This window comes from Maribacter algae, assembly GCF_047345745.1.
GTDB lineage: Bacteria > Bacteroidota > Bacteroidia > Flavobacteriales > Flavobacteriaceae > Maribacter.
On sequence record NZ_JBLFES010000001.1, the window covers coordinates 115,344 to 173,014 of the forward strand.

At 40.2% G+C, this 57,671-nt stretch carries 55 protein-coding genes and 2 pseudogenes (2 of these 57 cut by a window edge); 35 read left to right on the forward strand and 22 right to left on the reverse strand.

Features of this window, described 5'->3' with window-relative positions; all coding sequences use genetic code 11:
• On the forward strand, window positions 1-428 hold the final stretch of the coding sequence (locus tag ACKWBX_RS00515) for a glycosyltransferase family 9 protein (protein ID WP_413966681.1). It extends 658 nt beyond the left edge of the window; only the last 428 of its 1,086 coding nucleotides appear in the window; its start codon lies beyond the left edge, outside the window; its stop codon occupies window positions 426-428.
• Here ACKWBX_RS00515 and ACKWBX_RS00520 read toward each other — a convergent pair whose 3' ends face one another.
• On the reverse strand, window positions 429-1,046 hold the full coding sequence (locus ACKWBX_RS00520) for a TetR/AcrR family transcriptional regulator (RefSeq protein ID WP_413966682.1): 618 nt from the start codon (window positions 1,044-1,046) through the stop codon (window positions 429-431). It lies immediately after the preceding gene.
• 459 nt (window positions 1,047-1,505) lie between these two features.
• Between ACKWBX_RS00520 and ACKWBX_RS00525 the strand changes: the two genes are divergently transcribed.
• From ACKWBX_RS00525 to ACKWBX_RS00540, 4 genes are all read left to right on the forward strand, one after another.
• The gene (locus tag ACKWBX_RS00525; RefSeq protein WP_413966683.1) at window positions 1,506-2,090 is read left to right on the forward strand and encodes a Crp/Fnr family transcriptional regulator; all 585 of its coding nucleotides are present in this window, start codon (window positions 1,506-1,508) and stop codon (window positions 2,088-2,090) included.
• A gap of 69 nt (window positions 2,091-2,159) precedes the next feature.
• Complete coding sequence (locus tag ACKWBX_RS00530; protein ID WP_413966684.1) at window positions 2,160-2,609, forward strand: SRPBCC domain-containing protein; 450 nt, start codon at window positions 2,160-2,162, stop codon at window positions 2,607-2,609.
• Between the two features lie 12 nt (window positions 2,610-2,621).
• Complete coding sequence (locus tag ACKWBX_RS00535; protein ID WP_413966685.1) at window positions 2,622-3,035, forward strand: DUF6855 family protein; 414 nt, start codon at window positions 2,622-2,624, stop codon at window positions 3,033-3,035.
• Between the two features lie 125 nt (window positions 3,036-3,160).
• Window positions 3,161-3,808: an ankyrin repeat domain-containing protein gene (locus tag ACKWBX_RS00540; protein ID WP_413966686.1), complete on the forward strand. Its 648-nt coding sequence runs from the start codon at window positions 3,161-3,163 to the stop codon at window positions 3,806-3,808.
• A 139-nt stretch (window positions 3,809-3,947) separates the two neighbouring features.
• On the opposite strand, the gene arsS is transcribed toward ACKWBX_RS00540, so the two are convergent.
• The 7 genes and pseudogenes from arsS to ACKWBX_RS00575 form a co-directional block, all read right to left on the reverse strand.
• The gene (gene arsS / locus ACKWBX_RS00545) at window positions 3,948-5,039 is read right to left on the reverse strand and encodes an arsenosugar biosynthesis radical SAM (seleno)protein ArsS (RefSeq protein ID WP_413966687.1); all 1,092 of its coding nucleotides are present in this window, start codon (window positions 5,037-5,039) and stop codon (window positions 3,948-3,950) included.
• A gap of 145 nt (window positions 5,040-5,184) precedes the next feature.
• Window positions 5,185-5,520: an arsenosugar biosynthesis-associated peroxidase-like protein gene (locus ACKWBX_RS00550; RefSeq protein WP_413967970.1), complete on the reverse strand. Its 336-nt coding sequence runs from the start codon at window positions 5,518-5,520 to the stop codon at window positions 5,185-5,187.
• 234 nt (window positions 5,521-5,754) lie between these two features.
• Window positions 5,755-6,390 (reverse strand): annotated as a pseudogene (locus ACKWBX_RS00555) (metallophosphoesterase family protein); the annotation flags it as partial.
• On the reverse strand, window positions 6,375-7,778 hold the full coding sequence (locus tag ACKWBX_RS00560; RefSeq protein WP_413966688.1) for a sodium:solute symporter family transporter: 1,404 nt from the start codon (window positions 7,776-7,778) through the stop codon (window positions 6,375-6,377). The gene ACKWBX_RS00560 and the pseudogene ACKWBX_RS00555, both read right to left, overlap by 16 nt.
• Window positions 7,779-7,838: 60 nt before the next feature.
• On the reverse strand, window positions 7,839-9,419 hold the full coding sequence (locus ACKWBX_RS00565; protein WP_413966689.1) for a SusD/RagB family nutrient-binding outer membrane lipoprotein: 1,581 nt from the start codon (window positions 9,417-9,419) through the stop codon (window positions 7,839-7,841).
• A gap of 10 nt (window positions 9,420-9,429) precedes the next feature.
• Window positions 9,430-12,630: a SusC/RagA family TonB-linked outer membrane protein gene (locus ACKWBX_RS00570; protein ID WP_413966690.1), complete on the reverse strand. Its 3,201-nt coding sequence runs from the start codon at window positions 12,628-12,630 to the stop codon at window positions 9,430-9,432.
• 57 nt (window positions 12,631-12,687) lie between these two features.
• The gene (locus tag ACKWBX_RS00575; RefSeq protein WP_413966691.1) at window positions 12,688-13,380 is read right to left on the reverse strand and encodes a TIGR04282 family arsenosugar biosynthesis glycosyltransferase; all 693 of its coding nucleotides are present in this window, start codon (window positions 13,378-13,380) and stop codon (window positions 12,688-12,690) included.
• A 369-nt stretch (window positions 13,381-13,749) separates the two neighbouring features.
• Here ACKWBX_RS00575 and ACKWBX_RS00580 point away from each other — a divergent pair, with 369 nt between their 5' ends.
• From ACKWBX_RS00580 to ACKWBX_RS00590, 3 genes are all read left to right on the forward strand, one after another.
• Window positions 13,750-15,267, forward strand: coding sequence for a Do family serine endopeptidase (locus ACKWBX_RS00580; protein WP_413966692.1), 1,518 nt, complete (start codon window positions 13,750-13,752; stop codon window positions 15,265-15,267).
• Window positions 15,268-15,431: 164 nt separating this feature from the next.
• Window positions 15,432-15,731 (forward strand): thioredoxin, encoded by a 300-nt coding sequence (gene trxA, locus ACKWBX_RS00585; protein ID WP_413966693.1) that lies wholly within the window; start codon window positions 15,432-15,434, stop codon window positions 15,729-15,731.
• 265 nt (window positions 15,732-15,996) lie between these two features.
• The gene (locus ACKWBX_RS00590) at window positions 15,997-16,773 is read left to right on the forward strand and encodes a patatin-like phospholipase family protein (protein ID WP_413966694.1); all 777 of its coding nucleotides are present in this window, start codon (window positions 15,997-15,999) and stop codon (window positions 16,771-16,773) included.
• A 36-nt stretch (window positions 16,774-16,809) separates the two neighbouring features.
• Here ACKWBX_RS00590 and ACKWBX_RS00595 read toward each other — a convergent pair whose 3' ends face one another.
• A complete protein-coding gene (locus ACKWBX_RS00595; RefSeq protein ID WP_413966695.1) occupies window positions 16,810-17,859 on the reverse strand; it encodes a 2Fe-2S iron-sulfur cluster-binding protein in 1,050 nt (349 codons plus the stop codon).
• A gap of 138 nt (window positions 17,860-17,997) precedes the next feature.
• Between ACKWBX_RS00595 and ACKWBX_RS00600 the strand changes: the two genes are divergently transcribed.
• Both ACKWBX_RS00600 and ACKWBX_RS00605 read left to right on the forward strand, forming a co-directional pair.
• Window positions 17,998-19,467, forward strand: coding sequence for a DUF5687 family protein (locus tag ACKWBX_RS00600; protein WP_413966696.1), 1,470 nt, complete (start codon window positions 17,998-18,000; stop codon window positions 19,465-19,467).
• A gap of 219 nt (window positions 19,468-19,686) precedes the next feature.
• Window positions 19,687-20,382 carry an ABC transporter ATP-binding protein gene (locus tag ACKWBX_RS00605; protein WP_413966697.1) on the forward strand — a complete coding sequence of 232 codons (696 nt, stop codon included), beginning with the start codon at window positions 19,687-19,689 and terminating at the stop codon, window positions 20,380-20,382.
• A gap of 46 nt (window positions 20,383-20,428) precedes the next feature.
• Here ACKWBX_RS00605 and ACKWBX_RS00610 read toward each other — a convergent pair whose 3' ends face one another.
• Genes ACKWBX_RS00610 through ACKWBX_RS00620 form a run of 3 tightly spaced genes read right to left on the reverse strand, consistent with a single transcriptional unit; the run spans window position 20,429 to window position 21,858 of the window.
• Window positions 20,429-20,803: a SnoaL-like domain-containing protein gene (locus ACKWBX_RS00610; RefSeq protein ID WP_413966698.1), complete on the reverse strand. Its 375-nt coding sequence runs from the start codon at window positions 20,801-20,803 to the stop codon at window positions 20,429-20,431.
• A gap of 60 nt (window positions 20,804-20,863) precedes the next feature.
• Window positions 20,864-21,523 carry a DUF2461 domain-containing protein gene (locus ACKWBX_RS00615; RefSeq protein ID WP_413966699.1) on the reverse strand — a complete coding sequence of 220 codons (660 nt, stop codon included), beginning with the start codon at window positions 21,521-21,523 and terminating at the stop codon, window positions 20,864-20,866.
• Window positions 21,520-21,858 carry a hypothetical protein gene (locus tag ACKWBX_RS00620; RefSeq protein WP_413966700.1) on the reverse strand — a complete coding sequence of 113 codons (339 nt, stop codon included), beginning with the start codon at window positions 21,856-21,858 and terminating at the stop codon, window positions 21,520-21,522. The genes ACKWBX_RS00615 and ACKWBX_RS00620 overlap by 4 nt, the downstream gene beginning before the upstream one ends.
• A gap of 119 nt (window positions 21,859-21,977) precedes the next feature.
• Here ACKWBX_RS00620 and ACKWBX_RS00625 point away from each other — a divergent pair, with 119 nt between their 5' ends.
• The 18 genes from ACKWBX_RS00625 (at window position 21,978) to ACKWBX_RS00710 (ending at window position 39,754) form a co-directional block, all read left to right on the forward strand.
• Window positions 21,978-22,994 carry a GlxA family transcriptional regulator gene (locus tag ACKWBX_RS00625; RefSeq protein ID WP_413966701.1) on the forward strand — a complete coding sequence of 339 codons (1,017 nt, stop codon included), beginning with the start codon at window positions 21,978-21,980 and terminating at the stop codon, window positions 22,992-22,994.
• A gap of 257 nt (window positions 22,995-23,251) precedes the next feature.
• Complete coding sequence (porW, locus tag ACKWBX_RS00630) at window positions 23,252-25,843, forward strand: type IX secretion system periplasmic lipoprotein PorW/SprE (protein ID WP_413966702.1); 2,592 nt, start codon at window positions 23,252-23,254, stop codon at window positions 25,841-25,843.
• Window positions 25,844-25,847: 4 nt separating this feature from the next.
• Window positions 25,848-26,306, forward strand: coding sequence for a bactofilin family protein (locus ACKWBX_RS00635; RefSeq protein WP_413966703.1), 459 nt, complete (start codon window positions 25,848-25,850; stop codon window positions 26,304-26,306).
• Window positions 26,284-26,511, forward strand: coding sequence for an AtpZ/AtpI family protein (locus tag ACKWBX_RS00640; protein WP_413966704.1), 228 nt, complete (start codon window positions 26,284-26,286; stop codon window positions 26,509-26,511). Before ACKWBX_RS00635 ends, ACKWBX_RS00640 begins: the two co-directional genes overlap by 23 nt.
• A gap of 7 nt (window positions 26,512-26,518) precedes the next feature.
• Complete coding sequence (locus ACKWBX_RS00645; RefSeq protein ID WP_413966705.1) at window positions 26,519-26,902, forward strand: DUF6168 family protein; 384 nt, start codon at window positions 26,519-26,521, stop codon at window positions 26,900-26,902.
• Window positions 26,903-27,011: 109 nt separating this feature from the next.
• Window positions 27,012-28,178 carry a F0F1 ATP synthase subunit A gene (gene atpB, locus ACKWBX_RS00650; RefSeq protein WP_413966706.1) on the forward strand — a complete coding sequence of 389 codons (1,167 nt, stop codon included), beginning with the start codon at window positions 27,012-27,014 and terminating at the stop codon, window positions 28,176-28,178.
• 38 nt (window positions 28,179-28,216) lie between these two features.
• Entirely contained in the window at window positions 28,217-28,405 is a 189-nt protein-coding gene (atpE, locus tag ACKWBX_RS00655) for an ATP synthase F0 subunit C (protein WP_013993139.1), read from the forward strand.
• 87 nt (window positions 28,406-28,492) lie between these two features.
• Window positions 28,493-28,993, forward strand: a complete 501-nt coding sequence (locus ACKWBX_RS00660; protein ID WP_413966707.1) for a F0F1 ATP synthase subunit B — start codon at window positions 28,493-28,495, stop codon at window positions 28,991-28,993.
• Between the two features lie 2 nt (window positions 28,994-28,995).
• Window positions 28,996-29,535, forward strand: coding sequence for an ATP synthase F1 subunit delta (gene atpH / locus ACKWBX_RS00665; RefSeq protein WP_413966708.1), 540 nt, complete (start codon window positions 28,996-28,998; stop codon window positions 29,533-29,535).
• 58 nt (window positions 29,536-29,593) lie between these two features.
• Window positions 29,594-31,171, forward strand: a complete 1,578-nt coding sequence (gene atpA / locus ACKWBX_RS00670) for a F0F1 ATP synthase subunit alpha (protein ID WP_413966709.1) — start codon at window positions 29,594-29,596, stop codon at window positions 31,169-31,171.
• An 84-nt stretch (window positions 31,172-31,255) separates the two neighbouring features.
• Window positions 31,256-32,116 (forward strand): ATP synthase F1 subunit gamma, encoded by an 861-nt coding sequence (atpG, locus tag ACKWBX_RS00675; protein WP_413966710.1) that lies wholly within the window; start codon window positions 31,256-31,258, stop codon window positions 32,114-32,116.
• Between the two features lie 106 nt (window positions 32,117-32,222).
• Window positions 32,223-33,467, forward strand: a complete 1,245-nt coding sequence (locus ACKWBX_RS00680; protein WP_413966711.1) for a TCR/Tet family MFS transporter — start codon at window positions 32,223-32,225, stop codon at window positions 33,465-33,467.
• Between the two features lie 218 nt (window positions 33,468-33,685).
• Window positions 33,686-35,143 carry a lipopolysaccharide biosynthesis protein gene (locus ACKWBX_RS00685; RefSeq protein ID WP_413966712.1) on the forward strand — a complete coding sequence of 486 codons (1,458 nt, stop codon included), beginning with the start codon at window positions 33,686-33,688 and terminating at the stop codon, window positions 35,141-35,143.
• The gene (gene dut, locus ACKWBX_RS00690) at window positions 35,144-35,578 is read left to right on the forward strand and encodes a dUTP diphosphatase (protein ID WP_413966713.1); all 435 of its coding nucleotides are present in this window, start codon (window positions 35,144-35,146) and stop codon (window positions 35,576-35,578) included.
• Between the two features lie 24 nt (window positions 35,579-35,602).
• Complete coding sequence (locus tag ACKWBX_RS00695; RefSeq protein WP_413966714.1) at window positions 35,603-36,544, forward strand: tetratricopeptide repeat protein; 942 nt, start codon at window positions 35,603-35,605, stop codon at window positions 36,542-36,544.
• A 1-nt stretch (window position 36,545) separates the two neighbouring features.
• On the forward strand, window positions 36,546-37,328 hold the full coding sequence (locus ACKWBX_RS00700) for a lipoprotein insertase outer membrane protein LolB1 (protein ID WP_413966715.1): 783 nt from the start codon (window positions 36,546-36,548) through the stop codon (window positions 37,326-37,328).
• Between the two features lies 1 nt (window position 37,329).
• A complete protein-coding gene (locus ACKWBX_RS00705) occupies window positions 37,330-38,559 on the forward strand; it encodes a murein hydrolase activator EnvC family protein (RefSeq protein WP_413966716.1) in 1,230 nt (409 codons plus the stop codon).
• A 646-nt stretch (window positions 38,560-39,205) separates the two neighbouring features.
• Complete coding sequence (locus ACKWBX_RS00710) at window positions 39,206-39,754, forward strand: lipid-binding SYLF domain-containing protein (protein ID WP_413966717.1); 549 nt, start codon at window positions 39,206-39,208, stop codon at window positions 39,752-39,754.
• 728 nt (window positions 39,755-40,482) lie between these two features.
• Here ACKWBX_RS00710 and ACKWBX_RS00715 read toward each other — a convergent pair.
• The 4 genes and pseudogenes from ACKWBX_RS00715 to ACKWBX_RS00730 form a co-directional block, all read right to left on the reverse strand.
• Window positions 40,483-40,866: a DUF4279 domain-containing protein gene (locus tag ACKWBX_RS00715; protein WP_413966718.1), complete on the reverse strand. Its 384-nt coding sequence runs from the start codon at window positions 40,864-40,866 to the stop codon at window positions 40,483-40,485.
• 887 nt (window positions 40,867-41,753) lie between these two features.
• A pseudogene (locus ACKWBX_RS18465) lies at window positions 41,754-42,026 on the reverse strand (RHS repeat-associated core domain-containing protein); the annotation flags it as partial.
• Between the two features lie 261 nt (window positions 42,027-42,287).
• Window positions 42,288-42,803 carry an acyl-CoA thioesterase gene (locus ACKWBX_RS00725; protein WP_413966719.1) on the reverse strand — a complete coding sequence of 172 codons (516 nt, stop codon included), beginning with the start codon at window positions 42,801-42,803 and terminating at the stop codon, window positions 42,288-42,290.
• Window positions 42,804-42,862: 59 nt separating this feature from the next.
• Window positions 42,863-43,822 (reverse strand): HU domain-containing protein, encoded by a 960-nt coding sequence (locus ACKWBX_RS00730; protein ID WP_413966720.1) that lies wholly within the window; start codon window positions 43,820-43,822, stop codon window positions 42,863-42,865.
• Between the two features lie 93 nt (window positions 43,823-43,915).
• On the opposite strand from ACKWBX_RS00730, the gene dprA reads away from it, so the two are divergent.
• Entirely contained in the window at window positions 43,916-45,040 is a 1,125-nt protein-coding gene (gene dprA, locus ACKWBX_RS00735; RefSeq protein WP_413966721.1) for a DNA-processing protein DprA, read from the forward strand.
• Window positions 45,041-45,045: 5 nt separating this feature from the next.
• Here dprA and ACKWBX_RS00740 read toward each other — a convergent pair whose 3' ends face one another.
• Both ACKWBX_RS00740 and trpS read right to left on the reverse strand, forming a co-directional pair.
• Entirely contained in the window at window positions 45,046-47,550 is a 2,505-nt protein-coding gene (locus tag ACKWBX_RS00740) for a TonB-dependent receptor plug domain-containing protein (protein WP_413966722.1), read from the reverse strand.
• A 131-nt stretch (window positions 47,551-47,681) separates the two neighbouring features.
• On the reverse strand, window positions 47,682-48,650 hold the full coding sequence (trpS, locus tag ACKWBX_RS00745) for a tryptophan--tRNA ligase (RefSeq protein ID WP_413966723.1): 969 nt from the start codon (window positions 48,648-48,650) through the stop codon (window positions 47,682-47,684).
• A 72-nt stretch (window positions 48,651-48,722) separates the two neighbouring features.
• On the opposite strand from trpS, the gene ACKWBX_RS00750 reads away from it, so the two are divergent.
• A complete protein-coding gene (locus ACKWBX_RS00750; protein ID WP_413966724.1) occupies window positions 48,723-49,463 on the forward strand; it encodes a lysophospholipid acyltransferase family protein in 741 nt (246 codons plus the stop codon).
• Here the strand turns inward: ACKWBX_RS00750 and ACKWBX_RS00755 are convergent.
• The 4 genes from ACKWBX_RS00755 to recA all read right to left on the reverse strand — a co-directional run bounded on the left by ACKWBX_RS00755 (window position 49,460) and on the right by recA (window position 53,209).
• On the reverse strand, window positions 49,460-51,061 hold the full coding sequence (locus tag ACKWBX_RS00755) for a hypothetical protein (protein WP_413966725.1): 1,602 nt from the start codon (window positions 51,059-51,061) through the stop codon (window positions 49,460-49,462). The two genes, ACKWBX_RS00750 and ACKWBX_RS00755, sit on opposite strands and share 4 nt — an antisense overlap.
• A gap of 34 nt (window positions 51,062-51,095) precedes the next feature.
• Window positions 51,096-51,662, reverse strand: a complete 567-nt coding sequence (locus ACKWBX_RS00760) for an RNA polymerase sigma factor (RefSeq protein ID WP_413966726.1) — start codon at window positions 51,660-51,662, stop codon at window positions 51,096-51,098.
• A gap of 27 nt (window positions 51,663-51,689) precedes the next feature.
• Window positions 51,690-52,109: a hypothetical protein gene (locus ACKWBX_RS00765; RefSeq protein ID WP_413966727.1), complete on the reverse strand. Its 420-nt coding sequence runs from the start codon at window positions 52,107-52,109 to the stop codon at window positions 51,690-51,692.
• A gap of 92 nt (window positions 52,110-52,201) precedes the next feature.
• Entirely contained in the window at window positions 52,202-53,209 is a 1,008-nt protein-coding gene (recA, locus tag ACKWBX_RS00770) for a recombinase RecA (protein WP_413966728.1), read from the reverse strand.
• A gap of 360 nt (window positions 53,210-53,569) precedes the next feature.
• On the opposite strand from recA, the gene trhO reads away from it, so the two are divergent.
• From trhO to ACKWBX_RS00795, 5 genes are all read left to right on the forward strand, one after another.
• Window positions 53,570-54,601 (forward strand): oxygen-dependent tRNA uridine(34) hydroxylase TrhO, encoded by a 1,032-nt coding sequence (trhO, locus tag ACKWBX_RS00775; protein WP_413966729.1) that lies wholly within the window; start codon window positions 53,570-53,572, stop codon window positions 54,599-54,601.
• Window positions 54,602-54,707: 106 nt separating this feature from the next.
• On the forward strand, window positions 54,708-54,920 hold the full coding sequence (locus ACKWBX_RS00780) for a hypothetical protein (protein ID WP_413966730.1): 213 nt from the start codon (window positions 54,708-54,710) through the stop codon (window positions 54,918-54,920).
• A gap of 164 nt (window positions 54,921-55,084) precedes the next feature.
• On the forward strand, window positions 55,085-56,257 hold the full coding sequence (locus ACKWBX_RS00785) for a PSP1 domain-containing protein (protein ID WP_413966731.1): 1,173 nt from the start codon (window positions 55,085-55,087) through the stop codon (window positions 56,255-56,257).
• Complete coding sequence (locus tag ACKWBX_RS00790; RefSeq protein ID WP_413966732.1) at window positions 56,250-56,735, forward strand: gliding motility lipoprotein GldH; 486 nt, start codon at window positions 56,250-56,252, stop codon at window positions 56,733-56,735. The genes ACKWBX_RS00785 and ACKWBX_RS00790 overlap by 8 nt, the downstream gene beginning before the upstream one ends.
• Before the next feature lie 3 nt (window positions 56,736-56,738).
• A protein-coding gene (locus tag ACKWBX_RS00795) for a penicillin-binding protein 1A (protein ID WP_413966733.1) crosses the window boundary here: on the forward strand, window positions 56,739-57,671 show its 5' end (the start). Its footprint extends 1,410 nt past the window's final position; the window shows 933 of its 2,343 coding nt (coding positions 1-933); the start codon lies at window positions 56,739-56,741; its stop codon lies off the right edge, out of view.

The window sequence follows — 57,671 nt, forward strand, 5'->3', positions numbered from 1 at the left end:
TAAATGCATCAAATACCTATCAGATGGTACTTTTTGGTGGTGGAAAAGAGGAACAAATGCAGTTGGCCGTTTGGGAAAACAAATTTGAAAATTGTACAAGCCTTGTGGGAAAAGTTTCTTTTTCCGAAGAACTGGCCGTGATATCAAACCTTTCACTTATGCTTGCTATGGACAGTGGCAATGCACATTTAGCGGCAATGTACGGAGTGCCTACAGTAACACTTTGGGGTGTAACCCATCCTTTTGCCGGATTTTACCCCTATGGACAAGCTGCTGAAAACGCCCTTTTGTCCGATAGGAAAAAGTATCCGTTGATTCCGACATCAGTTTATGGAAATAAATTCCCTAAAGGTTACGAAAAAGCAATGGAAACCATTTCGCCCGAAAAAGTAGTTCAAAAAATTGAAGAAATTCTGAATAAAATTTAATCAAACATTGACGGGATTGGCTTCAATAGACCTAAAGTATTGCTTTAACTGAGCCATAAACCGATATTTTTTGGCACTCGGTGAAGCTCCTACCATCAATGTCCTGATCCCAAAATAAGAACTCATCAAATATGTAGCTACGGCTTCGCAATCCACATGCCGGTCCAAATGACCATTGAACTTTCCTTTTTGCAATGCGGTCACCAAATTTACTTCCCATAGGGAAACAATATCGCTAAGGTGCTTCATGATAGTCTCGTTCTTACCGTTGAATTCGGTCATGAAATTGCAAAGAATAAAGCCAAAGTCGGTCTCATTGTGTACCGCCATTTCCAAGGCATTGTCAAAACAGTTGGTAATACGGGTCAAAGGATTGTCATGTCCTTCAATAGGTTCAATTAGGTTACTATATACCCTACGAGCCATTAAATTTTGAATGATTTGAATAAAGAAGTCCTCTTTAGATTCAAAGTGATAGTAGAACGCTCCTTTGGAAAGGGATAATTCCTTAAGAATATCATCAACACTGGTGCCGTAGTAGCCCTTTTTATAAAAAAGTTCCAGTCCAGTGATTTGCATACGTTGCATGGTAGCCATGCGTTTTAAGTTTTTGTCCATAATGTAAAGATTTGGGTAAATCCGACCCTAAGGTCAGTATAAAGAACTCCATAATCGAGATGTATATTAGGAGTGTTGCGTTATACTTACGTAAAAAATCGGTGAAAGTTCAAAATCTCGATAAATCAATATCATTCTAGTAAATAAATTAAACCGGTTGGTCGGTTTAACCGCAATATTCTTGGTTCAAATTAGGATTAAAATAAGGCGATACACTTTTACTTAGGTTTGTTTCTTTACCCCCCCCCTTTAAATTCACATTAGACAATGACTTATGCGTATCAAAAATACATTGTGTTTGAAATGGTTATGTGTTTATGATTTGAGAACTTCCTATTTTTAATTATTCAAACCTCCGCTCCTAACAGAATGAAGTAATCGTATCCCGTTCTTTCTTTCAATGGATACTGTAACATACTTCAGTTTTAAGAGTCTTTAAGTAGAACCAATCCAATAAATATGAAAGAACATCTTAGAGCTTCTCTACGGGACATCAACCCTGATTTTTCGCAAAACGATATCGAAACCGGACTGCAATGTTTCGATTTTAAAAAATACAAGGCCAAAGACCTTATTACCAAAGAAGGCAGCTTGGCAGATTATCTTTTTTTTGCCAATAGTTCCATTACCAGGTGTTATTATTTGGATGAAAAGGGAGAAGAGATCACACTTTGGATGAAACCTGAAAAAACGTTTATTGCCGAATACAAAAGTTTTACAAGTCAATTGAAATCCCAGTTTAACCTTCAATTCTATGAGGATACGGAAGTGCTTATGATCAATAGGGTAAACTTACTTCAGCTTTTTAAGAACAACAATAACTGGGCTATGTTCGGGATTCTCCTTACGGAGCAGTTACATGTTACGTTGATAGATGTTTTTGTAAACCTTTTAGCAAATGATGCCACTAGAAACTATCAGTATATTCAATCTGCCTTTCCCCGTTTTTTACAGGTTGCCCCTTTAAAGGACATTGCGTCCATGCTGCAGGTCTCTCAAGTTACATTGTCCAGAATACGTTCCGGGACACAGTTGAAAGGGTGATTTTTTAACATATGTAAAATTCGTTTAAAGAGATTGTTCGTTTTTTTATGCCTAAAACAGCATTAACCCATGGCACAAGTATTTGGAAAAGCTCAAACGAGTAAAAAAACGTTTAGCCGTACGACGAACATTCAACAACTTATAACAGCGGAACCTGCCAAAATATGGTCTTTGTTGACCAATGCTTCGGATATGCCCCGATGGAATTCTACCATCGTGTCCTTAGATGGGGATATTAGAGAAGGCGGCAAAATAAAATTGAAAAGCCAACTAGACCCTAAAAGGACTTTTACCTTAAAAGTAAAAGAAGTCATTCCAAATCAAAAATTAGTGTGGGGAGATGCCATGGGGAAACGCACATATATTTTAGAACCCCAAGGAGAAAAGACACTTTTTTCAATGACTGAGAAAATAGGCGGTCCCATATTCCCCATTTTTGCCAATAAGATTCCATCTTTTGATGCTTCTTTTGAAAAATTTGTATCAGATTTAAAACAAGAGGCGGAATATCAATCTTAAAAAAGAACAGAAATGAACTATAGAGAAAAAATAGGCACAAAAGAACAACCGTTAACATTAAAAACACCGCCCTTATCTTCGGAGTATACCATGCATGTTGATGAGAAAGCTGGGCGTGATATTTTAGTATGTACCGTAAAGACAACCGTATTGCACTATGATATTCGCTGTTTGGAAGATTTACATAAAATGCTCAAAGCACACGGAGATTGGATGCTTTTGGGAAGTAAGGATGAAAAAGTAGAAACAAAACCTAATACAATAGAACATTGGGGGCGCTCTCCTAAAAACCCCATAGGCGGATGGTACGGACTCAAAAAAGGATTTAAAGGAAGATTTGGGATGTACATTCCTCCCTTAATGGAATATTTAGGGCTGGCCGAAGTAGAACACAACAAACGCAACAATCGCATGCGAGCGATTTAAAAAACATCTAAGACATGTTTGGAGTTTGGATGATTGATGCTAAAAACCACCTGACTTGGGTGGTTTTTTCTTTTTAAAGAAAATACGAGTAACTTAAATCCATAGAAAACAAATGACTAGGCCTTATGATTGAATTTTTAAAAGACCATCTTCAAAATAAAGAAACTGAAAAGGTCTTATTGATGCTACAGGAAAATCCCAAGGTCTTGGAGATGGAAGATAAAAACGGAAATTCCTGTTTAATGTTGATAGCCTATAGCGGATTGGACGAGGTATTTCAAAAAGCGATTGACTTAAAAACTTCGTTCACATTTCATGAGGCGATTATCTGCGGAAAAATAGAAAAAGTATCCGATTATTTAAAAAAATCGAAAAAAGAAATCGTAAATGAGTACTCAAAAGATGGGTTTACACCTTTGTCCTTAGCTGCTTTTTTCGGTCGCACGGAAATTGCGAAGCTATTGGTTGAGTACATGGCCGACCCCAACATGGCGGCGACAAATCCTTCAAAAGTAAATGCGTTACATTCCGCCGTGGCCAAAGAGAATTATGAGCTTTGCAAGATGCTATTGAACAATGGGGCGGATGTCAATGCTACTCAAATGCAAAACGTAACGGCCTTACATTCGGCAGTGCATCGCGGTAATTTAGAGTTGGTGAAATTACTTATTGAAAATGGGGCTTCTGCTCAATTACTAATGGACAATGGCGATACGGCTTTGGATATTGCCAAAAGAGAAAAACATCAGGATATTTTAGATTTTCTGCGATAATAAAACAACCTAAAGGATAGATTTGTTGAAGCTTAAGTATTACAATTGAGAATGTAAATAATCTGCTGTGTCCTTTAAACCTCTGTCTCTAAGGATATCCAAATAAACATTCCCCTCCTTTGGAGGGGCTAGGGGAGGCTTACGCCACGGTTCCCTGACAACTACTCCCGGCACCTGCGGTACAACCATAGCAATGCTGGGAGATGATAATATTTCTATCGTTTAGAATGTCTTCGTTATAGTCCTTGATGTGCTTTACTTTACTAGCAACTTTCAGCCCTAGCATTTGGTTAAAATCACAATCGTAGAGCCAACCGTCCCAACTAATGGAAATGGTATTGGTACACATCACGTTTTCTACAGCGGCAGGATTATAGGCATCTACTAAGGCATACATATAGTCCTCATAGTTGCCGGAAGCAACCAGATAATCCAAAAAACGGGCAATGGGTAAGTTGGTAATAGCGAACAAGTTGTGAAACTGAATCCCAAAATCTTCGTCCAACGCCTTTTTAAAGTCTTTTTCCATGGCCATTTGGTCACCGGGCAAATAAGCTCCTGAGGGATTATAGACCAAATCCAGTCGTAAGTCGCTTCCGGGCATGCCGTAACCACGTTCGTTCAGTTCCTGTAAGGCTTTAATCGATTTATCAAAAACACCGTCACCACGTTGCTTATCCGTCTTTCCACGAGTATAATGTGGCATGGATGAAATTACGTGAACATTGTGCTTTTTAAAGAAATCTGGCAAGTGATAGTATTTTTTATTGGCTCGTATGATCGTCAGATTGGAACGAACTATAAAATCTTTGATACCCGCTTTGGCCGCCTCTTCTACAAACCACTCAAAATCCGGGTTCATTTCCGGTGCGCCGCCGGTGAGGTCCAAAGTATGAGCCCCGGTATTTTTTATCACTTCCAGACATTGTTGCATGGTTTCGCGCGTCATGATTTCCTTTCGGTCCGGACCGGCATCTACATGGCAGTGCTCGCAAACCTGGTTGCACATATAGCCTACATTGATCTGTAGGATTTCCAACTTCTTGGGTCGCAACGGAAAATGCCCAATTTTATCGATTTTATCCTTAAAATAGGGGAGTTCACCATCGGCAAAAATACCACCGTTCAATATTTCCAATTGCTTATTGCTTTCCGCAAACTCGTTATCCCTAGCTTTTAGGGATTTTTGCATCGGCTTTTTAGTATTTTTCTTGGGTAAGATACTTTCCATCTTTATTTTAAATTTTCATCGCTCTATAACAGTGCGAAAATATACGTAATTGTTTGACTAATGGTTCTCACATTAGGGTTTGTCGGTGTAAGTATGGTAAGGTTACAACCTATATCATCTAATCTCTAATAACGAAGCGCTCTACTTACATAGATAACTTGTTATATTTGTTCATCATCTGTACGCCATGTACCAATGTTGCACCGCTTTCAATGGCGGCACCTACATGTACGGCCTCCATCATTTCTTCCTTGGTAATTCCCTTTTGCAGACCATCTTTGGTGTATGCGTCAATGCAATACGGACATTTTACCACATGACTTACTGCCAAGGCAATGAGCGATTTTTCACGGGAACTCAGCGCTCCCTCTTCAAAAACTTTACCATAATAATCAAAGAATTTAGTTCCTAGCTCTTCGCTCCATTCGGTAATTTTACCAAATTTTCTCAGGTCTTTTGGATCATAATACGAATCTGCCATCTTTTTCTGTGTTTTAGTTTCTATATTGTAATTGCTTGTATTGTCAAGTAATATTGGGATGCCCTGTCCCATCTTTTCCAGTTCGGGGAGGATTTCCATATTGTCCCAAATCCCGGAGGCAAGCGTATCCGCGTATTCTTCCGGCAAGTGGTTTTGGAACATTAATTGTTGTGCGGTCTTATGATCATATTCAAAAGACCGATGGGTATATATTATATCGCCATCTCTGATTTCTAACAGCATATACCATACTCTCGGTGTACCGTCATTTGCGGGCATTCCAATAACACCAGGATTTAACCACAGTTTACCTTTTATATTTTGACTGAAAGGCAACCCACAATGCCCTGCGATGACTACATCGCTTTTGGTTTTGTTAAAAGTACTTTCTTTCACGGCATATGGAGTAGATTGAAAAATAAATTGCGAAATGTGGTTATAGCATCCATGTACTACGGTCACTCTTTTTCCGCCATAATCAAATCCGATGTGTTCCGGCAATTGCGCTATCCAATCAAAGGAATTTTGGGACAATCTTCCTTTGGAATATGGAAACCATAATTTGGAAAAACCATCGCACCTACTGCCTTCCCTAAAATCGCAACCGCAATCCTCACTATCGTTCGCCAATTGTAATTCCACGTTTCCTGCAATACTTTGGGCACCCCATTCCTTGAACAATTGTACGGTTTCCTCCGGTTGGGCACAATAGCCGGTAATGTCACCGGTACAAATGCAATTTTCCGGAGCGATGTTCTCTGCTTCCGCAATGGAAATCAATTTTTCCAAGGCTTGCAAGTTGCTATAGACCCCGCCAAAAAGGAGTAGCTTTCCGCTTTTTGTGCCGATATGTTTTATTTCTTTATCCATGAAGGAATTATATATAAAAGGGTACAACACAATATGCCCCAAAGGTTGATCCAGAGCAGGTCCGCATATTTGCCGGAGCTGAAAATAAGACCTTCTGGAAATAGATTGAATAGGAGTAGAATGCCAAAAAGCAGTCCACCGATAACGCTGAGGTGAAAACTAATTTTGGGTACTCTAAGGTTCCAAAAAACAAAAACAGGAGTGAGACCGATGACCATAGTACCGCTTATTGTTGTGGCCGATAGGATTTCTGCATCCAAGAAAACGGGAATCGTTCCTAGAATAGCAACCATAGCCATGGAAAGCCTTCCAAATCTGAGACTATTGCCCAAATTGAGATCTACCGATAACAATTTTGAAAACGACGAAAAAGTAGAATCCAAAGTTGATGCCGCTGAGGTGATCATAATAAAATTAATGACCAATAAAATGACCAATCCAAAAGCCTTGCCCACTTCCACTGCCGCTTGCCCTTTCATTCCTTGTGTTTGGGCATAGATTCCGATGATACTAAAGAGCACAATACAGATGGCCCCAACGAAACCTGCCCATAAAAAGGCCCGTAAGGTGACTTTTGGTGGGCTGATGAAACCCCTATCCGTCAACACGGGATCATGAAACGGATAGCTGAACGATTGAAGCAATGCCGCAAAAAGCAGGTTCATCCCCATATCTAATGACCATGTTCCCGAGGTCATTACATCGTTGGCCGAAAAATTAGTAGAAGGTTCGAATAATACCCAAAGAATAACACTTAATAGAATGGCAAAAAGCCCCATTTGAATGACATCCGTAAAGATAGAACTGCTTAAACCACCTTTAAGCGCATAGGCCAAGGTCAATACCGTAAATACGATAATGGCCCAATAATAGGGAGCACTGCCCATTTTCCCAAAATAGGAACCAATGACCATAGTATTGCTCCAGACTTCATTGAACAAACGAAAAGCGATCAAGATGGAAAACAACGCCATGGCACTTTTCCCAAACCGACTCGTTAAAAACTGATGGATACTTGTATACCCCCCTTTTACGCGCATTTGATAAATAACGATTCCCGCAACGATAAAAGACAAATAATATCCTGCATAGGCCACACCGCCTACAAGACCATAGTCAAGCCCTAGATTTGCAGCGTTGGTAATGCTCTTGGCAAAAATCCACGAAATGACAAGACTCCCCATGAGCATGAAGGTATTAGGCGCTTTCTTACGGTGTTGCGCCCTAAAAAATTCATCGGTATTTTTTGCCAAGGGAGAAAGGAAAAAGAGTGCCAAACTGGATACAATAACGAGACCCCATTGAAGCCACCAGCCTCTCCCCCCAGCCCCCTCTCCAAAAGAGAGGGGGAGCGTTAAGAAATCCGTTATAACTAAAGTCCTAGCCATCATTTATTTTACTATCCATCCGTTTTTCCATCAGAGAAGAAGTTCTCCCCCTTTGGGGGGTTAGGGTGCTTCATCCCACCAAACAGGGGCGTCAACACTATTTCCATTCGTTTTGGCAGCCGCAGCTTCATAATTTACGGCATTCAAGGCCTGTTCCTCTGCCGGGTAGGGCATACGAACGGGAATTAAATCATTATTTAAGCTTGCTGAAATGGTCTTCAATTGTGGGAAACCGGTCCTACGGTATTCTATCCAACCTTCATATCCATTGATGATATTTGCAATCCATTTTTGAGTAATGATATTTTCTATAGGATTTCCAGTGGTATAGGCTCCAGGTCCTGTTAAATAATCATTTGGCAATTCCGTATTCCAATATTCAAAAGCTTGCGTTACACCAATTTCATAAAAAGTTTGTGCATCTCCTGTGATGAGACCTCGTTCTGCAGCTTCAGCCAAAAGAAAATGTGTTTCCCAACTGGTCATAAAATTGGCATCCAAAGCACTGGTATTTTCCCGAAAAGCAGTGCCTGCCAGAGAGAAATCGGCCAAAACAGCTGCATTTTGTGTGGCATCGATACCGTTTAAGAGTCCGTTGAACGCTTCTGAATCACTGTTGGAAAAGGGTCTGAACAGGACTCCGATTCTGGGATCGTTCAAATCCGTTAAGATTTCATCCATCGTTTCGGAAAGCACAAAGTTGTTAAAGTCCCCTATGCGCAAACGCGCCAAACGAAAATTATTGGGTTCACCATCATTAAAATCGAACGCGGCATTTTGCGAATTCTCGGAAATAAATCCGCCTGCATCTACTATTGCTTGTAAAGCCGAGGCGTTATCCTGTACGTTGGAGGTCCGCATCAGAAATTTAATTTGCAACGAACGTGCAAAACGTAGCCAACCGTCCAAATCGCCATTAAAAAGGATATCGCCCTCTAGAAGAATTGTTCCAGTATAATTTTCAATAGCTGCGATGCCTTTTTCGAGGTTGTCAAAAATTCCGCCTTCCGCCAAGTAGATGTCCTCTTGGTTGTCATAGACAGGCGTTACGGTGACGTCCTTACCTTGGAAGCCTTCGGAATAGGGAACATCGCCGAACATATCGGTCAACGCGCCTGCCATATAAGCTTTCAGAATTCGGGCCGGGCCTTCATATACTTCAAACGTTGGATTTTCCAGGGCCAATCTTAAAATCTGCTCGTTATCACGCAAATTGGTGTATAAAATAGGCCAAGGATTTCCGCCCAATTGGGGCGATTTTAAGTCGTGACGGTCAAAAAGATTAAAATCCAGTGCTGTTCGGTACTGCCCCAATAAATCTCCGGCCGTAAAACCTTCGTAGGACATTTGCTCCCCATAATCATAGATTACTTGCCGCAGCAACAAACTGGGCTGCACGGTCAACGGCTGGTTGGGATTGGTGTTGATTTCTTCAAAGTCTTTGTTGCAACTAGTAAACAATAGGCTCAAAACAAACAGTGCACCAGCCCCATCCCTTAACCAAGGTGAAGTGGTCACTTGTGATTGGAGGGGATGAGCTTTCAACCCTCCTCGTATTCCTGTTTCAATGAATCGAAAAGGAATCCATCCCTCCCTGACAAGGGAGGAGAGCTTTTTGTATATCGTATATATAAATTTCATTGTCTTCATCTTAAAAATTAAATCCGGCTTTAAATCCAAAACTTCTTGTGGTAGCATAGGACAAATCCTCTACCCCGCCCACAAAACTTTGTCCCTGAACAGAAAATTGCTCGGGGTCAAAATGCGGATTTTCGGTTATGGCGAATAGGTTTCTACCAATCAATGAAAGTCGCAGGCTTGCATTTTGCTGTAGGAAATTGAGGTTTTCAAAAGTGTATCCGATGGAAAACTGTCGCAATTTTAAGAAAGAGGCATCATAAGTGTTGTTCTCCTCATGATTTCTATCAAAAAACTGACGGTAAAAACTTTCGGCGGTCACAGCTACCGTATTTTCTTCGAACACCGGGTTTTCAGCTGTGCCAACATTTACGACACCTTCTGGTACAATACCCTCTTCCGGTCTAAATGCGGTCTCGGCCAATTGACCTCCTACGTTGCCCAGAGCACGTGTTCGGGAGACGATTATCCCGCCTTGGCGCCAATCCAACAAAAATCCCAGATCCCAATTTTTATAATTGAACTGGTTGCTCATGCCTACCATAAAATCCGGATTGGAATTTCCTAATTTTTGCAGGGTATTGTCCGGAATATAGCGTCCTTCATCCGTTAGGATAAAATCGCCATCATCGTTTTTTAGGTAGCCCGTACCATAGAGATCACCAATACGACCGCCCTCTTCTACCTGTACGAAAACAGTTTGGTTCTGACTATCATAAATTCTCGAGAAGGCCAGCGTTAAACGTCCATCATCCTGCGGTAGATCCTCTACCGTAGCACGGTTTCTACTGAAATTGACCGTACTGTTCCACTTAAAGTTGGGGGTAGCGACCGGAGTAGCGCCCAAAATGACCTCAATCCCTTTAGAACGTACTTTTCCACCATTGACTACCTGCTGATTGAACCCAGAGGAAATCCCTACAGGAAGCGAAATGATCTGATCTTTGGTCACCGCATTATAATATGAAATATCAAAACGCAGTTTATCCCTGAAGAAGCGTACATCCGCTCCAAATTCAATTGCGGAGGTCTGTTCCGGACGAAGGTTCGGGTTCGCGATAAAATTCTGGTCGCTAAAAGTAGGCTGACCGTTAAATGGCGTTTGCGCCACAAAGGCACCGGAAGTTTGGTAGGGATTGGTATCATTACCCACTTGGGCATAACTGGCGCGAAGCTTGGCAAAAGAAATTGCCTTTGGCAGATCCGTTACTTCAGAAAGAATAAAACTTGTGGATGCCGAAGGATAGAAAAAAGATACGTTATCCACAGAAAACGGTGTTGCCAAAGCACTGGACCAGTCGTTACGGCCTGTGATATCCAAAAAGAGAAAATCCTTATAACCAAATTTGGCCAAGCCGTAAAAACTATTGATGCGTTTGTTGGATTCGAACTCGAATACTTCAATGGGCGAGGCGGCATTGCTCAACCTAAAAATTCCGGGCTGTGCCAAGCTTGTCGTCTGGGATTGTGAAGTAAAGGCTTTTTGGTCCAATCGATTTCCACCAAGAGAAACATCGACCTTAAAATCGCCGAACGTATTGTTATAATTCAATAGGAAATCCGTATTTATTTCCCGGTACAGTACATCATGCTCGGCATAACCCCCGTTTTGGAAGCGGTTAGAGCTAAAGGAACGTCTTAATTGACGCAGTTCGCTGGAATAATCCATTCCCGTACGAACGGTAGCCGTGATATTATCCGTAATATCATAGGAGGCGGAAACATTTCCAAAAACCCGGTCTCGATTAAATGAATTTCGATTTTCAAAAAGAATGAAAAACGGATTATCAAAAAAGGTATAGTTGAAAGAATACTGCTGAAGGCCTTCCAGACCGGGCTGCCAATAATCGCGAAGGCTATCGATGTTGAGTGAACGTGGCCCCCAAGCCACCAAGGAGTAATTTACGTTCTCCGAACCATAACCGTTGGAAGGACGATTATCGCTCTGCGAATTTACATAGCTGATGGAGGAATTGATACGCAATTTTTCCGTGGGGCGGAAATTTAAACGTGCAGATACGGTCTGTCTGTCCAGATTTACACCGGGAATGATGCTTTCGCTTCTCAAATCCGTAAATGAAAGTCTAAAATTACCTTTGTCAAAGCCCGAAGAAATCGCTAGGTTATTGATAAAGGTAGTTCCGGTCTGATATAAATCCTTTAAGTTATCGGGGTTGGATCGAAATTCCGTTGGGGTAATGGGCAATCCCGAATACAAAGAGGTATCACCGCCACGGACCACGCTACCATCTGGTAAAGTCACCGGGCTATCAAATTGTGGAATCAAATTCCCTACGTCCAAACGTGGTCCCCAACTATAGGTGATGTTATCACTGGTTCCACCGCCAAGACCATCTACAAATTCAAAAATCCCGGATTGTCCTTGTCCGTATTCATTTTGAAAATCAGGCAGCTGAAATGCTGTGTCCACAAAGAAACTGGTATTATAGCTGATGCCCAAGCCCTTGCTTTTGGAGCCGTCCTTGGTTTCAATAACGATAACGCCATTGGCAGCGCGAGTCCCATATAATGCAGCGGCACTGGGCCCTTTTAAGACGGAGACCTCGGCAATATCATCTGGGTTCACCTCCATGGCACCGTTCCCAAAATCCACTTCCTGAAAACCGGCCGCAGCTTCATTGGTAAAATTAAAGACCGAATTATTGTTGATAGGCACACCGTCTACGATAAAAAGAGGATTGTTATTGGAGAAAGAAGCTTCGCCCCTAATCGTAATTCTAGAGGTAGATCCCGGACCGGTAGGGCCTTGATTTATGGTCACCCCGGCAAGTTTCCCCGTAAGATTGTCCAAGAAGTTGATCGCTTTTACTTCGGTGACGCCTTCGGCATCCAAACTTTGAACCACATAGCCTAGTTCCTTGGTTTCCCGTTTAAGCCCCAATGCGGTCAGGACCACTTCGCTCAATTGTTCAGAGGATTCTTCCAATACCACGTTCAATTGGTTGGAAGTCACTAAAAATCTTTGTGTTTGGTACCCCAATGCCGAAAATTCCAACGTTCCTGAAAGATTGGGAATAGCAATAGTATATTGACCGTTTTCATTGGTAGTCGTTCCCGTAGTGGTACCTACCAAAAGTATGTTTACAAAAGGAATGGGCTCTCCTGCCGTATCGGTTACCGTTCCCGTTATGTTTTCTTGGGCAACGGCGTTAAAAGTCATAAACAATGTCATGACCATCAAAAAATATTTCATGTAATGAATGGAATAGATTAAAAATGGGGCCGTAGAAAACGACCGGTTCAATAAGCGCTAGATGTAGAGAGGTCTAGGCGAGCCTTTATTGAAATATAAACTATGCGATAGGAAAGAAAACCAAGAATCAATATGGAGAATAATTTGGTTTTGCGTATTTATAAGTAGTGCGAATAAACGTAAAAACCTTTTGGAAATAGCCTTTATAAAGCCTGATAGTACTATTATATCCTTAGTGTCGTCTATATCCCTAAGCGTAGGCAGCCTAAAAATGGAACAATCGGTATTTTTTAGGATATCGGAAATTCTTCCAAACAGATTAAAACGTTGCCAGGGCAATCTTTTGAAGATTTCAGCATCAAAATTACTACGATGCAGCCCCATTAGATAAAAACCGCCATCTTGTGAAGGTCCAAATACGGTTTTGCCTTCCTCCAACTGTCTTTGGGTTTCCAGTAAATGTTTTGTGGTCAGTTGTGGCGTATCGTTACCTATGGTAATAACATTATCATACCCTTGATCAAAGACATTGGTAATTGCATGTACAAAGCGTTCACCAAAATTATATCCGCGTTGTTCTTCCTCCGAAATATGAAAATAGGGAACTCCGGCTCGCTGTACCTTTTTTAAGGTATCTTGAGTGAGGGCATCAAAAAGAAGGTTCCCCTTTTGCATAGGTTTGTGCAGCAATTCTTCTTTTGAAGAATTGGCAAATACCAATATGGCCGTTTTGTTTTGAGCGAGCGACAAAGGAGTTCTTTTTTATTATGGTAAACTTACAATAAAATATAGCAATGGTAAGGTCGGTTGAAAATATGACAGCTTACAAGTGACTTTAATTTTAACATATTGCCGTTTTGTCAGAAACAGACCTTGTGGTCGGTTCTGTGTTTTGAAAAGACTTTGTAAAACACAATATCTTCCTTTACCGAAAAGCAATTTTCGATAAACTGCATAAATTTTATTGCTTTTAAGGGATAAGAGAAGGGCCTACAAACTGTACGGTCTAAAAAAAGACTTAAAAAAAGAGTAAATTTTAGAAAAATTTTAGCGATTTGCCCCTTTCAAATGGCACGGGATTTGTCAAACTTAGAGCTGTTAAAATAAAATATACTTAATATGAAAGAAAATAGCACAAACAAAAACAACTGGAAAACGTATTTGTTTTCAGCGTTGATTGCCTTGGCCGTAAGCTTGGCCGTTATTCAATATAATAAAACGAGCAAAGAAGAACCAACGGCCATTACAAAAGTAGAGACTGTACCAGGAAAACAAGTATTGTACACTGCCGATGCGGATGGCAATATTACCCCATTGGATTTTACGGATACTTCCGAGAAAGTTTTGGATGCCGTAGTCCATATTAAATCTACTCAAACTTCTTCTAATTACCATCAGCAAGGTACGCCAAGGCAGTTACCAGATCCGTTCAAGGAATTTTTTGGAGATATGTTCAAAGGGCAGTCCCCACAGGGGATGTCCCAAAGACCAAGAATTGGTACCGGTTCCGGAGTCATTATCAATGATAAAGGATATATCGTGACCAATAACCACGTTATAGACGGTGCAGATGAATTGGAGGTTACCTTATATAATAATGAATCGTATAAAGCAAATGTTATCGGAACGGACCCTACAACAGATTTAGCGCTTTTACAGATTAAGGCAAAGGATCTAAAAACCATGGCATTGGTGAATTCAGACGATGTAGAGGTAGGCGAATGGGTGCTAGCCGTTGGAAATCCTATGGGATTAAACTCTACCGTGACGGCAGGAATTGTTAGTGCCAAAGGTAGAAGCATCAATATCAACAGGGAAGAATTGGCCGTGGAGAGTTTTATCCAGACCGATGCAGCCATTAACCCAGGAAATAGTGGTGGGGCTTTGGTAAACCTTGAAGGAAATCTGATCGGTATCAATACGGCCATTGCGTCCACTACCGGAAGCTACACCGGTTACGGATTTGCAGTGCCCAGCAACATTGTGACCAAAGTTGTGGAAGACCTATTGAAATACGGGAAAGTACAGCGCGGAATGTTGGGTGTGCGAATTATGACCATGAACAGTGACTTGGCCAAAGCCAAAGACGTGGATTTTGTGAAAGGTGTTTGGGTAGAACAAGTCGGAGAGGACAGCGCGGCGGACAAGGCAGGGATTGAATCCGGAGACATTGTCCTGGAAGTAAACGGTGTGGAAACGACCACCTCTCCCAGACTGCAGGAAATGATCGCCAGCAAAAGGCCAGGAGATGAAGTGACCTTATTGATTAACAGGGGCGGAAAAGAGAAAGAAATAAAGGTGGTCCTTGAAAATATAAAGGGAACTACAGAAATCGTGATGAAGGAGAAAAAGGAAATCCTGAACCTTCTGGGGGCAGATTTTGAAACGTTGGATAAGGAAACTGCCAAAAAGATGGATTTGGACGGTGGCGTAAAGGTCAGCAAACTATATCCGGGCAAAATCAGGAAAGAGACCCAGATGCGAGAAGGCTTTATCATCACACATATTGATGGGAAACGCGTAAAAGATGTAGAAGATGTGTCCGAAATCCTAGAGGGTAAAAAAGGTGGCGTTATGATAGAAGGAATTTATGAAGATGGCAGCAAGTACTATTATGCTTTCGGGATGGATTCTTAATGCATAATAGGAAACATATCAAGTAGGGTTCTTACAAATTACGTTTCACTGTCATCTCGACTCCGCTCGATGAGACAGTATATTGAACGCTAGATTTGTAAGAACCCTATTTTTATAAAATATAGTGACCGTTAGGAACATCGTAACATAACAACTAAGTAAAAATGAAAGCAAACTTCAATAAACTTATAGGCTCACATCCGTTGGTACTGGTAGATTTTTATGCCGATTGGTGCGGACCTTGCAAGACCTTGGCGCCTATTCTAAAGGATGTTGCCCAAGATGTGGGCGAAAAGGCAAAAATCGTAAAAATAGATGTAGACAAGCATCAAAGCTTGGCGGGGAAATTTCAGGTTCGTGGGGTACCCACTTTAATGCTCTTTAAAAATGGGGAGATGATTTGGCGAGAATCGGGTGTGCAGCCTAAAGAACAACTGGTACAGTTGATAAATCAGAATTCTTAGTCGTTGAAAAAGAATCAGAGTTCCTGTCCTTTTGTCAAAAAGTTGAATTTAAGTATTTAAAATTGAAGAATTTTAGAATGTCTGTTCGAGCGCAGTCGAGAACTACTTCAATTAAAAAATAGCTCTCGATAGCACCTGCCTGCCGGCGAGGTAGGCTAGACCTGATATGCATTGGCATTTGAATAGAAATCTATTTATCAAACTCAACATTAAACTTTTTAAGATTGATGTTTAAATTAAAGTAGCTTTGTGACAAACGAATGCGATGGCCATCACATCTTTGGAAAATAAAACGATAGGACTGGTACTTTCTGGCGGTGGTGTTCGGGGTATGGCCCATATTGGCGTCATTAAAGCGATGGAGGAAGTCGGTTTAACGGCGAAAATAGTTTCCGGTAGCAGTGTTGGCGCTTTGGTAGGCGCTTTATATGCCAACGGCAATTCCGTGAGCGATATGCTCCGTTTTTTCAAAGAGACACCATTATTTAAGTATAATTTCTTCGCTATTGCAAAACCCGGCCTAATAGATACCGAACGGTATGTATCAATATTTAAAAATTACCTTCCCCATGACAGTTTTGATGCTTTAGAAAAAGAGCTTTGCATCGTGGCAACCAATCTTCAGGAAGGCGAAGAAGCCTTTATTGATAAAGGCGAGCTCATAAAGCCCTTGTTGGCTTCTGCTGCTTTGCCACCTGTCTTTAGCCCCGTAATGTACAATGGCAGTCTATATGCGGATGGCGGTATCATGAACAATTTCCCATTGGAGCCAATCCTTGGCAAGGTAGATTTTATCATCGGGAGCAATGTCTCCATCGTTTCCAAATTACAGAAGAAAGATTTGAACAATTCGCTACAACTTACGGGCCGTACTACAGGGTTGATGATATATGCCATCAATCGGGAAAAAATAAAAAAATGTAATATTGTTTTTGAACCCAAAAGCTTGGAACATATTGGCATCTTAGACCGAAAGGGCATAGAAAAAGCCTATGCTATTGGATATGAAACGGCAGTGGGTAAGTTTAAGGAAATGTCATAATCAGCTTTTCAACTTTCCCTTTGGGGGCTGGGGGGCTTAAACATCATCATAATCCACCTTGATTGTAGAAGTAGTTGGATGCGCCTGGCAGGTTAGTATAAATCCTTCCTCAATTTCCCCATCGGTCAAAATCTGATTATTGACCATAGTGGCCTTTCCTTCGGTCACTTTAGCGATACAGCTACTGCAGACACCACCTTGACAAGAATAGGGGGCATCTATATTTTCTTTAAGCACCGCATCCAAGATGAGTGTCTTTTTATCCATGACAAGGGTAAATTCCTCATCGTCCACAACAACGATCGCCGTAGTTTCACCATCGGCGGCAACGGGCATGTCCTCTTTGATTTCCGTAGCCGTAAAAAGTTCAAAATGAATATTGTCCTTGGGAATATCATTATTGAGCAGGGTATCGGTCACTAGATGAATCATTTTTTCGGGCCCACAGAGATAATATCCATCAAAAGAAATATCCGCGTGCTTGTTTTTAAGGGCATAATTAACGGTTGAGGTATCTATACGGCCAAAAAGGGCATTGTCCCCTTTGGATTCGCTATAGGTGAAATAAGGAAAAAACCGGTCCGGATATTCCAGCTCCAATTTGGCAAGATCCGTATAGAACATGGTTTCTTCCTCGGATTTATTTCCATAGACCAAAACCATCTTGTTTTTTGGATTTCCGTCCAAAACTGTTCTGGCAATACTCATTATGGGCGTAATGCCACTACCGGCGGCAAAAGCCGCAATATTTTTTGGGGTATCCGAAGGTTTAAAGGTAAAACGCCCTTCTGGCGGCATGACTTCCAATGTGTCCCCTACGGCCAATTTGGTATTTGCATAATCGGAGAATCCTCCACGATCTACTTTCTTGATACCGATAGTAATATGTTCTTTTTTGGGAGAGGAACTAATGGAATAGGCCCTTCTAAGCTCTTTTCCCTTTATTTCTTTTTTTATGGTAATATACTGGCCTGCGGTAAAGGCAAAGGTTTGTATCAAGTCTTTTGGAATCTCCAGTGTGACCGCAACGGAGCTCGGGGTCAATCTTTTGATTTGCTTTACGTTCAGGGCGTGAAATTGGCTCATGGTATCTCTATCTTTTAGAAGATGTAAAATTACGGATTGCTAAAGCGATAAAAAATTTGGAGTATAAAAAAGTTGCCCGCACTGTAACAAAATTCGTCTTTTGGTTACTAACCATCAGAATATCATAAACCAACCTTTATGTTCAAAAGATTTTTTTCGCTTCAATGGAAGTCGTTCTTTAGGTCGTCCAACTTTGGAAAAAGCGTGGCTATCAAAGTCATTATGGGATTTTTTGGAATTTACATGCTCCTCTCCTTGGCCGGGACGGGTGCCGGACTGTACTTTATTCTAAGAGAGCTGTTCCCGAACGAAGGACCACTATGGGTGCTCAGCCAATATTTCATTTATTGGATTTTGATTGAACTGTTCCTGCGGTATTTTATGCAAAAATTACCCGTCATGGATATAAAACCTTTGCTGGCTACCCCTGTTAAAAAAAGTACGATAGCCCACTATATTTTGGGTCGTTCCGGCGTTTCATTTTATAATTTTCTTTCGCTTTTTCTTTTTGTACCCTTCGGTATTGTTCTATTGTTTCAGAGGTATTTATTTTTAAATGTATTTCTCTGGATAATAGGCATTTTTGCCATTACGCTATGCATCAATTATATAAACCTTTTGATCAATAAGAGCGATAAAGCCTTAATAGTCATAGTCACATTAATTCTAGGTTTGTACGGTCTTGATTATTTCGGGGTTTTTTCGGCTAAGGAATTCTTCAGACCAATATTCCATGCCTTGTACGCCTATCCGGTCACCGTTTTAATCCCTATTGTTTTAGGGCTTTTGACGTATTGGGTAAACTACAAATTCCTGAGGAACAAAATTTATCTGGATGCCAGTTTAAAATCAAAGACTACCGAGGCGAAAACATCTGATCTGGCTTGGACCAGACGGTTTGGAGAAATGGGAACGTTCTTGCAGTTGGATTTAAAGATGATTTGGCGCAACAAACGAACCAAGTCCCAGGTTTTTATCTCATTGTTAATGGTCTTTTATGGTTTGATATTCTATACACAGGATATCTATTCCAACATGATGCCGATGTTGGCCTTTTTGGGAATATTCATGACCGGCATTTTCCTTAGTAATTTTGGACAGTTTATCCCTGCCTGGGACAGTAGTTATTATAGTATGATGATGTCCCAGAATATTCCGTTACGTAAATATTTGGAGTCAAAGGCCACGCTTATTTCGGTAACCGTAGTCGCTATGTTTTTGTTGACCATACCCTATGTTTACTTTGGTTGGCACGCTTTGGCCATAAATTTTGGTTGTGCACTATATAATCTGGGCATTAATATACCGGTCATTTTATTCTTCGGGTCTTTCAATAAAAAAAGAATTGAATTGGATAAGAGTCCGTTTGGAAATATGCAAGGGACAAGCGCAACACAGTTCTTGATCATGTTGCCCGTATTGGGGGCTCCCATCCTACTTTTTACCATTATGTACTACGCCGTTTCCCTAGAAGCCGCCGTTATTTTTCTTTCGGTATTGGGTGTCATAGGATTTGCGCTAAAAAATTATTTGTTGGATAAAATAACCGAGCAATACAGAAGCAAGAAATATGGCATGATTGCCGGATTTAAAGAAAAGAATAGTTGATTTCAGTAGCCAGTAGCCAGTAGCCAGTAGCCAGTAGCCAGTAGCCAGAAGCCAGTAGCCAGTAGCCAGTAGCCAGTAGCCAGTAGCCAGTAGCCAGTAGCCAGAAGCCAGAAGCCAGAAGCCAGAAGCCAGAAGCCAGAAGCCAGAAGCCAGAAGCCAGAAGCCAGAAGCCAGAAGCCAGAAGCCAGAAGCCAGAAGTAAAGAAAATATTTTCAAGATATGATAAAAACAGAAAACCTTACCAAACAATATGGACAACAGACCGTCCTGAACATAGATAGCTTGGACATACCGAAGGGCCAGAGTTTTGGTCTAGTAGGCAATAACGGAGCGGGAAAGACTACTTTTTTCAGTTTGTTGTTGGATTTGATTCAGCCTACCACGGGCCACATCATTAACCACGAAGTACAGGTAAATACCAGTGAAGCATGGAAACCCTTTACATCGTCCTTTATTGATGAAACTTTTTTGATAGGCTATTTGACCCCAGAGGAATATTTCTATTTCATCGGGGATTTGAGAGAAGCCAATAAAGCCGATGTTGATAGTTTATTGGCAAATTTCGAAGACTTCTTCCATGGTGAAATTTTAGGACAGAAAAAGTATTTGCGGGACCTTTCCAAAGGAAACCAGAAAAAAGCGGGAATTGTTGCCAGTTTTATAGGAAATCCTGAAGTGGTTATTTTGGACGAGCCTTTTGCCAATTTGGACCCGACAACACAGATACGGTTAAAATCCATCATTAAAGAATTGGCATCGGACAAAGATGTCACGGTATTGGTTTCCAGTCATGATTTAATACATGTCACGGAAGTATGTGAGCGTATCGTAGTGCTGAACAAGGGCGAAATTGTAAAGGACATCAAGACTTCTACCGAGACGCTTAAGGAATTGGAGACATTCTTTGCGGGATAAAATCAAAAAGCCCCTTTTTTAAAAAAGGGGCTTTAAAGATTAGTCGTTAGCAATCTCTTGGAGCAGGGGTATAGAAAAACTCCTCCTTAACTATTTTTCCGTTCTCTACTTGGTAAAGACATATTTCCTCCATGGCCTGGCGCCCTCCTTGTTTAAAGGTAGCGTCCATTTTCATACGGCAGGAGAAGAAATTATCGGCTACCAATGGCTCTGAGACTTCATTGCCATGAAATTCCGCTACCATATTGTTAAAGAATTCTGCTTTTTCCATAACGGCTTTAAAGCCTTCAACTTTTTCCATCGGCGCGCCTTTGGGTTCTATACTTACAATATCTTGGCCATAAAGCTCTTTCATGGCGTTGTCAAATTGTCCTTGTCTGCAATAGCCGACTAGCTTGTCGGCAACTTCTTTTGTTGTCATAATTGTTTGAATTTTGGCCCAATACTTTTTTGGCCGATTAATGAATAAACTATTTGTGATTTATGTAAAAGCCTTGTTTAAATAAGTATTTAAAGGTTTTATGGCTTCAAAATGATCTAGAATCTCTTCCCTTAGTTGGGTTGAATCATAAAAAGGTTCCAAAGGAAATTCGGCCATCGCATAGAACTGCTTGTTAAAGATTAGATCTGTTTTTTCCGCAGTTTCTAGTAGTTCCTTATCCAATCTTTTAGATTTTTCTCCCTTAAGTTTTCCAAAATTGGAAGTAAAATTTTTACTGTTTGTTAGTTTTATAAAGGCTTCGGTGTTATTGGCAATATGGGTTCTTATCTTTTTGAGTTCGGAAGGTTGAATCATAAATAATCCACCACCAACATGGATATTTTCGGCATCGATGCCCAAATAATAACCCGGATAAATAGATTTTTTTCCTTCCGGTGAAAAACCAGCTTTCATAATGGTATGATAAGGGCTTTTATCCTTTGAAAATCGAACATCCCTATTGATTCGGAAGAGCGCTTTTTTCGGGTCTGGTAAAATACGGGAATCCCATTCCAATAACTTGTCGAGCAATTCTTCCAAAAGATTGATAAAAGGCAACTTTACATAGGTTTCATACCTGTTTTTATTGGCGTGGAACCACTCCTTGTGATTGTTTTCACTTAATTCCTTAAAAAAAGTACTGTACTCTTTTGAAATCATTTTACTTCTTTTTGAATTTGTTCCAGTGCTTTTTGCGCCAACTGCTCCCAATAATCGTTGTTTATATAATCAACTTCATACCAACCGGTCAAAGGCCCTTTGTTTTTAAAAGGGTTAAACACTAGGATTTCAAAGTTGTACTGAGATAAATCCAGTACTTTTCCTAGTTTAAATACCATTCGGTCTTTTGTAGAAAAAAATGCGAAAACCTTGTTTTTATAATGTATGGCCGGTGAACGCATCATTTTGCCTTCTGTAATATTTCTTTCACTGGTGCATAGGAATTTCCTAATGGTTTCAAAGCGTTCAAAGGCAAGTGTTCTTTCCGTAGTCATACCCAAAACTACAAAAGCTGGTCAGTTGCCAAGAAGGGCAAATAAGACACTTTTAAGGGTTGATTGTGCCAAAAAAATCGACTAGCTTTGAGAATAATACATCAATCAAAAATAAAGACATGAAACACGTAAGTATTTTGGTTCCAAAGGGTAACGCCATTCTTAGTAGTATTATAGGGCCCTATAAAATATTTAATGCGGCCAATATGTATATGGCCAATACGGGAAAAACACAGCAGCCTTTTTTTGATGTTCATTTGGTAGGGTTAAACAAGAATACCACCCTGTATGAAGGAGCTTTCAGCATACATTGTGATGCTACTATAGACACTATCAAAGAGACCGATTTGATTGTTATCCCGGCGGGAAGACCGGAAAATCTATTACAGGATATCAAGGACAATTATGATTTTGTGTATTGGATTAGACGGCAAAAGGAATTATATAATGCGGAAGTGGCCAGTTTGTGTTTGGGTGCCTTTTTGTTGGCCGAAACGGGACTGGTAGATGGCAAGCAATGTACAACGCATTGGGCCGGAATGGATATATTCAAAAAAACGTACCCTCAGGTGAACTTGGTCTCCAATAAAGTGGTTACGGACGAGGACGGTATTTATACGAGCGGTGGCGCCTATTCCTTTTTGAATCTGATGTTACACTTGGTCGACAAATATTGTGGGAGAGAAACGGCAATTTACATTTCCAAATTTTTTGAGATTGAAATGGATAGGGACAATCAACATCAATTTGCCATATTCAAAGGCCAAAAAGACCATGAGGACGAAGCAATACGAATGGCCCAGCGGTATATAGAAGGAAATGTTTCAGAAAGGATTTCTGTAGATAGGCTTGCGGACAAATATGCCATAAGCAGACGAAATTTTGTAAGGCGCTTTAAAAAAGCAACACAGAACACGCCTTTGGAATATATTCAACGCGTAAAGGTTGAAGTAGCTAAAAAACGTTTGGAATCTACACAGAACAATGTGACCGAAATCATGTATGGCGTGGGGTATTCCGATCAGAAGGCATTTCGCAACGTATTCAAGAAATATGTGGGCCTATCCCCGATAGCTTATAAAGGAAAATACAATAGAAGCAGGGTAGATGTGTCCAATAATCCTACCGCTTGGTAATGCATTTCATCGATAATACGAAGAAAACTGGAAAACCGACTTGCGAGTCGGTTTTTTGATAAATGGTAGTGTTCCAATTTTCGGGATAGTCCGTTTTTGATTGAAAAAGCATCGATAAACGGTAAAATTGCAAGAAATTATGGGTCGATTTTCCCCATTTTAGACTGACCAGTTTGTAAAATACAGGTGTCACCTCATGAGATCTGTAGATCTCGCTCAAAATAAATTGGTCATTTGTCGATGAACTGCATAATATTATGGCACTTTTTAAGTTAACCATACATACGATACACTTTATTTTGAAGGTTCAATTTAGATACATTTTTGCCATACTTTCCGGAACATTGTTCTTTAATGCCTGTTCGGTCAAAAAAGACAAGTTTATAAACCGCAATTGGCATGCGCTCAACACCAAGTACAACACCTTGTACAATGGTGATATTGCGTTTGAGGAAGGGCGGACTACGTTGAATGATGCCTATCAGGACGATTATTGGGAAATTTTGCCCATAGAACGCTTAGAGGTGAGTGGCGAGATAAAGTTGGATTCCGAGGACAACAACCCTAATTTTTTGATTGCTGAGGAAAAGGCTACCAAGGCCATCCAAAAGCACAGTATGGATATTAAGGACGAGGAGCGAAACCCCCGTACCGATGATGCTTTCCTTTTATTGGGAAAGGCACGTTACTTTGATGAACGTTATATTCCTGCCTTGGAAGCGTTCAATTATATTTTGAACAAGTATGTAGATAGTGATAAATACAATGAAGCAACGATTTGGCGGGAGAAAACGAACATTCGTTTGGAGAACGAGGAGCTGGCCATTAAAAACCTGAAGCGCCTTATTAAGCTTGAAAATTTGGGAGATCAGGAATATGCAGATGCAAGGGCCTTTTTAGCGCAAGCCTATATTAACTTAAAAGCCCCTGATACGGCCATTCAGAATCTGAAAACAGCATCGGCATACACAAAAAAGAATCCCGAAAAAGGGAGATATCTATATATTATCGGACAATTGTACAATCAATTGGGTTATAAGGACAGCGCAAATCTCGCTTTTGATAAAGTAATTGATTTAAATAGGCGTTCGCCTAGAGTATACATGATCAATGCCGAAATCCAGAAAATACGGAATATCAAAATAACACCTGAAAACCAAGAGGATGTTTATGAATACTTGACGAAAATGGAGGAAAACCGTGAAAACAGGCCGTTTTTGGACAAAATCTTTCGTCAGGTAGCGGAGTTTCATTTGGAACAGGGTTCGGATAGTTTGGCTTTGTTGTATTTCAACAGATCGCTAAGGGCTACACAAAATGAGCCAAAATTAAATGCCTTGAATTACGAAAATCTGGCAGAATACAATTTTGACCAGAACGAGTATAAAGATGCAGGGGCCTATTACGATAGTGTTATTGCCAATTTAAATGAGAATACTAGAAAATACCGTTTGGTCAAAAAGAAACTGGACAATCTTGAAGATGTTATTAAATATGAGGACGTGGTTCAGTATACCGATAGTGTCATCACCTTATTCGAATTACCAAAAGAGGAGCAGATTACTTATTTTGAGAACTATATAGCAGATTTGCAAAAAGCGAAGGAAGAAGCGGAGAAAAAAGAAAAAGAAAGGATTACCGATGGTTTCGCCTCTTTTGTGAACAGTAAGAGCGGTAAAGAGAACAAGGGCAAATTCTACTTTTATAACGTTACCAGTTTGGGCTATGGTCAGAACGACTTTAAGAACAAATGGGGAAACCGTGAGTTGGCCGATGATTGGCGATGGTCAAACAAATCGGTTGCACTACCTTCGGAAGCTACAGGAGAGGTAATTGCCGAACAGGGGGAAATCGAGGCCACCGAAGAAGAGAAGTTTTCATTGGATTTTTATATGGATAGGATTCCAACCGATGTTGCCGTAATCGATAGCCTAAGAGGAGAACGGAATTTTGCGAACTATCAGTTGGGTTTAATTTATAAGGAAAAGTTCAAGGAAAATGTATTGGCGGCCGGAAAATTGGAAAATGTATTGGATTCTGACCCGGAGGAACGCTTAATACTTCCTTCCAAATACAATTTATATAAGATATATGAGGAGGAAGGCAGTGCATTGGCATCGGCCATGAAAACGGATATCATAACCAATCACAGAGATTCCCGCTACGCGGAAATCCTTTTGAATCCGCAAGCAGTTTTAGCGGATGATTCGGACAGCCCGGAGAAACGCTATGAAAGATTGTTTCAAAAATTCCGTGACCAGGAGTTTTTAGAGGTTATTACGGGAGCGGAACAAAATATCAATCGCTTTACGGGAGACCCCATCGTGCCGAAGTTTGAAATGCTCAAGGCGAACGCCATTGGCAGATTGCAGGGCTTTACGAATTTTAAGGAAGCCTTAAATTATGTGTCGTTGACCTACCCTAACAACCCTGAAGGCAAAAAAGCAGAACAAATGGTGGCGGAACAATTGCCGAAATTGGAACCCAAAGTATTTTCTTCGGAAACGGGCAGTACAGGAACGGGCAATTGGAAAGTGGTTTTTCCCTTTAAACGCAGTAATAATGAAAAGGCCTTAAAGTTAAAGGAGAAATTGGAAAAAGCCATAACCGATCTGAGATATAGAAATGTAGTTTCCAAGGACATATATAATTTAGAGGACCAGTTTGTGGTGGTCCACGGATTCAAATCCAAGGAGTTTGCCCTAGGATTTACGGAACTTCTAAAAAAGAATAAGGATTACCGAGTTGCTGATGAGAATTTTGTAATTTTATCGGAGAACTATAAGATTGTGCAGGTGCACAAAAACCTACAAGAATATAGAAATACACTTTTAACCCCAAAACCATGAAAAAATGTTTTCAGACAAACAAAAACCTAGAAGTATGAATGAATTAGGAGGACAACCCAACAGAATCGAAAAGAATACGAAAATCAAAGGAGATATTATCTCTGAAGCAGATTTTAGAATAGATGGTAAGTTAGACGGCAACGTAAAGACTTCCGGAAAAGTGGTCATTGGAAAAGACGGCTACATCCATGGAAAAGTAGAATGTGTGAACGCGGATATAGAAGGGAGCTTTAACGGAGAGTTGCTGGTATCGGATTTATTGTCGCTGAAATCTTCGGCAGTTATAGAAGGTACGGTATCCGTAACCAAATTGGCGGTAGAGCCGGGCGCTACATTTAATGCATCCTGTACCATGAAAGGAAAAGGGACATCGAGCAGCTCAGGAGCAACCAGCCCGGGAGGTTTTAAATCTTCTATGAGCGGAAACGCCAACGCCAAAAATGAGCCAGCAAAAGCCTCGTAAAGAAAGCAATAAAGCCTTAGGCACAGCGGCAAAATTCTCCGGTATTGCCATTCAAATGGGAGCTACCATTTATTTGGGCAATCTTTTGGGAGGCTGGTTAGATGATAAATACGAAAAAACATTTTTAGAGGATACAATCACGCTGCTTGCCGTATTTTTGTCCATGTATCTTGTCATTAAGAAAGTGATGGCACTCAACAAATAAGGGATAATTGTTTAGGAAAATAATTTTATATGTGATCGTGTTCACTCTAGTGGGCACGATTTCTTATTTTATACATAGTCTCTTTACTAGAGGCCAAACCATTTTAAACGGTCTCCTCTTTAAAGCATATCTCTTTCATTTTGCTTTTTCCCTGTTATTGGTTGTTGCTTTCAAACTTTTGGAGAACATGCCAAAGTTATTTGAACAGCTTGGCTTTATCTATTTGGGAGCACTTGTGTTCAAGATAGTCGTTTTTGCCATGATGCTATATCCGCAGTTATTCGGCGATCAACTTTTACCGTATCCCGAAAGGGCTTCCTTATTAATTCCCGTTTTCATTTTCCTGATGTTGGAGGTCTTTTTTATCGTCAAGATTCTAAGGAAACAATAAGTCAAAAAATTAAAGATTTATTAGTTTGAATTCCAGCAATATTGACTACTTTTGCGCAAAATTTTGAGCTACTAATTTTCGATCAGGAATAATAAGGGAATTTTCAAAAATGACGAAGCGCCTAATATTACTTTTTACAATTTGCTTTTCACTTCAAAGTTTCGGTTTTTCGGACAAGCAGATGAAGCAAGAAGGACCTGTTAACGGAAAAGAACAGGTTGATGCTTACATCAAACACCACATTAAGGATTCCCATGATTTTCACTTGTTTTCCTATACGAACGACCAAGGGGAACGTAAGCATGTTGGTTTTCCCCTGCCCGTTATCGTTTGGTCAAGTAAAGGTCTGGTCACCTTCATGTCTTCCGCATTTCACCATGATGATGACGGTAAAGTTATTGTGGAGCGCAACGGTGCCAAATTTGTAAAATTACACAGTAAGATATATGAATTGGAAGATGGGGCATCTTCCGTATCCTTTGATGAAGAACATCATGCGACCAATGCACATAAAGTGTTGGATTTTTCCATTACTAAAAGTGTTCTTGGAGTTTTGTTGGTAGGCCTGTTTATGTTGCTTGCTTTCTCATCTTTAGCGCGTCAGTATGGTAAAAAACAAGTTCCTACAGGTTTTGGTAGGGTTTTGGAGCCGCTTGTACTTTATGTTCGTGATGAAATAGCAAGACCCAACATTGGGGAAAAGCATTACAGAAGATTTACGGGATATTTATTAACGGTGTTTTTCTTTATCTGGATTTTGAATTTATTGGGACTCACCCCCTTTGGTTTTAATGTTACGGGACAGCTCGCGGTAACGGCATGTTTGGCCATTTTTACCTTGTTCATATATACCTTTAGTGGAAATAAACACTATTGGCAGCATATGCTATGGATGCCGGATGCGCCATGGTGGATAAGACCGGTTTTGGCGGTTATAGAATTGGCAGGGGCATTTATAATCAAGCCTTTTTCATTATTGGTTCGTTTATTCGCTAACATATCGGCGGGGCATATTGTAGTGATGAGTCTCATTGCGATCATGTTCACGTTAAAAGATAGCTTGACTGTTGGTGGTGCCACGGCCTTATCACTGGTCTTGTCTTTTTTCATCACCTTAATAGAGGTGTTGGTTGCCTTTTTACAGGCATATATTTTTGCAATGTTGTCGGCACTGTTCATAGGTATGGCGGTTGCGGACCATGGTCATGATCACGGACATGATGATCATGGCAAAGAAATCCCCGATGCTGAGGATGTAAGGGCAGATTTCATTTAAGAACGAGTTTTTTTAATTTTTTATATAAATCATTTATTATGTACAACTTAATTGGAGCCGGTTTAATCGTAATCGGAGCAGGTATTGGACTAGGTCAAATCGGTGGTAAGGCAATGGAAGGTATTGCGCGTCAGCCAGAAGCGACCGGAAAAATTCAAACTGCGATGATTATCATTGCTGCACTTTTAGAAGGTTTGGCATTTGGTGCCTTGTTCTTAGGAAAATAAGAGCAGAACAAACAAAGCATTTTCCTGTAACGGTTGGTTGCAGGAAATGTTTTCAATTAAAAAACTAAGACATAATCTTTCATTGATATGGAAACTTTATTAAACGATTTTTCGCCAGGACTATTCATTGTACAGACAATTCTTTTATTAGGATTGATTTTCTTGTTGGTGAGGTTTGCTTGGAAACCGATATTGACATCATTGAATGAGCGTGAAGCGGGTATTCAAGACGCATTGGACGCTGCCGAAAACGCGAAAAAGGAGATGCAAAATCTTCAGGCGGATAATGATAGACTTTTAAAAGAAGCGAGAGCGGAGCGTGATGAAATGTTGAAAGAAGCTCGTGAAATAAAAGATAAGACAGTCGCCGATGCCAAAGAACAAGCAAGCATTGAAGCAGATAAAATGATAAAACAGGCCCAAAGCGCTATCGAGGGCGAAAAGAAAGCCGCAATGGCGGATATCAAGTCACAAGTTGCTAATCTTTCCATAGAAATAGCCGAAAAAGTCATCAAAGAAGAATTGTCCGACAAAAAGAAACAGTTAAAGCTGGTTGATGAAATGTTGGGTGACATCAAATTGAACTAATCATGAGCAATTCTAGAGCGGCATTACGCTATGCCAAAGCTATTTTGGACTTGGCAGTGGACAAGAAAGCTACGGACAAGGTAGAAAAAGACATGCATGGCATTGTCCAAACGATTACCGACAATAAAGAGCTAAGGGAGATGATGGCCAATCCAGTGATTTTATCCAGTGCCAAAAAAGAAGTGCTGAACAAAATCTTTAAAGGAAGCCATGCCATTACGGAGGGTCTTATCAATTTATTGGTAGACAATAAACGTGTGGCCATTCTGAATGAAGTGGCACTTAAATACATTATCCTAAACGAAGCGCTAAAAGGGAAGGATTTGGCCTATGTAACCACGGCTGTTCCTATGGATGATAAGCTGGAGAAAAAGGTCTTAAAGCAAATCACTTCCATTACGGGCAATGAAGTAACCATAGAGAATACGGTTGATGAAAGTATCATCGGGGGTTTTGTATTGAGAGTGGGAGATTTACAATTTGATGCAAGCATCGCCAACAAATTGAACAATTTAAAAAGAGAATTTACAAATAGTCTATAATAAATAGGAGGACGGTTGACATCTAAAGTCTAGCGTCTAACATCTAACGTCTATAAAAATGGCAGGAGTAAAAGCCGCTGAGGTATCAGCAATTTTAAAACAACAATTATCAGGATTTGACGCAACCGCTACTTTAGATGAAGTGGGAACCGTATTGCAGGTAGGTGATGGTATCGCCAGGGTCTATGGTTTGGCCAATGCACAGTATGGCGAATTGGTAGAGTTCGAGGGCGGACTTAAAGGAATCGTTTTGAACTTGGAAGAAGACAATGTAGGTGTAGTACTATTGAGTCCTTCACGTGACGTAAAGGAAGGTTCCATAGTAAAGCGTACCCAAACCATCGCCTCGATTAATGTTGGAGAAGGAATTTCCGGACGTGTAGTAAATACTTTAGGGATACCTATAGATGGTAAAGGCCCTATTACTGGAGAAACATATGAAATGCCATTGGAACGTAAAGCCCCGGGGGTAATCTTCCGAGAGCCGGTAACGGAGCCAATGCAAACCGGTATCAAGGCGATTGATGCGATGATACCCGTGGGTAGAGGACAACGTGAGTTGGTCATTGGTGACCGTCAAACAGGTAAGACTACGGTCTGTATCGATACCATTTTGAATCAAAAGGAATTTTATGATGCAGGGGAACCTGTATATTGTATTTATGTGGCGATAGGACAAAAAGCTTCTACTGTAGCAGGAATCGCTCAGGTATTGGAAGATAAAGGTGCTATGGCCTATACGACTATCGTAGCGGCCAATGCTTCGGACCCTGCGCCCATGCAGGTATATGCGCCCATGGCAGGTGCCGCTATCGGAGAATACTTCCGTGATACCGGTCGCCCAGCTTTAATTATCTATGATGATCTTTCAAAGCAAGCCGTTGCATATCGTGAGGTTTCTCTTTTGTTAAGAAGACCTCCAGGACGTGAGGCGTATCCCGGTGACGTTTTCTACCTACACTCCAGATTATTGGAGCGTTCCGCTAAGGTGATCAATGATGATGCCATAGCAAAAGATATGAACGACTTGCCAGATTCATTGAAACCCATGGTAAAAGGTGGTGGTTCCTTAACGGCATTGCCCATTATTGAAACACAGGCAGGTGACGTTTCTGCATATATTCCAACTAACGTAATTTCGATTACGGATGGTCAGATATTCTTGGAGCAAGATTTATTTAACCAAGGGGTGCGTCCTGCGATTAACGTAGGTATTTCGGTATCACGTGTGGGGGGTAACGCTCAGATTAAATCCATGAAAAAAGTATCGGGTACGTTGAAATTAGATCAGGCACAATTCCGCGAATTGGAAGCCTTTGCCAAGTTTGGTTCCGATTTGGATGCCGCTACTCTAAATGTTATCGAAAAAGGACGTCGCAACGTTGAAATCTTGAAGCAAGCGCAGAACGATCCTTTCACGGTAGAAAATCAGGTGGCAATCATTTATGCAGGCTCTAAAAACTTATTGAAGGATGTTCCCGTGGATAAGGTAAAGGAGTTTGAAAGAGATTATCTAGAGTTTTTAAATGCGAAACATAGAGACGTCTTGGATACGTTAAAAGCAGGAAAACTTACGGATGAAGTAACGGAAACATTGACTGCTGTTTGTAAGGACTTGTCGTCAAAATATAATTAGTCCATAGAAATGAGTATAAAGTAGTTAGTATTAAGGACAGAATGAGTTCTAACTACTAATTAATAACGACTAAATACTAAAAAAATGGCGAACCTTAAGGAGATTAGAAATAGAATTTCATCGGTTTCTTCAACCATGCAGATAACCAGTGCCATGAAAATGGTATCGGCTGCGAAGTTGAAAAAGGCTCAGGATGCTATTACGGCCATGAGACCTTATGCGGATAAGCTTACAGAACTACTTCAGAATTTGAGCGCAAGTCTGGATGCGGATTCGGGAAGCAAGTTTTCGGATGACCGTCCGGTGAACAAAGTTTTGGTTGTGGCGGTCACTTCCAATAGAGGTCTATGTGGCGCATTCAATTCCAATATTTTAAAACAGTGCACCAATTTGACCGAAACAGTTTACGCAGGAAAACAGGTCGATTTTGTCGCCATAGGTAAAAAAGCCGCTGATTTTCTTGGAAAAAGATATGATGTTGTAGCAAATCACAGTGCTGTTTTTGACGAGCTTACTTTTGATAATGTTGCCGTTATTGCGGAAAGCTTGATGGAGAAATTTGTGGACGGTTCATATGATAGAATAGAGATTGTTTACAATAAATTCAAAAATGCCGCTACCCAGATTGTAATGACAGAGCAATTTTTGCCTATTGTTCCGGTAGCAGGTGAAGAAAGTGTGAATTCAGATTATGTTTTTGAACCTTCCAAAGTAGAGATTGTAGCACAATTGATACCAAAATCACTTAAAACACAATTATACAAAGGTATTCGTGATTCTTTCGCGAGTGAGCACGGAGCCCGTATGACGGCGATGCACAAAGCGACCGATAATGCAACGGAGCTTAGAGACCAGCTGAAATTAACATACAACAAGGCAAGACAAGCGGCCATTACCAATGAAATTTTGGAAATTGTTGGAGGAGCGGAAGCTTTAAACAACTAACGTAATTGCGAGTACAGCGAAGCAATCTGTTTCTAAGGAACTCGAAAAATAAAAACCTCGCATGTAATGCGGGGTTTTATTTTTTTAACCGATTTTTGCGCTGACCATGAAAAGCAAAAAAACCGCCTTACTCTTTATTTTTATCACCATTCTTGTAGATGTCATCGGCATCGGTATCATTCTTCCTATTATTCCCGATCTAATAATGGAATTGACCGGAGAAGGTACCGCTATGGCCGTGATTTATGGAATGTGGCTGACTACGGCTTTTGCAGGGATGCAATTTTTGTTTTCTCCTGTTTTGGGGGAGATTTCGGATAAATTCGGAAGAAAACCAATTCTTTTGCTAGCATTATTGGGACTAAGCATCGATTATTTGATTCATGCTTGGGCACCTACCATCATGTGGTTGTTCGTGGGGCGGTTTTTAGCCGGGATCACCGGAGCTAGTTTCACGGTGGCTTCGGCCTATATTGCGGACATCAGTACAAAAGAAGAAAAAGCGAAGAATTTTGGTCTAATAGGCGCTGCATTTGGTCTTGGTTTTATCATAGGCCCGGGTATAGGAGGTTTTTTTGGAGAAATAGATATTCGATTGCCCTTTTACATAGCTGCTGGACTTACGTTTGCCAATTTTCTTTTTGGTTGGTTCGCCGTGCCAGAATCCCTTGTTCCAGAAAATCGAAGGGAAATCAACCTCTTAAAAATGATTCCTGGGGTTTCATTGGTCAGCTTACGAAACTATAAAGGGGTTTTATTATTGATTTTTGCTTTCTTTTTGGCCAATCTAGCGGGTCAGGCATTACCGTCTACTTGGTCCTATTATGGTATAGAACGTTATGATTGGAGTCCCAAAGAGATAGGTATATCCTTAATGGTCGTGGGTTTATTGGTCGCCATCGTACAGGGTGCCTTGGTAGGGAAACTTGTAAGGGCTTTGGGTAAAAAGACGGTGGTCATTTCCGGATTTATTTTGTGGACGCTTGGTATGTTCTTGTTTTCCGTAGCTTCCGAACCTTGGATGTTATACGCCTTTCTGATCCCATATGCTTTGGGTGGTGCTGCCGGACCCACTATTCAAGGAATTATCTCCAATCAAGTTTCGGAGAAAGAGCAGGGCAACCTTCAAGGTGCCATAACGGGCTTGGTCAGCGTCACGGCCATTTTAGGTCAGTTGATATTTTCTCCCGTATTTTATTTCTTTATTCGTCCGGAGGGAGAAATTTATTTTCCCGGAGCGCCTTACACCTTGGCAGCCGGATTCTTGTTCATTTCACTGCTCTTCGCCATTATGGCCATGAAAAAAATGAATTTAGAGGAAGATGGCACTATAATTAATCCAATACGATAGGCAGTCTTATTTAAAGCCTATATCATCGTATCGTCAATAGCTGTTTTACTTATTCTGAGTCTTTTCATAGGAAGGGAAATAAAAAAAGAATTGCAGCAGCTAAAAGAACCAAAAGATGGTTAGAAAGATGAGGTATTGATTGGCATTCTTGAATCTTCTTTGAAAGGTTTCTGAGATTGTTTTGAAATGCATAATTTTGAGGCTCAACCTTCTCGCTATTGAATCCGTTAAAAAAACTCTTTAAACAAACTGCTATTTATGGTTTGGCAACGGTTTTGCCAAGGATGCTGTCATTTTTATTAGTGCCCATTTACACGGCGGTCATGCCTCCGGGCACGTACGGAGAAGTCACCCTTATATTTTCTTGGTTCGCTATTTTTAATGTGTTTTTGGCCTATGGGATGGAGACCGCTTTTTTTCGTTTTTACAAAGAAGCGGAAAATAGACAGCATGTTATTTCCACTTCGCTTTTGTCCTTGGGCATCTCAACTATTTTGTTTCTTATCATCGGGATTGTTTTTAAAGAAGGTATTGCCCATATTTTAAATGTACAGGTACGCTATATGAAGTTCGTGCTGAGTATTTTGGCATTGGATGCCTTGGTTATTATTCCGTTCGCTTTGTTAAGGGCAAATGAAAAACCGATGCGCTACGCGGTGATAAAAATATTAAACGTAGCCATGAATTTGGGGCTGAATTTATTTTTCTTGATACTGTTGCCCAAATGGGTCGCGGAAAATTCTTCAAGTATCTTTAGCGGAATCTATGTCCCTGATTTTGAAATATCCTATATTCTGATATCCAACCTCACTGCAAGTGGGGTAACCTTGCTGCTAATGTTAGGCGTGTATATAGGACGTTCATACACCTTTGATATCCATCTATGGCGGCGGATGCTGAAATATGCGATGCCCGTTATGATTGCAGGTATCGCTTTTACCATCAACGAAGTTTTTGATAGGTACTTGCTATCCGAACTATTGCCACAAGATATTGCCAAGAGCGAAATGGGAAAATACTCGGCCTGTTATAAATTGGCGCTGTTCATGACTCTTTTTGCCACGGCTTTTCGTATGGGAATAGAGCCATTTTTTTTCAGTCATTCGGATACAAAAGAACCTCAAAAGGCTTATGCCCAAATCACCAATTATTTTGTGGTCTTGGGCAGTATCATACTTCTAGCGGTAGTAGTGTTCGCGGATGTGCTCAAAAAGTTGATTGTTTTGAACGAATCCTATTGGGATGCCATGTCCATTGTACCTTTGATCGTTCTGGCGAGTTTCTTCTTGGGAATTTACCATAACCTTTCCGTTTGGTATAAAGTCACGGACAGAACAAAGTTCGGAGCTTATATCTCCGCTATCGGAGCTATCCTGACGATTATCATCAACTTGGCGTTTATTCCAAAAATCGGGTACATGGCTTCTGCAATAGCTACATTGATCGCTTATGGTACAATGATGCTATTATCCTATTACTTTGGAAAAAAGTATTACCCAGTACCTTATAATATGCGAAAAATTGGATTTTATTTAGGAGTATCAATCCTCTTTTCAATCCTGTCATTTTATATTTTTGATAGAAATCTGATAGTTGGGATTGTTTTATTATTGATTTTCTTGGGATTGGTCTATAAAATGGAGTTTGATAACCTTAAAAAAATAGTTTCAAAATAGATGGAGATTAAATTGATCAATGTATCGGCACATGATTTGCCGCACTATGAAACAGGGGCTTCGGCCGGAATGGATTTAAGGGCAAACCTGACCGAATCGGTCACTTTGCAACCCTTGGAGCGAAAGATTATACCTACCGGTCTTTTTATGGAACTGCCCGTAGGGATTGAAGCACAAGTGCGGCCCAGAAGTGGTTTGGCCGCCAAAAAAGGGATTACCGTATTGAATGCTCCTGGCACGATTGATGCTGACTATAGGGGGGAAGTGGGTGTAATCTTGGTAAATCTTTCCAATGAACCTTTTATAATCGAAAATGGGGAACGTATTGCACAAATGGTCATTGCCAAACATGAACGTGCGGAATGGAAACTCGTTGAAAAACTGTCGGACACCGCCCGGGGAGCAGGTGGTTTTGGGAGTACCGGAGTTAAATAGTCCCTGTATAACGCATAGATGCTTATGAAAAAGTATATTTTCTTTCTTGTAATGGCGATTGGGATGTTATATCCCGTGACTTGTCTTGCCCAAGAGGAAAATGAGCTCAATGTAGAACAAAGTGCGGAAGTTTTTTTGGAAGCCTATTCAGATGCTTTTCAAGAGAACTTTTTTGAAGCATTAAAACAAAAAGGGATTCAGAATTACGATAAATCCATCAACTATCTTTTAGAATGCAAGCAGTTGGAACCTGAAAATTTAGCGGTTTCGCACGAGTTGGCCAGAACATATCTTTTGGATAAAAAATACATACAGGGTCAGGAATACGCTATTGAAGCGGTAAATGGGGCACCGCAAAACTACTGGTATCTCAATACATTAAATGATTTGGTGATTGCCCAAAAGGCAGAAATGGACCTGTTAACGGAGCGCATTCCTTGGGAGAATATGAAATTGAAAGAAAATTTGGCCAAAATCTATTTTGAGAAAAAGGAATATGAATCGGCTTTGGCGCTATTAAAAAAACTTCAAAATACGAACAATATTGCGTCATTGAGACAAAGAATAGAAGATTCTATAGCAGATAAAGAAAAACAGAAAAAGACAACAAGTTTTACGGTTACAAGAAGTGAGAGCAATGAAATATTGACCATGGAACACTACAAAACAAGGTTAAAGGGGATGTTGATGATGAAAAACGGTAATGCTTTGGTACTTCAAGTTTCCGAAGAGGCCTTGGAAAACTACCCCTTACAGCCCTATTTTTATTATACCAATGGGTACGCTTTAAATAGGGCCAAAAAATACAGAAAAGCAATTGAAGTTTTAGAGTCCGCCCTGGATTATCTGGTCAACGATATTTCTTTGGGCAATAAGATTTACCAAGAACTGGCAAACGCATATAATGCAATTTCTAACCCTTCCAAGGCGAATATGTACCTTAGTAAGGTAAAACCCGGATTTTAAAATGATGACCTACACTACATTACGATATGCCATTTTCGTTTTAACGTTTGTTTTTCTGTTTTCTTCTTGTAAAAGTAAGAAAGTGATTTCCGATGGTACCGTTAACGAACGACTCTCTGCAAAAGCGGTCATTAAGGCACACTACCAGAACGAGCTTGATTTTAAAACGCTAAGAGGCAAGGTCAAAATTGATTATTCGGACGGGGAATCTTCCAAAAGCGTTAGTGTGAGCCTTCGGATGGAAAAAAACAAGGCTATATGGCTCAGTGCTCCGTTCGGCGTTGGGAAGGTTTATATATCACCGGAAAGGGTATCATTCTATAACAAGTTGCAGAATGAATATTTTGATGGGGATTTCTCCTATTTAAGCAAACTGCTGGGAACGGAAGTGGACTTTTCCATTGTACAAAATTTGTTGTTAGGCCAGGCCTTGGTCGATTTACGGGACGAAAAATACATACTCTCCACTACCGACAAAGGGTATCGGCTCACTCCAAAAACTGCCGGGACGTTATACAAAATACTGTTTCAAATAGAACCACAAAATTTTAAGATGGCCATGCAGCAACTTTCGCAACCACTTGAGAAAAGGTTGTTGACCATTGCTTATGAGGACTATCAAAAAGTTCAAGAAGCTATTTTGCCCAATTCCGTTCTAGTTAAAGCGACAGCCTCGGAGGAAGAGAACACTATCGCCTTGGAATACCGAAATCTAGAATTGAATACCCCTCTTAATTTTCCATATAAAATACCAAAAGGTTTTAAAGAAATCGTCTTAAAGTAAAATGCAACAAAAAGATGTTCAACATATTGTATTTGTGCTGCTTGTGCTTTTTGGGATAGGTTGCTCTTATGCACAGACAAGCGAACAAAAAGCCTTGGAGGAAAAACGGGAACAGCTTCAAAACGAGATTAGGGATATCAACCGTTTGCTGTTTGCCGAAAAGAAAGAAAAAGGTTCGGTATTGGATCAAGTGGAAGCGTTGGACAAAAAAATCAGTGTGCGGCAGCAGTTGATTCGTGTTTCCAACCAACAGGCGAATTTGTTGAATAGACAAATCAATACCAATATCAGGAACATTGGCAAACTCAAATCCGAGCTTCAAGAAATCAAGCACGAATATGCCACGATGATTCAAAAATCATATCAGAACAAATCCAAACAGAACCGCTTGATGTTTTTGTTGTCTTCCGAAAGCTTCTACCAAGCTTTTAAAAGGTTACAGTACATGAAACAGTATACGGATTATAGAAAGGAACAAGGTGAGCGGATTATTGAAAAGACGGATGAATTGACCCGTTTGAACAGCGATTTGAACGAGGAACGGAAGGTCAAAGAGATATTGTTGGCGCAGAACAGAAAAGCCAAAGACGAGCTGTTTGGTGAGATTCAGGCACAGAAAGCTTTGTTGAGCACCATCAGGGCCAATGAAAGCAAGTATGCCAGGGCGATAGACGAAAAGAAACGGGAAGCCCGTAAAATTGACAAACAGATTGAAAAATTGATTCGCAGTGCCATAGCGGCCTCCAATAAAAAATCAGGAAAGAAAAACACGAGTTCAAGCAAGTTCTCCTTGACGCCGGAAGCAACGTTGATTGCCAAAAACTTTTCGTCCAATAAGGGAAAACTCATTTGGCCCGTGGAAAAAGGGGTAAAGAGTCAAGGTTTCGGTATTTATAATGATGCGGTGTATCCCGGAATCAAGCATCAAAGCAACGGCGTCATTATCTCTACGGATTCCGGTGCAAAGGCCAGGGCCATTTTTGAAGGGGAGGTCATTGCCATTCTCGCAGTACCCGGTGGAAACAAGGGTGTTCAAATCAAACACGGAAATTTTATCAGCACCTATTATAATTTATCCGAACTGTACGTTAAAAAAGGGGATAAGGTTAGCGTTAAAGAAGAATTAGGAACTATTTATACCAATCGGTCTAACGGACAGACACGCTTGAAGTTTTATCTGTATCAGAACACTTCTCGCTTAAATCCGGAGGAATGGGTGTACCGATTATAGGCTATCACTACTTTTAGTCTCACGCAAAATTTCTCAATATATATCGATGCTATGTATTCTATATCCAAAGGACTCGTTTTTGTTTTAGTCATTTCGAACCGAATAAAATGAGCGTGAGAAATCTCAGCCAATCTGGTAACAGAATATAAATCGTATTGTTTTTTTAGATTTCTCAATCGCTCCACTCATATCGAAATGACTACAGCTTCCCAAAATCTCCTTCCCTCGCATCCTAAGCGGAGTCGAAGGAAAGAGAAGGTGGTCAAACTTTAGTTTGAGCGGAAGGGATAGCTCTTCTAAATTGGGGTAACTAATCGTGCTTAGATTTCTCAGTCATTCCATTCCTTCAGAATAACTGCGAGGTCGTTTTAGTCATTTCGAGCGAAAGCGAGAAATCTCAATTAACTCAGTAATAAATATATATTGGAACTACTTTTTAGATTTCTCAGTCATCTTATTCCTTCGAAATGACGCAATAATATTTTCAATTGTTTCTAACCTGACTACCACAGTCCTTTTCTTCTTTAATTTGAATCAAATTCTATTTTAAATGAGTTAAATGTCTAAGGCACATCGTTTTAATTTTGAAATCGAAAAGGAGACTACCTTTTATAAATTAAGTTTAACTCGTAAAAAATACAGGAACATGAAAAAGTTTAAATGGTTTGCCATGGCATTGTTTGCTATGACAATTACAAGTATGACCGCACAAACGGAAGAAGAAAAAGAATTAATGGCGGATGCCGAAAAAGCAAAGACCACGCTAATAGCCGAGAATGAAAGAATTGGTGATTTTTTTGATTCCGCATACGGATATGTGATTTTCCCGAATGTGGGTAAAGGCGGATTAATTATTGGAGGAGCTTCCGGAAACGGAATCGTGTACCAAGGCGGTACAAGCGTAGGAACCGCAAACCTGAAAAAATTGAATGTAGGGTTGCAAGCCGGTGGACAATCTGTTATTGAAGCTATTTTCTTTGAGAATGAAACTGCTTTTAATGAGTTTAAAAGTGATAACTACGAATTTGATGCCGGAATCTCCGCAGTAGTCTTGAAATCCGGGAAAGCCCTAAAAGCAAAGTATGAAGATGGTGTGGCCGTATTTGCGCTACCCAAAGCAGGCTTGATGGCAGATGTAACCGTGGGTGGACAACGTTTTGAATTTGAAGCCTTTGAAACAGCTTCTGAAAAATAAAAACCGATGAAGAAAAAGGTCAAAAAAAACTATAATGTCTTTATAGTGTTTGTCTTAACGGTTTTTATCGTTACCGCCTTTTTAGTGAATCTGGATTAAAACAAAAGCCCCTAACAGGGGCTTTTTTTAATAGAATACTTTAAGGACAACAGTAGTTGGATTCAATTTTTTGGATTCAAGGTTTTTTAAAAAGAATTTAAGCGCATTAAACGTGGTTATGCAGCCAAGATTTCCTAAAGCTATAAGTTGAAAAGCTCCTTCCCCTGCCATCCTGAGCGGAGTTGAAGGAAAGGGAAGGTGGTCAAACCTAGGTTTGAGCAGAAGGGATTGGCTTTCTATAGTAATTATAACAATTACGGTTTAGATTTCTCAATCGCCTCGCTCATATCGAAATGACTGTGAAGTGGTTTTAGTCATTTCGAGCAAATGCGAGAAATCTACCTTTCAAACCTCCGCTAACACATGACTGTATCTTATGGCAAAGCCCAGACAGAACCCAAAAGCAAAGGTCGCAGCTTTGCTCTGCAGCCTTTGTTTCTTAAAAAATTTCTTTTTTCTTACTCATACCGCCACTGGTCATACTTGTCTGCCTATGGCAGAGACTGGCGGTAGCGGGGGGCACTATACCCTTTATTTTATCAAAGCTACTTAGTAATGTTTTTGACTTGTAGTGCTACAACTATTGAGGAGTGAGAGACTTTCACTAATTGCTATCATTTAGTCCATATTTAATCGCTATTGTAAAAATCAACCTCAATTTCAGCTCCTAAGTCATTCAAAAATTTTATAAAAACCTTATCGAAAAATACACCGTTGTTTTCATTGTTTTTATTTTCAATAACTACAAAAATTTTAGTATATAAATTTTCTTTATATGCGTAAGCTTTAATCTCATTAGACTTTGGATTGAGTACTTTCATTAATTTCTCAATAGATTGATCTAGACCTTCATTAGCGTCCTTCGCTTCAATTTTGTAATCCCAAAATTTCTCTTTAAAGCGATTTTCACCAAACCCAGTAGGTTTTATTTTGAGATAATTGTTGAAGTCATTTATGTCCAGATTCTTACCGCTTATTGTGAAGTAAGCATATGCTTTGGATAAGTATTTCATCTTATAATAGTTCCAGTGTATTCAATAATTTCTTGTGTTGATTTTCTTATAATCAGGAGTTCTCCAGATTGAGTATGTTTTACTACATCAAAGTGTTTTAAGATCGCTTTTTTACCAAGAAAATCCTGTTTAAATTGATGAATATTTTTGATTCCATTTTTGGCTAATAGCTTTGCATCAATTGATTTAAAACTGTTTTTAGAAAAGCCTTTGGCTGCTGCACCAAGAGATTTTATTCCGTGCTTACTCTCTTTAGCCGCACCTTCAAAAAACTGCGTAGTAGGACTTTTAAAAACACTTTTTTGCGCTTTTTTAATTAATGACCTACCTCCGGCTTTTATTCCTGTTTTAATACCTCCTTTAATAAGGGAGGCCGTTCCTCCCGTAAAGATATCCAAAACTATGGATCCAGCGCCAATGGCCACTTGCCAACCGTCACCATCACGTATACCTTTATAAATGTCCTTGGCCCCACCTACTACGGGGATAAAGTCCAACGCAGTATCTATAACATCTTCCGTAGTAATATTAAAGCCTTCACTTTCTGGTTCAGCAAATTGTGCTGCACCTGCGGTAGGGTTATATTCCCAACCTTCCGGTCTTGCCATGCCCTGTAACGGGTCGGCACGCCCGGTCAAAGAGATACCGGTCGGGCTTGCGTTTTGGAAGGAGAAGTTATTGCCAAGGGTATAGTTTATGACATTACCTGAGACATCTACCGCCGGTATATTCAATGTTATAGGCCCACCTCCTTCATTATAGGCCGGCGGCCGGCCAGAGCTAGAATTGCTCGAGGCCATCTGAGTGTTGTTTTGAGTGTTAGAAGGTACTGGGGCAGCTTGTTCAAAAGTACCACTAGAAAAATCATTGAAAAATATGTTTTTAACTAATGCGTATGCACCTGCTGCTGCAAATAGACCCACAATAATTGTGGCAATTATTACAAGTGCACCAGCTTCTACAGCCGCTTCTCCACTTGGATCGTTATACATTAAAGGATTGTTCAAGACATACCCATACCTGTTATAATTTTGGGTATTAAAGGGGTCTTGTATGTAATTGTCCGGGGAAAGGAACCTGCCCAATTGGGCATCATACATACGGCCGTTCATATGGATCAAGGAAACCTCAAAGAAGTGTTCATGACCTGTAACGAATCGGCACGCTCGGTCTAGGAAATATCGGTTGGGCTTGCGTTTTGAAAGGAGATTTCTTAATCGCTTTGCTTATATTGAAATGACTGTGAAATGGTTTTAGTCATTTCGAACCGAATACAATGAGCGTGAGAAATCTCAAAACATGGTCTTCAAATTTCTACGATGTTCATTTTTACTTTGGGATGACTGCTGACACGCATAGTCATTCTAAGCATAAGCGATAAATTTCAAATTGAAAAAATCAGTAAAACTATAGTCCAAAAATTACTCCCCCATAAACAGGGCACGTAATTCCGTAGCTTCATTAGGTTTCATTTTACCTGCCAACACTAAACTGAGTTGTTTTCTACGTAAGGCTCCGGCAAAACGTTCCTTTTCCAATTCGGTATCCGGGGACAGTGGCGGCACTTCTGTAGGTTTTCCGGTGTCATCCACGGCCACAAAGGTATAAATAGCTTCGTTCGCTTTTGTTTTTTCCCCTGTGAAACGGTCCTCGATCCACACATCCAAATAAATTTCCATAGAGGTTTTAAAAGCCCTGGAAACGGCAGCTTCTACGGTAACCACACTTCCCAAAGGAACGGCACGGTTAAAGGCTACGTGGTTTACAGATGCGGTTACGGTAATCCTACGGCTATGGCGTCTCGCGGCAATACTTGCGGCACGGTCCATTCTGGCCAATAATTCGCCACCAAATAGATTATTAAGGGGATTGGTTTCACTCGGAAGGACCATATCGGTCATAACGGTTCGTGATGCTGCAGGAGCTTTAGCTTTCATAAAGGAAGAATTTCCGCAAAGATACGGTCAAGGATTAGCCTTCTAAAGCAAGGAACACTTTATTTTTCGGAAAGTAGCCAAGCGTCTTTTGACCGGGTTCGTTTTATCTCGCGTAAGGATTTCAAGGCGTCTTTGGGATTGTCATGGCTCTCATAAGTCACCATATGTAGCCCATAGGCATTCGTCCCGTAATAGGCCGCACTATAGCCTTGTTTCTGCAATTGTAAAATTTTACGGTCCGCATTTGCCTTTATTCGAAAAGCACCGGCCACGATATGGTGCATACCTGTTGCTCGTTTACTTTTGACCGATGTAATCGCATTTACATTGATGGTCGGCAATTCCATGGGAGTCGTATCAAAAAAAGTCGCTTCCTGTATTTCCTTGTGAATCTGTTTTTGAGCTTCTTGGTTTGCCAATTGCTCAGTTAGTAGACCTTCCTGATAGAAACGGTATCCCGTTAATCCTGTAGATAGTGCCAACAACAAGATTGCCGCATATTTTAAATAAGGCCTAAAGCTATTACGTTCACGTTGCTCCGGACTTATAACGAACGGTATTTTTTCTTCCAAAGCAACCACTTCTTCTTTGAGGACTTCCCTGGTTACGGGAATACTATGGAATGTATTTAGGCCAAAGGAAGAAGTCAGGTAATTAATGTCTTCGGTAGGCTGAAACTGTATGTTGCCATCTTCATTGTTCCAAAGATTGCCAACGGATGGTAAACTTATTTTCAGTTCCGAGGCCAGCTTTAACTTCCAATCCTTTACAAGTTCTTCTATGCGAGATAACGCCTCTTCATAAGTAATTTTTTCGCTTTCGGCTATATGGGAAACCAACAGACCGTCATTGGAATTCAATTGCTCATTGAAGCCCAATGATTTTGAAGGGGCAAAAAAAGTATTTGACGTCTCATTAATGCGTGCCGATACTTGATGTGCCAAAAAAGCTCCAAAATTAGGAACGATGACACAATTATATCGATATAACAAATCGCTTATATAATGTTCTAATATCATAATCAGAACAAATATGAAAAAAAAATGAAGGCTTGTAAACGGGCGGAACAACTTTTTATTAACATTATATTTGTCCCAATTTGAAGTAATATCATGACTATTTCCCAACGTGCTAAAACAGAACTAATTGCGATGTTGCGACTGCAGCACATCCCGAATATAGGGGATGTTATTGCAAAGCGACTTATATCCCATTGCGGTAGCCCGGCTGCTATTTTTGAGGAAAAGCGGGAGCACTTATTAAAAATTGATGGTATTGGTACGCATACCATCAAGCATCTTTTTGAGACGGAACACTTGGAAGCGGCAGAGTCAGAATATAACTTTCTTATTAAAAATGAAATAGAGAGCACCTATTTTCAGGATACTGATTATCCCCAATATTTAAAGCATTGCATAGATGGGCCCATTCTTCTTTTCAGAAAAGGAAATATAGATTTGGAACAGCGAAAAATCATCAGTGTAGTCGGAACCCGAAAAATCACAAGCTATGGGATGGCTTTTTGTGAGCAATTTATTGAGGAAATATCCCCTTTAAACCCAATAATTGTAAGCGGTTTCGCCTATGGCGTAGATATATGCGTGCAACGGGAAGCTATAAAACATGGTTTACAGACCATTGGGTGTTTGGCACATGGGTTAAACCAGATGTACCCAAAAACACATGCAAAATATCAATCCGATGTACTTAAGAACGGCGGATTCTTCACTGAATTTTGGAGCACGAGTAAGCCGGACAGGGAGAATTTTTTAAAGCGAAATAGAATTATCGCGGGAATGAGCGAAGCTACCGTGGTGATAGAATCCGCAGAAAAAGGAGGTAGTTTGGTCACCGCTGATATTGCCCACAGTTACAACCGTGATGTCTTCGCCGTACCGGGAAGAAGCTCGGATAAATACAGCATAGGATGTAACAACCTGATCAAACAACAAAAAGCGCATATGTTGACTTCGGCGGCGGATTTAATTTATATGTTGGATTGGGAAGTGGAAGAGAAAGAGAAAAAAACATTATCCGTTCAAAAACAGTTGTTTGTGGATTTAGACCAGACTGAACAGACTATCTATACTTATCTACAGGAAAACGGCAAACAATTGTTGGATAGTATTGCATTGGCCTGTAACATCCCCATTTTCAAAGCTTCCTCAACGTTATTGTCCATGGAAATGAAAGGAGTCATACGCCCATTGCCCGGAAAATTGTTTGAGGCGATATAAGAATATTATTCTTCAACCGTGAAAATGTTTGAGGAAGAAAAAGGGCTCCCATCAAAAGTTATTCCTTCTACCTTAATTTGATATTCACCTGTACTATCCCCAGTATAAAATTCTAGCTGGGCCTCCCCGTTTTCATTTGTTTTGATTTTGGGTTGCCAATGCAATGTAGTTCTATAGTCGCCTTGAACATGTTCCGGTCTTGAAACGGAATAATCCGGACTAAAGAACTCTCTGGTTTTGTAAAACCCGGCTATTTTCACATTGGTCACGTTCGGATTTCGTTTTCCCTTTATATCATCTAGAAAAAGATCTCTTTGCGTATATATAGCTACAACTCCATTGGCACCTCTGAATCCGTAAATGGCAGCATCCGCTCCTTTTAGCACGTCCACGAATAAAACTTCATTAGCTTGTATGGAACTTGCAAAACTAGCGTCTATGGGCACATCATCCAAGAGAAAGAGCGGGTCCGTGGAAAGCGTAAACGAAGATATTCCCCTGATTCTGATACTTTGATTGGGAAATGCTCCCGTAACACGTACACCTGGCACCGTTCTAAGTAATTCAAAAATATTGGCCGCTTCCATACCTCCAACAGAATCGGGAAAAATTCTGGTATCCGCGGTCCCATAAAGGGTAAACTCACTTATCTTCTCATCTATTATTTCCTTTCTGGTCTTTTTTTTGGCAGTAACTTCAACTTCCTCCAACTGTGTTACGTCCGGATTATATCTAAAATCATTTATCCTCTTAGCCTGTACCTGTTTGAGATACGCTTTATTTTCCTGTAATTTGATGCTAGTATTTTTGGATGTTTTTTTACTATTCAAAAATACGTTAGGAGAACTTTTGTTGACGTATATCGCAATCTCATTCTTTATTGAACTATTGGTTTCCTTCAAAGGTGTAGCATGGATTATTGCATCAACGCTATCTTGAAATATAAAGGGGCCAAAAAGAAAATTACCTTGACTATCGCTGACTTTTTTTTCTTGGTAAATACCAGATTGCAATACATTCAATGTAGTAAAGCTGGGTTTGGGTCTATACTTATTGTTATAATCCGTGGTTTTTCCGCTTATAAAAATTCCTTTTTCTGGCTCAAAACGGAACTTTTTACTCACGTTCTTGTCCAATAGTTCCTTCCATACGAACCTACGCCATCCATGGGTCAACATCAAGGCATCCAGAAGGTATTGTTTTTCCGAGCTGGAATCATTAAAAAAGAAGGCCAAATTAGATAGATGCGCGCCAATATCCGAATTAAGGAGCAACCAACTTTCGATGGTAGAACCCTCTGCTTTGGATATTCCATTTATTGTTGCCACGCTGCTCGAGAACTCTCCCTGTAAAGGGGCTCCATGAATATCTTTTAAGGAAATAGTGATTGTTGTTTTATTCCTTTTTTCATACCTGTGTGCATCCGGTTTTACATCAACAATCGCTTCTCTATTGGGATTTCGGATAAAGACCAAGCGTTCGGAGACCGCTTCGCCGCTTTGAGTAAACAACGTGAATTGGGCTACACCGGATTGTAGTTCCTTGGTCAGCAATTTGATAGTGAAGCTGCTCTTGTCGGATTTTTCGATATGTTTTAGAATTAGGCGACCTCTTAGATGTCCCAAAAGCATAGTTTCCTTGAGATTTTCTTCCTTATTGGTAGCAACCGCAAGGATTATTTCACCTCCTTTATTTCTTGCATTCAACACATAACCTTCATCTAGTATATTAGGCAGCTTATACTTTTCCGAAACGCCATTTATATCTATTTTGGCGAAGTAAACTTTACCGATTTCCGGTAAAAAGGAAACCTTGCCCAGCCCATAATCAAAGCATTTAAATGGTGTGACCATGTTTTCATTTTCGTCAATAATTTTTCCTTCCAATGAAACACCGTTTCCGTAGATATCTGTCGCTTTTATTCCAAAAACATTGGTCATTCCACTTACTGCGTATCCCCCCTCTGGGAAAAAATTGATTTTAGGTCTTATTGTTCCGGCAGACGCATTTTGATTCTTTACAACTTTTTGGGACGTTTCTGTAACGGAAGCATCAAATTTTTGAAACCAAATAGAAATTTCCTTACTATGAAAAGTGGGCTCTAGCTCGTTGAGCATGTATTTGGTATAGGCTCGCAACGAATATTTTCCCTGCTCAATGTTTTTAGGAATCGCCATATCTCCGGAGGCTCCCAAATCCTGAACGTACATTTTTTTCTGTGAGATAACACTGTCCTTTGCATTTACCAATTCTATGTAAATGACCTTGCTTTTATCGCTTTTATAGTGTGTTATACCGTCCAGTAAATATGTCTTGAACCATATTGTCTCACCATTGGCATAATAGTCTTTATCCGTTTGGATATATGTTTTTTCAGGACTTTGGTTTGAAGCATACGTTGTTAATTTTCCTAATACTTTTTGAAAGTTTTTGTTGTCCTGTGAATTAATTCTATGTGTTGTTTGGACCAGAACAAAAAGAAATATGAGTAACGAAGCGTAGTCTTTCATCAGTATTTTAAATATGATGAATTTAAGTTAGGCTTTCAAGGAGACACTACAAAGTACTTTAATGATACGTGCCCTAAAATTAACTGTTTGTCACTTATATTTAACATTTTAAAAACCTAATGGATAAGATTTTAATACCCCAACTTTTCCCGAACACGTTCCAAAACCCCATTTGCAACTTTTTTTGCTTTATCGGCGCCTAAAGCCAAAGCTTCATCAACTTCTTGGAGATTGTTCATGTAATATTCAAATTGTTCTCTAGGTTCTTCAAATTTCTTGAGAATTACCTCGTATAGCGCTTGTTTGGCATGGCCATAACCATAATTGCCTGCAAGATAATTGGCACTCATTTCTTCGATTTCCGGTTGGGAGGCCAAAAGTTTATAGAGGCCAAATACATTATCCGTAGCAGGGTTCTTAGGGTCTTCTATAGGCGTGCTGTCCGTTTGTATACCCATAATCTGTTTTCGTAGTTTTTTATCAGGTTGGAAGAGGTTGATAAGATTGCCTTTGCTTTTGCTCATTTTAGCGCCATCGGTTCCGGGAACGTACATGGTTTCTTCCTGTACTTTGGCATCGGGCATTACGAAAGTTTCTCCCAACTGTGCATGAAAACGTGCGGCTACGTCCCGAGTCATTTCCAGATGCTGTAATTGGTCTTTTCCTACAGGTACTATATCGGCATCATATAATAAGATATCCGCAGCCATCAGCATGGGATAGGTAAATAAACCAGCGTTTACATCCTCTAAACGATCGGCTTTATCTTTAAAAGAATGTGCAAGGGTCAATCGTTGGTAGGGGAAAAAGCAGCTTAAGTACCATGATAGCTCGGCGACCTGAGGTACATCGCTCTGTCTGTAAAAAACTGTTTTTTCAATATCCAATCCAAAGGCCAACCATGTAGCGGCGGTAGCATAAGTGTTGTTGCGCAATACTTCACCATCTTTAATTTGGGTAAGCGAATGCATGTCCGCAATAAAAAGAAAAGATTCGTTTTTAGGATTCCGGGCCATTTCTATGGCAGGTACAATAGCTCCTAAAATATTGCCAAGATGCGGTGTTCCCGTACTTTGAATCCCTGTTAAAATTCTTGCCATAATCTGAGATCGTAAGTGGGTAAAGGTAAAAACAAATCATAAAAAACAGATGCAAATAACTATTTTTGATTTATGCTCAAGCTTCTTAAACGAACTCTCCAAACTGGCTACCGAATTTGGTTTTATATCTTGGTGGCCCTACCCATACTCCTATTTTTTCCTTTTTTATTGCTTTTTGCCTCAAGGGAGACCTGGTACCCACAATTTTTCTGGTTGGCCAGGAATCTTTGGGCCAAATCCATTTTGTATGGGATGGCTTGTTTTCCAACGGTGCATTACGAGCAGCCTCTTCTCAAAGAAAAAAGTTATATGTTGGTGGCCAACCATACCAGTATGCTGGACATTATGCTGATGTTATACGTTAGTAAAAATCCTTTTGTCTTTGTAGGTAAGAAGGAGCTGGTAAAAATACCTCTTTTCGGATTTTTTTATAAGCGTGTCTGTATTATGGTAGATCGTGAGGATTCAAAAAGCAGAACGGGAGTATATCTAAGAGCACAAAGACGGTTAAAGCAAGGTTTGAGCATTTGTATTTTTCCGGAGGGTGGTGTACCAGAGGAACATATTCTATTGGATGAATTTAAGAACGGTGCCTTTAGAATGGCCATTGCCCATAAGATTCCGGTAGTGCCCATGACTTTTTACGACAATAAAAAACGTTTTCCTTTCACTTTTTTTAGCGGAGGTCCGGGTAGGAGCAGGGCCAAAGTGCATTCCTTTTTTGAAACGGGAATTCTGGATGCGGAAGACCAAGCAACACTCCGAGAGGAGGTACGAGAGGTAATTCTGAGGGATTTGGAAAATAAGTCTTAGAACTTAAAGCTTAACCCGCTATATATTCCTATAGAATAAGGTCTAAAAGTACCGTCTGCTTCAGAAAAGGCATTGAGTTGATACTTGAAAATAGGTTCCACGTTCAACTGCAATTTCGGCGAAAACTTGTAATTCAATCCTAGGCCTACATTTGTACTGAAATTCACATCGTTCACGTTATTGGCCTCGCCAATTTCCGTTGTTAGATTTCCTGAAGTAAGCGCAATGGTATTATTGACTAGGAAAAGTGAACTCACACCTCCTATGATGTTAACACCAAATTTCTTATCGATCAGGGCATAATTCAATTCCACAGGAACTTCTAAATACCCCAATTGTTGTGACATAACTCCGTCTATGGTCGGGTCTGGCGCACTGGCATCAAGGGCATTGAACGCCTCCACATCTGCGGAAGGGGCACCGCCCGTTTTACTGGTTACCACAAGGTTTCTGGCGGTAGTCCTGTAATCAATATTATCAATTTGCCCATTTGTGGAAGCAACGACCGATGAGGAAAATGCCACATCGTTCGTATCATAACCGTAATCTACTTTATGAATGCCGGAACGTACCGTAAGTTTGCTGGTAAGCTCATATGCCACGGATAGTCCGTAGCTTAAATTCACGTTTCCCGACTTTTCATTCGGCACGAAAATGGAGTGTACCGGTGAACCTTCACCAATGGCATTATAATACACGGGAGCTATGCTTGGCCCGGCGGACCATCTATTGCCCGTGTTTTCCGCAATAGTTTCCTCGTCCTCTTGCTCTTTTTCTATCTCATCATAGATAGATTTCTTCTTAGAATCATCAGTAACGGCTATTACCGTTTCTTCCTCCTTTTTTTCTTCTGATGCAGTATTTTCCGCTACGGCTGTTTCAATAGTATTGTTGGCAGGGTTTTCCTTTAAATCCACTACATTATTGCTATTGTTAGTAGGATTGATGTTGGGCTCACTATTCTTTTCATTTTTCTTCGCGTTAGCATTCGAAACTACAACTGCTTCATTTAAAGGAAGGGAATTCTTAAAGTCCAAGGTCTTTTTCTTATCATTTTGAACTGAATCCCTCTTTTGGCTCTCAGCATGTTGGGCGACCCCTTCTTTTTGATTGAAATCTTCTTTTAAAGTATTATCAGGAATCAATTTGTTTTCTTTAGTTCCGTTGGAACTATCCTTTTTGGATGCTTTGTTTTCGGTAGTAACAAAATTGTCGTTCTTCTTTTTAAGAATGGTATCTTGATTTTGATCTTCTGTATTTTCAGTGGCTATCTGCGTTTCTTTCGTGGTATTTTTGTCCAATAGCACTTCTTTAGAAGTATCTTGTTCTGTTTGTTGAAGTTGCTCTTCTTTTTTGTTCGTGTCAGTAATTGTGCTATCGGTAGGCGAAGTGATTTCCTGACCAAAAGGATTGATCAAGAAGAATCCCAATATCAAGACTGCGGCAATACCGCCTATTTTCCACCAAAGCGGAACGACCCGCTTTTTCTTTTTTCCGTTTAAAGACGCTTCAATGGAATTCCAAACACGCTCGTCCGGAACTTCATTGAAGTCCAAGAACTTTTCTTGGAACAATTCGTCTATATTTTTTTTACCCATCTCTTTAAGACTACAATTTTTTTGGACCTTCTGGTCATATATAATTCCCTAACAATAAAAGGACGATGCCTATCATGGATTGCGAGAATCTTGTTTCTATTTTTTCTTTTAAAAGCATTCTGGCCCTAGCAAGGTTGGATTTTGATGTGCCAACCGTTGTACCTAATAAATCACCTATTTCCTTGTGTGTGTACCCGTCAAGCACGTAAAGACTAAAAGTGGTTCTGTATTTATTGGGAAGTTCCCTTATATAACCCAAAAGGGTTTGAAGTCCAACATCAGAATGGGCTTCATCTATTTCCACGGTCTCCTTCGTGTTTTCATGCACCACGGTAAGTGGTTCTTCCTTTCTATATTTTTGTAAGACCGTGTTTACGGTAATACGTTTTAACCAGCCTTCAAAGGAACCTTTAGACTTATACTGACCAATTTTATCATAAATGGTCATAAAACTATCATGCAAATTATCTTCGGCCTCGGTTTTGTTACGGGAATATTTTAGACAAATACCAAAAAGTACAGGGGCATAGGTTCTATACAACTGTTCTTGGGCTTTTCGTTCTCCCTTTCTGCAATTATGTATGAGTTCCTCTTGACTCACTTGGGTTGGTTGAATTTTAAAATAAGATTAATTGACCGGGACGGTTACTTCAAAAAATTCCGGTTCTCCCTCGCTGTTTTCACCTTGGTAAAACTTGAACAGATAAGGCTCGTTATGTACGACTACAAAATTGAAAAAAGACTCTTCTTGAACCAGTTCTTCGGAACAATCATCAATATCAGTCCGTACAGCTCCGAAAACGACAACGTTTCTCACGGTCGTATCCTCTTGGGTAACGTCAAATCCGTTAAAGGATGTACAACCATTCGGCAGATTAAAAGTTACATCGATTCTATATGTTTCATTGAGTTCAAAAGCATCGGGAAGTTCCGCGCTTACGATTTCCAGAGCTGTAAAATGAAAGTTAGGTCCATCATCGTTCAAGGAACAGCCGCCCAAAATTAAAACAAACCCTACAATCAGGAAATATTTTATTTTCCCTATCATAATAACATCTTTTTATCTTCAAGATGAAAATAAAGACTAAAGGTTGCGTGAATTCTTTTAAATCTATTTAAAAAGGAGGTAAACCGTACAATTTATGGTTTAAGAGCTTGAATGGCCTCCCGTATTTTGCCTTCCAACTCTTCAAAAAGTTCTGGATTGTCCAAAAGGAGCGACTTCACCGCATCTCTCCCCTGACCTAATTTGGTCTCTCCGTAACTGAACCAAGAACCACTCTTTTTAATAATTTCATATTCCACGCCAAGATCTATGATTTCTCCAACCTTGGAGATTCCTTCACCGTACATAATATCAAATTCCGTGGTTCTGAAAGGAGGTGCTACTTTGTTTTTTACGATTTTAACCCTTGTTTTGTTGCCCTGCACGGCACCATCGGTATCCTTTATTTGCGTAGACCTTCTGATATCTATACGAACCGATGCGTAAAACTTAAGCGCATTACCGCCCGTAGTCGTTTCCGGATTGCCGAACATTACCCCAATTTTTTCACGTAGTTGGTTGATGAAAACCACCGTACAATTGGTTTTGCTGATAGAGCCTGTCAATTTTCTCAGCGCCTGCGACATTAAACGCGCGTGCAGCCCCATTTTGGAGTCGCCCATTTCCCCTTCTATTTCACTTTTAGGGGTAAGCGCGGCAACGGAATCCACAATTACGATGTCTATAGCTCCCGAACGAATTAAATTATCGGCAATTTCCAAGGCCTGTTCCCCATTGTCCGGTTGGGAAATAATCAAGTTATCTATATCTACACCTAAATTTTTAGCGTAGAAACGATCAAATGCGTGTTCCGCATCGATAAAAGCAGCAATACCGCCATTTTTTTGGGCTTCGGCAATAGCGTGTAGCGTAAGGGTCGTCTTTCCCGAAGATTCCGGCCCATAAATTTCAATGACCCTTCCTCTTGGGTAACCGCCAACACCCAAAGCAATATCCAGCCCTAAAGATCCGGATGGGATTACCTCTACATCCTCGACCACACTGTCGCCCATCTTCATTACCGCTCCCTTTCCATAGGTTTTGTCCAATTTATCAAGGGTCAGTTTTAATGCTTTTAATTTTGCTTCTTTTTCGGAACTCATCTCATATTTTTTAGGGAAGCTAAAATACTGTTTCTTTTTGGAAAATTAAGAATTATAAAATGCTTTACGCAACCCTTTAGAGGAATTATCATCTATATGATATAGTGTCTGATTTTACCTGATTATAAACTGTTGTTTTTTAGTGGCAATGGTCAATGGTGGTTATTTCCTTTTTGATTTTCTGAAAGAATGCTATGAAGAAGAAAGAAATGGAATAACCGAACTGAGCCTTGTTGATTCAAGGCTCTTTTTTTGGAAGAACGCAAAGCACTATACGGTTCCAAACGTATTTACTATTTTTGCCATTAACTTATTCTTTAACCTGACTGCCCTTGGGCAGGCTTAAACTATTGGTATAGCATGCAACTGTACAATACATTAAGCGCTAAGGAAAGGGAAGCTTTGATAGAGGCCGCCGGTAAGGAGCGGCTCACGATTTCCTTTTACCAATACGCGCACATTGGCAACACGGCCATATTCAGAAATCATTTATTCATTCATTGGGATGCGCTAGAGGTACTGGGCAGGATCTATGTGGCTACAGAAGGTATCAATGCCCAATTATCGGTTCCGGCAGAAAACTTTGAGGCCTTTAAGACACATTTGGACGGTATTTCTTTTTTGGAAAATGTGAGACTGAACATTGCCATTGAACAGGACAACAAATCGTTCTTAAAATTAAAGGTGAAGGTCCGGAACAAAATAGTGGCAGACGGACTCAATGACAGCACTTTTGATGTTACGAATAAAGGAATTCACGTAGACGCGGAAAAATTCAACGACCTTATCGAGGACCCGGATACCATTTTGGTAGATATGCGCAATCATTATGAAAGTGAAATTGGCCATTTTAAAAATGCGATTACCCCGGATGTAGATACCTTCAGGGACTCTTTGGACATCATTGAAAAAGACCTTGCCGGCCATAAGGAAGATAAAAAATTGGTCATGTACTGTACAGGCGGTATCCGCTGTGAAAAGGCAAGTGCCTATTATAAGCACAATGGGTTCAAACAAGTATACCAATTGGAAGGAGGTATTATTGAATATACAAGACAGGTAACCGACAAAAATCTCGAAAACAAATTCCGGGGAAAAAACTTCGTTTTTGATCACAGAAGGGGGGAGCGCATCAGTGATGATGTCATTGCGCAATGCCATCAATGCGGGGCGGCTTGCGATACACACGTGAACTGCGCCAATGAAGCATGCCATTTGCTATTTATTCAATGCGGGGAATGTGCCAGAAAAATGAACGATTGCTGCTCTGACCACTGCAAGGAGATACATGAACTGCCTTTTGAAGAACAAAAAGCGTTGCGCAAAGGAAAGATCGTCAGCAACAAGATTTTTAAAAAAGGACGTTCCGAAGTACTCAAGTTCAAAAAGTAGTTGATAAGCTCGGTTTCAAATAAAAGCTCTTGATCTACGTTTTTGTGAACATAACCAATTAAAATCGGACTTTATAAAACAGAAACTTTCAAGTGTAGGTAGTTTTATGGCCTTGGCCGGAATAATTTCCTCCGTTCTTTCGCTCTTTGATTATAACCTAAGGATTTTAATGTGGATCGATTCTTGGGGAATAAACACCGGATGGGCCATACGTATTGGACTTATCGTTATAGGCGGCGTATTGTTTTTTGCTTTTAAAGAAGCCACTGAAGAAACTGATGCTCCGGCTGAAGCAACGGTAGATAAAGACCAAGAATAGCAGTCTTGAACCATAACATTAGGGACTCTTCCAGAAATAAATCTAGAAGGGTCTTTTTTATTTGTGTTTCGCTTCGATAACAAATTATAGTATCTTTACTTTTAAAGTTTTTATGAACCTTTTTCCGTCAAAACTATAGGTTTTTCGGAATCAATATATAAAATATGGGTTGTAGTAGTTGTTCTTCCGGTAAGGATGGGCAACCAAAGGGGTGCAAGAATAATGGTACTTGCGGTACAGATGGTTGCAATAAACTAACTGTTTTTGATTGGCTTTCCAACATGGCGCTTCCCAATGGGGAAAAGCCTTTTGAATTTGTTGAGGTTAGATTTAAGAACAGTAGAAAAGAATTTTTTAAGAATACGGACAATCTTTCACTTTCTATTGGCGATATTGTCGCTACACAGGCCCAGTCGGGTCATGATATTGGCATGGTTACGTTGACCGGAGAATTGGTCCGTGTACAAATGAAACGTAAAAAGGCCGATTTTAAGGCAGAAGACTTTCCTAAAATATATCGAAAAGCCAATCAGAAGGATATTGATATCTGGCAAAAATGTAGGGATAGGGAAGAGGAAATCAAAAAGCGTTCTCGGGAAATAGCCATTATCTTGAAGTTGCAGATGAAGATTTCCGATGTGGAATTTCAGGGCGATGGTTCCAAGGCCACTTTTTATTACACTGCCGAGGAACGGGTAGACTTTAGACAATTGATCAAGGATATGGCCAAGGCCTTCGGCATTCGTATAGAAATGCGCCAAATAGGCTACCGTCAAGAAGCCCAACGATTGGGAGGAATTGGTTCCTGTGGTCGCGAACTCTGTTGTTCCACTTGGTTAACGGATTTTCGTTCAGTAAGTACCTCTGCGGCGCGTTACCAACAACTTTCTTTAAATCCCCAAAAATTGGCAGGGCAGTGTGGAAAATTAAAGTGCTGCCTTAATTATGAGTTGGATGTGTACTTGGATGCCTTGAAAGATTTCCCCGGGCAAGACACCAAACTGTTTACCGAAAAAGGATTGGCTTTTTGCCAAAAGACAGATATATTCAAGGAAATGCTATGGTTTTCCTATAAAGAAGATCCGGCCAATTGGCATGTGCTTTCCAAGGACCAGGTAAACGAAATTCTAGATAAGAATAAACGAAAAGAGAAAGTTGCCAGTTTAGAGATGTACGTTTTGGAACAGGGCGTGGAAGAAAAAGTGGTTTTTGAAAATGTAGTAGGTCAGGATAGCCTGACCCGTTTTGATAAGCCAAAAAGAAGAAACAACAGAAACCGGAACAAAAAGAGAAGGAATAACAACAATAACAGAAAGCGAAATCAAAAAAATGCGTAGGCTCATTGGCTTTTTTGCAATCTTAATCGGTCTTGTTTCGTGCAAAACGGATATCGTTAAAAGTGAATACCGATCCTTGGGAGGGGATACTTGGAATAAAAATGACGTTTTAAAATTCAATTTTTCGGAATTGGATACGTTACAAAAACACAATGTGTTTATTAATGTTAGGAACGATGAAAGTTTCCCCTATAGTAACCTGTTCGTGATTGCCGCAATGACCACTCCGGAAGGAGAAGTAATTCAGGATACGTTGGAGTATACCATGGCTTTGCCGGACGGTACTTGGTTAGGAAAGGGAAACGGCAGCGTAAAGGAAAACAAATTATGGTACAAGGAAAACATCGTTTTTTCGGATACCGGCGTATATACAATTGAAGTATCCCATGCCATGCGAAAAAACGGAAGTGTCTCCGGTATCGTTGGCTTGGAGGGCATTTTGGATGTTGGGATAGAAATTACCAAAAGTAACCCCTAGATAATGGCTAAAACGGTTAAAAAAAATACGGTTAAAACTGGATTTGGAAAATATATCAAATGGCTTTGGATTCTTTTCGGATCAGGAGTTTTGCTGGTAGCTTTAGTATTTCTTTCGGCCTCGTGGGGTCTTTTTGGGGAACTTCCCCCATATGAATATTTGGAAAATCCGCAGACCAACCTTGCCTCCCAAATCATGTCTTCGGATGGAAAACTGATAGGAAAATTTTATTTGGATGATAACAGAACCAACGTTCCTTTTGAGGAACTTCCTGAAAATCTGGTAAATACTTTAATGGCAAGTGAGGATATACGTTTTCAGGATCACTCAGGGATCGATTGGTATGGCACATTAAGAGCTGCTTTTTATCTAGGGAAACGAGGAGGAGCTAGTACAATCACTCAACAACTGGCAAAACAATTATTTACTGGTCCGGCGGCAAGAGGTTGGGAAAGATATACCCAAAAAATAAAAGAGTGGGTATTGGCCGTTCGATTAGAACGAAGCTATACCAAAGAAGAAATTGTAAGTATGTATTTGAATATTTATGATTTTGGAAATAATGCCGATGGTATTCGTTCTGCTTCACGTATCTATTTTGGGAAAGAGCCCAAAGATTTAAAAATCGAAGAATCTGCCATGTTGGTAGGAATGTTGCAAAATTCCTCATTGTTCAATCCAATGCGTCGTGAAGAATTGACAAAGAAAAAAAGGAATATTGTTCTAGGCCAATTGGCCAGATATGATTTTATCACTGAAAAAGAAAAAGATTCTTTGCAGGCCACTAAAATGGACATCAATTTTAACCCTGAAAACCATAGGGAAGGATTGGCTACCTATTTTAGGATGTATTTGCAAAGATATATGAAAGGATGGATTGAGAAAAACCCAAAACCAGCACTAGATGGGGAACGTGATAAATGGAACATTTATTTG

Bases quoted from the DNA above. Each gene is read 5' to 3' on its own strand.
- ACKWBX_RS00520 (WP_413966682.1), bottom strand. From the start codon at position 1,046: ATGGACAAAAACTTAAAACGCATGGCTACCATGCAACGTATGCAAATC.
- ACKWBX_RS00525 (WP_413966683.1), top strand. From the start codon at position 1,506: ATGAAAGAACATCTTAGAGCTTCTCTACGGGACATCAACCCTGATTTT.
- ACKWBX_RS00530 (WP_413966684.1), top strand. From the start codon at position 2,160: ATGGCACAAGTATTTGGAAAAGCTCAAACGAGTAAAAAAACGTTTAGC.
- ACKWBX_RS00535 (WP_413966685.1), top strand. From the start codon at position 2,622: ATGAACTATAGAGAAAAAATAGGCACAAAAGAACAACCGTTAACATTA.
- ACKWBX_RS00540 (WP_413966686.1), top strand. From the start codon at position 3,161: ATGATTGAATTTTTAAAAGACCATCTTCAAAATAAAGAAACTGAAAAG.
- arsS (WP_413966687.1), bottom strand. From the start codon at position 5,039: ATGGAAAGTATCTTACCCAAGAAAAATACTAAAAAGCCGATGCAAAAA.
- ACKWBX_RS00550 (WP_413967970.1), bottom strand. From the start codon at position 5,520: ATGGCAGATTCGTATTATGATCCAAAAGACCTGAGAAAATTTGGTAAA.
- ACKWBX_RS00560 (WP_413966688.1), bottom strand. From the start codon at position 7,778: ATGGCTAGGACTTTAGTTATAACGGATTTCTTAACGCTCCCCCTCTCT.
- ACKWBX_RS00565 (WP_413966689.1), bottom strand. From the start codon at position 9,419: ATGAAATTTATATATACGATATACAAAAAGCTCTCCTCCCTTGTCAGG.
- ACKWBX_RS00570 (WP_413966690.1), bottom strand. From the start codon at position 12,630: ATGAAATATTTTTTGATGGTCATGACATTGTTTATGACTTTTAACGCC.
- ACKWBX_RS00580 (WP_413966692.1), top strand. From the start codon at position 13,750: ATGAAAGAAAATAGCACAAACAAAAACAACTGGAAAACGTATTTGTTT.
- trxA (WP_413966693.1), top strand. From the start codon at position 15,432: ATGAAAGCAAACTTCAATAAACTTATAGGCTCACATCCGTTGGTACTG.
- ACKWBX_RS00590 (WP_413966694.1), top strand. From the start codon at position 15,997: ATGGCCATCACATCTTTGGAAAATAAAACGATAGGACTGGTACTTTCT.
- ACKWBX_RS00595 (WP_413966695.1), bottom strand. From the start codon at position 17,859: ATGAGCCAATTTCACGCCCTGAACGTAAAGCAAATCAAAAGATTGACC.
- ACKWBX_RS00600 (WP_413966696.1), top strand. From the start codon at position 17,998: ATGTTCAAAAGATTTTTTTCGCTTCAATGGAAGTCGTTCTTTAGGTCG.
- ACKWBX_RS00605 (WP_413966697.1), top strand. From the start codon at position 19,687: ATGATAAAAACAGAAAACCTTACCAAACAATATGGACAACAGACCGTC.
- ACKWBX_RS00610 (WP_413966698.1), bottom strand. From the start codon at position 20,803: ATGACAACAAAAGAAGTTGCCGACAAGCTAGTCGGCTATTGCAGACAA.
- ACKWBX_RS00615 (WP_413966699.1), bottom strand. From the start codon at position 21,523: ATGATTTCAAAAGAGTACAGTACTTTTTTTAAGGAATTAAGTGAAAAC.
- ACKWBX_RS00620 (WP_413966700.1), bottom strand. From the start codon at position 21,858: ATGACTACGGAAAGAACACTTGCCTTTGAACGCTTTGAAACCATTAGG.
- ACKWBX_RS00625 (WP_413966701.1), top strand. From the start codon at position 21,978: ATGAAACACGTAAGTATTTTGGTTCCAAAGGGTAACGCCATTCTTAGT.
- porW (WP_413966702.1), top strand. From the start codon at position 23,252: ATGGCACTTTTTAAGTTAACCATACATACGATACACTTTATTTTGAAG.
- ACKWBX_RS00635 (WP_413966703.1), top strand. From the start codon at position 25,848: ATGTTTTCAGACAAACAAAAACCTAGAAGTATGAATGAATTAGGAGGA.
- ACKWBX_RS00640 (WP_413966704.1), top strand. From the start codon at position 26,284: ATGAGCCAGCAAAAGCCTCGTAAAGAAAGCAATAAAGCCTTAGGCACA.
- atpB (WP_413966706.1), top strand. From the start codon at position 27,012: ATGACGAAGCGCCTAATATTACTTTTTACAATTTGCTTTTCACTTCAA.
- atpE (WP_013993139.1), top strand. From the start codon at position 28,217: ATGTACAACTTAATTGGAGCCGGTTTAATCGTAATCGGAGCAGGTATT.
- ACKWBX_RS00660 (WP_413966707.1), top strand. From the start codon at position 28,493: ATGGAAACTTTATTAAACGATTTTTCGCCAGGACTATTCATTGTACAG.
- atpH (WP_413966708.1), top strand. From the start codon at position 28,996: ATGAGCAATTCTAGAGCGGCATTACGCTATGCCAAAGCTATTTTGGAC.
- atpA (WP_413966709.1), top strand. From the start codon at position 29,594: ATGGCAGGAGTAAAAGCCGCTGAGGTATCAGCAATTTTAAAACAACAA.
- atpG (WP_413966710.1), top strand. From the start codon at position 31,256: ATGGCGAACCTTAAGGAGATTAGAAATAGAATTTCATCGGTTTCTTCA.
- ACKWBX_RS00680 (WP_413966711.1), top strand. From the start codon at position 32,223: ATGAAAAGCAAAAAAACCGCCTTACTCTTTATTTTTATCACCATTCTT.
- dut (WP_413966713.1), top strand. From the start codon at position 35,144: ATGGAGATTAAATTGATCAATGTATCGGCACATGATTTGCCGCACTAT.
- ACKWBX_RS00695 (WP_413966714.1), top strand. From the start codon at position 35,603: ATGAAAAAGTATATTTTCTTTCTTGTAATGGCGATTGGGATGTTATAT.
- ACKWBX_RS00700 (WP_413966715.1), top strand. From the start codon at position 36,546: ATGATGACCTACACTACATTACGATATGCCATTTTCGTTTTAACGTTT.
- ACKWBX_RS00705 (WP_413966716.1), top strand. From the start codon at position 37,330: ATGCAACAAAAAGATGTTCAACATATTGTATTTGTGCTGCTTGTGCTT.
- ACKWBX_RS00710 (WP_413966717.1), top strand. From the start codon at position 39,206: ATGAAAAAGTTTAAATGGTTTGCCATGGCATTGTTTGCTATGACAATT.
- ACKWBX_RS00715 (WP_413966718.1), bottom strand. From the start codon at position 40,866: ATGAAATACTTATCCAAAGCATATGCTTACTTCACAATAAGCGGTAAG.
- ACKWBX_RS00725 (WP_413966719.1), bottom strand. From the start codon at position 42,803: ATGAAAGCTAAAGCTCCTGCAGCATCACGAACCGTTATGACCGATATG.
- ACKWBX_RS00730 (WP_413966720.1), bottom strand. From the start codon at position 43,822: ATGATATTAGAACATTATATAAGCGATTTGTTATATCGATATAATTGT.
- dprA (WP_413966721.1), top strand. From the start codon at position 43,916: ATGACTATTTCCCAACGTGCTAAAACAGAACTAATTGCGATGTTGCGA.
- ACKWBX_RS00740 (WP_413966722.1), bottom strand. From the start codon at position 47,550: ATGAAAGACTACGCTTCGTTACTCATATTTCTTTTTGTTCTGGTCCAA.
- trpS (WP_413966723.1), bottom strand. From the start codon at position 48,650: ATGGCAAGAATTTTAACAGGGATTCAAAGTACGGGAACACCGCATCTT.
- ACKWBX_RS00750 (WP_413966724.1), top strand. From the start codon at position 48,723: ATGCTCAAGCTTCTTAAACGAACTCTCCAAACTGGCTACCGAATTTGG.
- ACKWBX_RS00755 (WP_413966725.1), bottom strand. From the start codon at position 51,061: ATGGGTAAAAAAAATATAGACGAATTGTTCCAAGAAAAGTTCTTGGAC.
- ACKWBX_RS00765 (WP_413966727.1), bottom strand. From the start codon at position 52,109: ATGATAGGGAAAATAAAATATTTCCTGATTGTAGGGTTTGTTTTAATT.
- recA (WP_413966728.1), bottom strand. From the start codon at position 53,209: ATGAGTTCCGAAAAAGAAGCAAAATTAAAAGCATTAAAACTGACCCTT.
- trhO (WP_413966729.1), top strand. From the start codon at position 53,570: ATGCAACTGTACAATACATTAAGCGCTAAGGAAAGGGAAGCTTTGATA.
- ACKWBX_RS00780 (WP_413966730.1), top strand. From the start codon at position 54,708: ATGGCCTTGGCCGGAATAATTTCCTCCGTTCTTTCGCTCTTTGATTAT.
- ACKWBX_RS00785 (WP_413966731.1), top strand. From the start codon at position 55,085: ATGGGTTGTAGTAGTTGTTCTTCCGGTAAGGATGGGCAACCAAAGGGG.
- ACKWBX_RS00790 (WP_413966732.1), top strand. From the start codon at position 56,250: ATGCGTAGGCTCATTGGCTTTTTTGCAATCTTAATCGGTCTTGTTTCG.